Consider the following 57,671-nt stretch of genomic DNA (forward strand, 5'->3'; position numbering starts at 1 on the left):
TCCCATTAGACCTTAAATAAAAAGAGATGATTATAGCTACATTCGAGGTTTAATCTTTAAATTCACGAATCGTTTTATCCTTAGTTTTCACAAATGTTTCCGATGAGAAAATACGTATAATAACTGATCCACCATAGGTTCGTGCTTGTATTAAAATAGGCTGTGTATAGTTGTTTTTAAACTGAAAATCAGGACCATACCAACTGACAGTCGCATCACGTCCTGGAGGGACGTAGCGAACCCGTCGACTATGAGAGAAACGTTGAACAATTTCAACACCAACTTGGTCGACCGCATTAAAAAGAGTAGAGGACACTTGACAAATTCCCCCACCAACACCATCAGTTAACTCACCTCTGACAATAATTGGTGCTGGTAAGTAGCCTTTTTCAACAGTACGATTGCCAACAACTTGGTTAAAAGAAAAGGTTTCACCAGGGAAAACAACGTGATTATTAATCGCATCCACAGCTAGTGAAATATTATGTGCTCTTTGCTTGTTTGCCTTATTAAAATACGTAATGTATTGTCCGACTTGTTGGTTACGAAGTGATAAAAGTAATTCACTGTCAACCCTTGGATATGTAATAAACCGTGGCACTTCTATTTCAGCAGAAGAATTATTAAAAAAGTACGCATAAAAAGCTTCAGTAAATCGTTTTCGATCCATTTTATATCCATATTGTTCGGGAACTAGTCGCCCGTATTTATCAATTGTGGCATTTTTAGGTTCGATTGATACCTTTTGTTCAATTGTATTAATGAACGCTTCAAGTTTTTCTTCATCTACGACTAATCCTTCGAAAACAGGGGATGTAAAGTCGGAACGATTTACGATTGCGATCGTTTCACCGTCTAATGTTATCGATAAATCACTATGTACATTTATTATTTGTAAAAAAATTAAGATTACGGTTAAAAAAGAATAATTCATCAGTTAAACCCCTCCTAGGACTAGTTTTAGTTGTAAAATAATTTTTCATGATAAACAAAAATTGGGAGTACTCAAGTCATTTAACTGAAAGGTCAGTTATAAAAGTAATAAAAATAAACACCAACGAATGGTATTAGTGACCAGTAGTTGGTGTTTTATATTTGTTCCTTTTTTACAAGAATTGTTGCTCTTTGCAGTTTTTGGACAGTTAATTAGCAAAGCTAGCTAAGTCTTTACACACAGTCTAAATTAATAAAAATTTTCATTGTCCTCTGCAGGGTTAGCTTCTACTGCAATTTCGTATGCATTTAAGAGTGCATCTCGTTCTTCTGGGTCAGTTATGCCAACTAAATGTTGTTCGCCTTGATGGTCCTCTACACGCATCAATACGGTTTCATCATCTGAAGATAAAAGCGCATAAGAATGTTCATCCATATCAAATAAGGCTTCAACAGCATAGTCCATTTCATTACCATGTTCGTCTTCTACGGTAATATGATCCCGTAATTCATTAGGTTCCAAAGCCATCACCTCCCTAACTTATTCGGATGTAATATACCCTTTAACGAATGTTATTATTTTTTAGGAAGTAGACAGTTTACATGAATTGAGAGAGACAAGAGAAAATAAATTTATCGTTGAATTTTGTATCTGGAGCTTAAAGAAAAGAGGGGGCATGTTAATGAAACAAAATAACAAACTATATCCATTAAACTGTGTTTGTATTATAATTTTCATTTTATTTTTACAGGTAAGCTCACCAGTTGAAGCGAAAGTCGATACCTATTTATTAAATCAAAAATTAGATCAAATAATGGAAAAGCCTTTTCTAGATGGTGCATTAACGTCTCTGAGTATACGCTCGGCGACTTCAGGAGAGTTGGTATATGATTATAATGGAGATTATCGTTTAAAGCCTGCATCTAATATGAAAATTTTAACTGCTGTTGCTGCCTTATCTATTTTAGGAGGAGATTATTGTTTTCGTACCGAGTTGCTATCGAATGGTAAAGTTAAATGGGGGATTTTACATGGTGATTTAATTGTGAAAGGAAAAGGGGATCCAACACTTCAAAAATCCAATATTGAAGAGATGGTTCAAAAGCTAAAGAAACAGGGTGTGAAAGTAATTCGTGGCGATTTAATTGGTGATGATACATGGTATGATGACGTTCGTTATTCAATTGATCTACCATGGAGTGATGAAATGATGGGGTACGGTTCAGCAATCTCAGCATTAACAGTGTCCAATGAGGAATACGATGTTGGCACAGTTAAATTTAAAGTGAGCCCTAGCGATAAATTTGGTGAACAGGCTCAAATAGTAATGGAGCCCACAAACACATATTTGGAAATTGTTAACCTTACAAATACAGTTAATGAGCAGGCTAAAACAAATCTTTCTATTCAACGTGAACATGGGAGTAACCGAATTATTATCGAAGGAAATGTGCCAATCAATGCAACTGAAATGGAAGAAATAATTGCAGTATGGGAACCTACTGAGTTTGCATTACATATTTTTAAACAATCATTAAAGAAACATGGAATCAAATTACTAGGCGATATATCAAGAGGGGTAACGCCAGAAGGTGCAAATGTACTTATAAGTCATTCTTCAATACCACTTTCTGAAGTTCTTATTCCCTTTATGAAATTAAGTAATAATGGATATGGAGAAATGTTAATAAAGGAAATTGGCAAAGTTAAGACAGATGAAGGTTCGTGGGAAAATGGCCTTGATGTTAGTGAGCAAACCTTTAGTCATTATGGGATAAACACTGATACGGTTTTTTTAAGAGATGGTTCTGGAATTTCTCACGCAAATTTAATTCCTGCCAATGAAATTTCGAAATTATTGTATTCTATTCAAAAAGAAGATTGGTTTACCACCTTTTTTCAATCACTTCCAGTTGCGGGTAATTCGAACAAAATGATTGGTGGAACTTTAAGAACCCGTATGAAAAATTCGCAGGGTAGAGTGAGAGCGAAAACAGGAACATTAACGACAGTTAGTTCTATTTCTGGTTACATTGAAACAAAAAGTGGAGAAACACTGATCTTTTCAGTTTTAATAAACAATATAATTGATAATAAGCTTGCAAAAAAACTTGAAGATGAAATTATAATGACCTTACAAAGTCTATAGCGCAGCTAACATAAATTTGATGAGCATATTGTAAAGGGTTACTAGATAAGAATGTGATATTCTTTTTTTAAAGCGCTGTTGAAATTTGGTGTTGATATGCATTTTTAATTTTAACAGAGCTTAAGAGTAAAAATGAGGTGTGAGCTATGAAAATAGAAATATGGTCAGATTATGTATGTCCTTTTTGTTATATTGGAAAAAGACGTTTAGAAAGTGCTTTAGAAAAGTTCCCTCAAAGAGATACTGTTGAAGTAAAATTTAAAAGTTTTGAATTAGATCCGCATGCTAGTCGCGATACGGACGAGTCGATGTATGAAATTTTATCGAAAAAATATGGCATGTCCTTAGACGAAGCAAAGAAGATGACGGAAAGTGTTGTTGAACAGGCAAAAACAGTTGGACTTGATTTTAATTTCGATAAAATGATTCGTACCAATACATTAGATGCACATCGGCTTGCTAAATTTGCTGAAGAAAAAGGTAAAGATAAAGAAATAGCAGAGCATTTGTTAAAAGCTTATTTTACTGATGCAAAACATATTGGTGATCACTCAACTTTAACAGAGATTGCTGTAAATGCAGGCTTAGAACAAAAAGATGTTCAAGACGTATTAAACGGCAATGCTTATGAAGAAAAGGTTAGGATAGATGAAGCGAAAGCGAAAAATATAGGGGTTCAAGGAGTCCCTTTCTTTGTAATCAACGATAAGTATGCGATTTCAGGTGCTCAACCGACAGAAACGTTTTTAAATGCATTACAAAAAGTATGGGAAGAAGAATATGAAAACTCTCCTTTAAAGCCTCTTAATAATACGACAAATGATAAGGATCCAATGTGCACCGATGATCGTTGTGATTTTTAATCGTGTAAACCCCAATTCACAAATTGAGTTGGGGTTTTACTTATAGTTTTTTTGTATAATGCTGCTGATAATTAAATGAAAATCATCTAGTTCGGTAAAATTATTTCTATTTCATTGATCTTTGTTATAATTGAGGACGGATTACTTTATTACTAGTTAATATCTAGGCAAATAGTTGTTTCAAATAGGCTGTTTAACTAAAGGCAATGCTCTCCGAGAAGAGAATTAAAAAGGTAGATGAATTAAAAGAACAATTGGAGTGATTTTTTGAAAAATATCAGTAAGTTATTTACAGTATATATTCTTTTCTGTATGATCTTTTTCCTGATTGTTCATTTCGGATTATCAATTCAAAATGACATTCTTATTTATTTAATCCTGTTACTTCCAATCTTTTGGTTATGTAAACATGTAAATGACATACTAAAAGAAAAGGAAAAAGTTGAAATAGAGAAGATTAAACTAGAAAAAGAAAAGCATTTTATACAACAAGAAAATGAGCATCTTAATGACTTATTAAATGGCTTTAATGAAATATTTTTTTTCGTTCAATTTAAAAGAAAACGGATTGTTTATTACAAGAGGAATTGAATATTTATTTTCTTATCAGCAAGAAGACTATCGCCAAAACGTGAGGTTAATAGAAACGGTTTTAAAACCGATAGATGATAGCTCAATGGCATTTAGAGATCAATTAGTTGCCAATAGAAAAATGAGAAATCAGCTGGCTGTACTTGATAAAAATAACCAAAAGCGATGGCTAGAAATTTCAACTACACCTCGATTTGATAGCGCAAATGATATTATCCGAGTAGATGGAATGATTTCGGATATAACGAAGCGAAAACAGCTAGAAGAGTATTTAAGACAAATGGCATACTATGATGAGCTAACCGACTTACCGAATCGAAAGTTAATCCTTAAGCATCTCCGAATAGCGTTAGCGAGATCTAAACGTCATCAACATAGTTTAAGTATTATGTTCATTGACTTGGATGGCTTCAAAAAGGTGAATGATACATTAGGACATGAAGGTGGAGACTATTTGTTGAAGGAAGTAGTAAGTAGGCTTTACAATTGTGTGAGAGAAGAGGACTTAACGGGACGTCTTGGTGGAGATGAGTTTATGATTGTCTTTGAAGAAACGACTCAAGCAGAAATCGTTGGTATTGCAGAACGGATCTTGTCTGTCGTTTCTAAGCCGTACATGATTGATGACTGTGAAGCAAAAGTTTCACCTAGTATAGGTATTAGTCTTTTCCCGCAGGACGGTGAGGATATAGAAACACTTATACAAAATGCGGATAAGGCCATGTATTATGCAAAGGAAAAAGGGAAAGGTACCTATCAATTTTATACGTCTGAACTTGAAAACTATCAATCTAAGAAAGTAGGGTTTTTTGAGAAAGTCATGGAGTCCGTATCTAAAATAAAAGAAACATATAAACGTTAGTGCTTAGCACCTTTTTTAGGTGCTTTTTTATTTTGCATGTTTGAATTTAGCTCTAGGGCAATAGTAGAAATTTTAGATTAGGATAAGATATTTAGTCCAAAAATAAAAAGGACTCAGCCCAATAGGAAAAGCCCTTCTCATCAAAAATCCTTCAACGTTGTTTGAATTACTATTAATAGGACTGGTTGTTATTGAAGTTCTGTTGGTTTGATTGAGATTGATTATTTTGGTTTTGACTACTTTGGCCTTGCATTTGTTGTTGTAGTTGTTGTTGAGTTTGATCAATTTGTTGAGTAATTTGGTTTAACATATTAAACGATTGAAGTGATTGCTCCACATTATTTAACATCTGTGCTGCTTGGTGAATCGATTGTTGAAGTTGTTGGAAGGTTTGTTGTTGTTGCTGTTGTGCTTGTGAACTGAACTGTTGAAATTGTTGTAATAACTCTTGGGACTGTTGTTGATTTTGCCCAAAAGAAGAACTCATAGAACTACTTTGTTGTCCAGCGGATTGAAGTTGATTTAAAACATTTTGCATATTCTCTAACTGACCTCTTAAAGGTGAGATTTCTTCACCAATTTCTTCTTCTACCTTAGAGGCAGCTAACCTTTCAATTTTATCCTCTGCTGCTTCTTCAACTCTCTCTGCATAAACTTCATCCATGTCGCGATCCATTTGAATTCCACCTTTGTTTTGTGTTTTGATAAAATTTTTTACACCACATCGAGGTCTGCTACAATCTGAAACGTAAAAAGTTAACAAACATTAACGATAGGAAGTAGTAAACACTAGCTTACATTCAGTTGCAGATTCGACCTTGCTTATTATAAGTAGTAAAAAGGTTTTTATACCAAAATAAAATGTAAAACAAGTGTGTAATTCAAGCAGTTAAGTACAATTTAAATAGTGGTAATTAGACAATAGTAATTAATTTTTTGATAAGGAAATAAGGGGAGGAACGTAGTAATCATTAAACTGAGGGATTCATCTTTAACTAAGTATTTTTGTATTACATAAGAACTTTGTCCAAAGTCAAATGTTTATTAATTTTAAAATAAAGGAAATCTCCTAGCCCTAAGTGGTCAGTTCGGTTCGGATTAAAAAGAGCTAGGAGATATTTATATATTATATCCAGCATTTGTAAAATAAACCTAGATAAATGTAATTATTTTACAAATGATAAAAAGGTACGAGTATAATAAGAATAAAAGTTAGGCTATGAGTCTATTGGATACGAAATAGATATAATATAAAATTTAAAAAATTCCACATGTATCCAATAGCAGTTGATTTTCATATATTATTCTATAGATTAATAACTATGTATTCTTTATCCCAACAGTTGCAGCTAAACACCTAGAGAGGAGTAAAATTTTTTATGGTAGAATTAACAGCTGCTCATTGGATGTATCTATTTGGCACTACGGTTATTATATTAACGATGTTGTTTAGACAAAATGTTGTTGTTCCTGCAATTGTTGTAACCTTTTTTGTAGGGTGGATTTATACAGGTTCATTCGTTAGTGGGTTACAGTCGATTTTTAATGCTAGTTTAACTGCTGCTGGAGAGCTTTTTAATATATTTTTAATCATTGCGATAATGACTGCACTTCTTCACACTTTAAAATCAATTGGTGCTGATCAACAAATGATTACCCCATTCCAACGGGTTATGAAAAATGGACATATATCCTTCTGGATCCTCGTCTTAGTAACGTATTCCATTTCTTTATTTTTCTGGCCAACACCTGCTGTACCACTTGTAGGGGCATTACTCATTCCTGTAGCTATTCGTGCAGGATTACCGCCGATCGGCGCGGCGATTGCTATATCATTAGCGGGGCAAGGTATGGCGTTATCTTCAGATTATGTCATTCAAATTGCACCGATGTTAAGTGCAACTGCTGCTGGTGTTGAAGTAAGTGCTGTAGCAGATAAAGCTTTGATATTATCTTTCGTAACAGGTGCTGTTGCTATTACCTTAGCTTATTTACTTCTAAGAAAATCGATCATGCGTCCATCTAATAAACATATTGTAAATTGGGAAGCCATTAACTCGACTGTTGAAGAAGAAGTAAAAGAGGCTGTAAGACAAGAGAGAAATAAATTCAGTGTGTTATTTGCAGTGCTTGTACCTGTTTCATTCTTAATTATTATTATCTACATGGTATTGGCGAAATTTTCAAGTATTATTCCTTCAATTGAAGGAGGTTCTGGGGCAGCGCTTATCGGTGGAACAGCAGCCGTTCTTTTAATTGCAGCAGCCTTCTTTAAAAACGTGAAAAAGGCGCTTGGAAATGTAAGTGACAACATCGTGAAAGGTTTCTTGTTTTCCTTTAAAGCGATGGGTCCAGTTATTCCGATTGCAGGCTTTTTCTTTATCGGTAGTGGAGAATTGTCTTCAAAAATATTAGGTGTGGAAAGCTCACCTTCGTTTTTATTTGACCTTGTTCAAGCAGGGCAGCAAATGATCCCCGATAGCGCTTTTGTTGCAGGGTTTGGAATTCTTATTATTGGAATGATTACAGGATTAGACGGTTCAGGATTTTCAGGACTTCCTTTAATAGGGGCATTATCTGGAGCGTTAAGTCCGACAGTGGGAGTAGATGCGGCCACGCTTGCATCAATTGGGCAAATGGGGTCGATCTGGGTAGGTGGAGGAACGTTAATAGCCTGGTCTTCACTAGTAGCCGTAGCAGGATTTGCAAAAGTACCTGTCATGGAACTCGTGCGGAAAAGTTTTATACCAGTAGTCCTAGGGCTTATCATCTCAACGATTTTTGGGTTAATCTTTTTCTAGAGCTTAAGGTTGGCGTAAAGCCAACCTTACTTGCTATTAGTTAGTGTATTTACAACGAGTTACATTTTGATAAGGATAGGACTCGTGTGCGCAGTGGTACCAAAAAAACTCTTTGTCCTAAGTATTATTCAGCCCAATACTTGGAACCCTATTTGTAAATAACACTTGTATGGTGATGAATTTGAAAAAGGTTTTTAGTGAAAATTGGGTCGTTTTTATTATATTGTTTTATGTGATCTTTGTGGGGGGATTTATCGGTGCACTAACCCTTTTTGATTTTTTTCTGCGCTAGGAGGCATAGAGAAAAAATCGCCCTTTCATCGTGAAAGGGCGTAGTGGAAAATATTATCAGAAAACTAGGCTGTCTTCTCATAAATAGGTGCTTTTAATCTCTTGTCCTGCAAATGGTGAAAAATGGTTTGGATTTTCTTAAAACTAGTTACCTATTAATAATGCCTAAATTTAGCTTAAGATGATAAAGTTTTTTAGAAGCTACCTTATATTCTAAATCTACATGGGTAACGACATTAATAACTAGATTATTACTAAATTCGTTTTTCAGGATGGAGAAAACAGTTGGTTTTTTGTTTTTTAGAACGGCTGCTACCTCAGAAATAGGAAGGGACACTTTTGTCGTATTTGTCCGTAAAAAATGAATGATAAAATCTTTAAATTCAGTAACAGACTCTCTTTTATCAGGTAATGTGACGATTAAAGAATCCATTCTTTGCAATGCTTCTTTTAGCTCTGGTTCAGTTAATTCCATTTAAATAATTATCCTCCTTTTGAAAAGTATGCCAAATGAAAATCTCGTGCTAGTTTTTTCAAAGGAGTTTTTTCATTGGCAGCTGGCTGACATAGGTTACCCGTTAGTCCCTTTAGCTTTGCGTCCTTATTTTTCAATAAGTTTGCCTTTTGCAACTACTATAGAAATATATCAAAAATCGACATATGAGTAAAGTACTAAACACAAACTTTACAATGCTTTGTAGGAGTTGCAAGGAGAATATAGCCAATTGCTATACTAAGGCAAGGCAGAAGGTAATTTGAAAGGGATCTTCAAAGACATTAAACCTTTAAGCAATATTAATTGGTAATGATTAATAGGTCTTTGGTTGTGTGTGAGTTTATGTTTTGAGGGATAGTAGGTTAAAATATAATGAAGTTAGTTAGAGTAGAGCGAGACTGTAGGAAGAAATAGAGAATACTATTGATAGAGAGGAAGTTAGACCAAATTATAGCAATTTTATTATGAAATAAAACAAAGAGTTTGTTAAAATCATATAAAAATATTCTTTTTTCAGCTTAAAATTGAGTTATCATCAATGCGCTTTAATAGATTACCGCTCGAACTATATTACAGCCAAGCGGTAATCTTTCATTTGTTTTTCTTATATAATCTTAAAATAATTTTTTATGCAACGTTAGATTTTTTATCAATTTTTATGCGCCTGTTTTTTCTTATTTGTAGTCCAAACCAGGTTGCAACAATGGTAGTTACTCCAATTCCTATCCAAACCGAAATATTGTAAGGAAGACTAAATCCTTCTGGTGCATAGAAGATGTATGTTCCAACAACACCTGTCATAAATAAGGCTGGGATAGAACAAATCCAGTGGAATTTGCCTTTTTGTAAAAGATAAATTGCAGCAGTCCATAACATGACTGTAGCTACCACTTGATTTGTCCAACCTACATATCTCCATAGAAATGAGTAATCAATTTGTGTTAAATAAAACGTAGGGATAATCACGGGTATAGCTAGAAGTGATTGCTTCCATTTTGCTTCCAACTTCCAGAAGTTACGAAGTAAATCTACGAGCATCATTCTTGAAGAACGAAGTGCAGTATCACCTGTTGTAACAGGGAGTATAATTACCCCAATAATGGCTAGGATTCCTCCTAGTGTTCCTAGCATAGACTTAGAAATGTGATCGACAACTCCAGCAGGACCACCTTCTGCTAGCATTGCTTGTAGTCCGCCTGTATTTCCAAAAAAAGTCATAGCAGCTGCTGCCCAAATCATCGCAATGATGGCTTCAGCAATCATCGCTCCGTAAAAGACTTTCCGTCCATCGCTTTCTTTTTTCATCGTTCTAGCAATGATGGGACTTTGCGTTGAGTGGAAACCAGAAATAGCTCCACATGAGATGGTAATCATAATTAAGGGCCAAATTGGCAGCTCTTGAGGGTGTAAATTTTCCAATGTAAGATTTGGTATTGGCTGATCTTGAAACAATAAACCAACCCCAATTGCAAGGGCCATAAAAATTAAAACTGCCCCGAACAAAGGATAAATTCGCCCGATAATTTTATTGATAGGTAATAAAGCAGCAATTAAAAAATAACCAAAGATTATGAAAATAGCTACCGTAAAGCTAAGTGGAGTTACTGAAGACAATAATTGAGCAGGACCTGCTGTGAAAGCAGCTGCTACTAGAATCATTAATATAATTGAAATGACATTAATAACTACCTTCGTAGTTCCACCTAAATAACGACCTACAATGGATGGGTATTGGTCTCCGCCATGGCGTACAGACATCATACCAGCAAAATAATCGTGGACTGCACCAGCAAAAATTGCACCAACAACTATCCAAATAAAAGCAACAGGACCATAGAGAGCACCCATAATAGCCCCAAAAATAGGACCTAAACCAGCGATGTTTAAAAGTTGAATTAAGCTTCCTTTAGCCCAGCTCATTGGCATAAAGTCCAGGCCGTCCTGTTTCGTGTAAGCAGGAGTTTTCCTATTGTCGTCGATACCAAATACTTTTTCAACGATTTTTGAGTAAAAGAAATAACCTAAAATAAGTAGTACGATAGATGCTAAAAACGTAATCATTTGTCTAATCTCCTTAAATTACTATGTATGTATAATTTTATTACGTTATTTTACTAAAGTAATCAGGAAGTGTAAATAATATTTTGAAAAATTTAATTAGTTGCTATTAAAATTTAATTCAGTATTTTTGTATTAGGCTGTTTTATATTATCCATCAGAATGTTTAAAAGTGGTGATATGGAAGGGGAAATTAAGAAATTTGAAGATTTTAAAGGTCAAATAATAGAAAAGCAACTCACTTTTTATTAAGGAAGTGAGTTGCATATTTAAATAATATATTTAATGATAGCTTTTTGTTTTTTCAAGTGTGTTTAATAGTTGGTCAAGCTCTTGACTACTTTTTATGGTCTTTTCAGAAGATAGTCCATACTTAACCCCATAATTTACTAGTTCAGTTCTTTTTAGTTCGATTGTTTGCATTAAACTTGTAGGCATTTCTACGTTTCCCCCCTCAAGGATCTTTATTTTTTTCTCTCTAAAAATATTTAATATTTAGTTCGCTAAAGAGTTACTTAAATCCTATGAAAATTTAAAAATTTTTATTAAAAGTTTATATATCAAATGGACTATATAAAGTGACTATATAGCTAGGAATTTAGGTTATTATCATACATTTAATTTAAGGAGTTTTGTTTGGTTTAATTTTCCTAAAATGATAAATACAATTCTTTACAGGGTTTATGCAAGAAAACTGTAATAATCGTAACAAAAAAAGCATTATTTGGTACAATTAAATTAGTCTATGGAAGTGAAATAAAGAGTTACTATTTTTAGTTAGGAGAAACCCTATGAGGAAGTTTATTATGTCTTTTTTTAACAAAAAGGCGAATCAAACATTGGATTTATCAACACAGAAAGTGATTTATAATCAATATTATCCTTGTATATATCGTACAGCTTATCGTTATTGCGCTGATGAAAATATTGCTAAGGATATCGTTCAAGAAACGTTTATTCGTGCTTTTAAGTATATATCTACATATGAAGAAAAAGAAAATGGTAGTTTTGAAGCTTGGTTAGTAACGATTGCTAGAAATGAAGCATTAAAATACATAAAAAGCGTCAGCAAGCGTAACGAGACACTTATAGAAGAGGTTGAAATAAATGAAAGGCAACTAACTTCCTTAGAAATAGAAATAATAAATCGGTTAACGCTAGAAGAATTACAAGAAATCATCCAAGAGCTCCCAGAGATTTCAAAGATAATATTCTTACTTCGCTATGTAAATGATTTATCCTATAAAGAGATTTCAGAACGTCTTGATCTAAAAGAAAATGCAGTAAGACAAAGAGCTTTTCGAATTAGGAGCTTTATTCAAAAGGAAATACAGAAGGAGAGGGATCATGATGAACAGTCCGAAATGGGATAACTATCTCAAAAATGTAGCTAAAAAAACATTTAATGAAGCCAACATTCCTCTACCTGATAAACGAGAGACTTGGGATAGTATCCAGATGGAGCTTGAAAAAGAGCAACAGATTGAGAATAGAAAAAATACTGTAAAAAAATACAGTGGGTTACTTCCTGCTGCTAGTATTCTATTTTTTGTCTTTCTATTAAGTCCAACAGGTTCTTCTGCGTTTTCAAGCATGGTTAGTATTGTTAACCAATGGAAAGACAATGTTGTGAAGTTGGTGGTTCATACTGACTCTGGCAATGAAGGCGCTGCCCTTACGCCACCTCCTGGTGAAGAGTCTTCATTTATTGCAACCGAAGAAGAAATCCTATTAGAAACACAAATTAAAGAAGTTACGCTAGATGAAGCAAAGTCTATGTTAACTTTTACTGCTGTGTTTCCACCCGATAAGATACTTTTTGATACGTATAAAATTGAAAGAGTAAGGGTTTGGACAAATTCTGAAAAAACTTCTGCTGATAAGTTGGAATTAGCTTACTCAAACGGGGAGATGTGGTTTTCTATTTTGCAGGAAAAAATCCCAGAGCACTTTATTAGGAGTATTGAATATAATCTTGATCATGCTGAAATGAAAGAAGTTATGATCGGACGCCACCCAGGCAACTTGATTGTTTCAAATAACATAGTGAACTTAGAATATGTTTTAGGGGATAATTACATTACAATTTTTGGGGGAGTTTCTGAAGAGGAAGTTTTAGAACTAGCGAATAGATTGAAGTAGTAGATATGTATATTTTCTGTGATAAGCCCCAGTGTTGGTGTATATATCCACTACTGGGGCATTATTCTTATAATGGAATCAATATATGACTACTGTATCTCGTTACCTGTTCAGTCGTTCTCCCTAGTCTTACATAATGATTAGTTCGTGCACGATAATAATAACCTTTCGTCACAATATAACTTTGTGATGCTGAAGTGAAATACCAATTATAATCAATAAAAGGCCCTTTCGATCCAATGGTAATCCATTTTGATCCATCCCATCGCTGAATTTCTAGAGTAAGTCTTAATTCATCTACAGTTCTATTTGCATACGTATTCCCAGAAACTCTAACTGTATTATTGCTCCTTGATATACTACTATATGCGTTACTAATGAGAGTAGATGAAGAATAATAAAATAGCTGATCCTCACCTTCAACCAGATCGTATCCAATAGTGGGCGGGGGTGTTAAAGCACCAGGCTCTAACTCGTTTTCACTACCGAATGTACTAGTGCTAGTAGAAAATAATGTTAGTAGTACTATACAGAACAAAACACAAAGTTTACGAATAACCAACATAGTATTCCTCCTTAAAGTCAATTCATATCTATTAATCAAGAAAACAATAGGTTTGTTACGGAAGTACGATCAACTTTTAGTTCAGAAATATAAAAAGATTCAATTTATTATGTAACAAATTTATGAATGTAGAGATTAGATTATATAGAAGAATGTGATGGATAAGGAGATAGACTTATGAAGCTTATCATAGGTAATAACCTAAGTGACGTAACAGTAGAGGTAGATACTATTATAAAGGGAGTAGTTAAAGGAGATATTAGAGTGTTAAGTGGTGCTAAACTTTTTCTTTATGCTGAACTCGAAGGAGATGTCTATCTTAATAAACATTCTACAATAAACATATATAACTCAGTAGAAGGTACTATTTATAATGATGGCGGAAATGTTGAAGTACAAAAACGATTTCTGAACAGAATTAATATATTATCGTAGCTAGAAGTTAATTTCTTTACATTGCCAGAAACAAAACAATACATACAATACGGAAAGGTTGGAATACTTAATACTATGAAAAACTCCAAAAGGAGGGAAAATTGTATTTATGGAAAGGGAAGACTTAACGTATGTAGAAAAGCTTCAGAACTTACATATTTTAATGGAAACAAGACAAATGCTGCAAAATAAGCTTAAAGAAATACAGAATTCGGATAGTATGAATGAAGTAATTATGGATGATTTGAGGAAAATTGAACAAGAAATCAAAGAATATACGAGCAATTCTTCATTAGAACAGGTAGACCTCTCGATGACACATTCCTTATTTAATCCAGCAGTAATTGAAGAGTTGGATGAACAATAAAACCTGCGCGTACACAAACTTATATAGATCTTAAAAATAGATTGTTGCAGTTACAGATCTTGCAATAATCTATTTTTTTATAGAGGGGTATTTTAGTCGAATGAATAGTTTCTAATATCCGTCTGTTTTACTAGATATTGCTGCCTCACAGCCACTATATATGGATTACTGCATCCAGTATAATATTAGGTATAAATACCTCTAAAGAAACTAGGAGCAGAATATCATGAGTAGTTCAACGATTAATGTTTTTAATGAAATTAAAAACAATCCGTTAGGAGCAGATTTTACAGATGATGAGGTTAGCATCATCACTAAGTTTTCAAACGTCTATATGACAGAAAAAGATGAATATATTATTCAAGAGGGCGATATTGAACAATCGTTATTTTTAATTAAAACTGGTAGTGTCGGTCTCTACAAAGAAAAGAAGGGAGAACGTTTATTAACGGTTTTAAAGGATGGAGATTTAATTGGTGGTTTCGCACAGCTTGATGGAGAGCGCTCAACAACAGCTGTAAAAACGAGACAACCTTCGTTATTAATTAAAATTAACGTTAAAAACCTATTTAATAATCCTAATTATAAAAGTTTACAAGTAAAGTTATTAAGTAAGATGGTAAGACAGCTTTCAATTGATGTAGAGCATAAAAATGAAATAATTATTGAAAAAGAAGCGAAACAATTAAATGCATTAAAATCATACAAAGCATTAGGGCTGCTTGCTACGAACCTATTAATTGTTTTATCAATTTATACACTTATGCTTATGTCGCTTACACACTTTGTTGATTATCACGGGGTGTCTACTTTTGTTGATGTTACGTTGTTAATTGGGTTTGCGCTTGTAATGTATGCGATCTTAAGGAAAAGTGGATATCCGTTAAAGTCATTCGGTTTAACGTTAGACAAATGGAAGATTCATGTAAAGGACGCTATTCTTCTTACGCTACCTGTTTTATTCTTTTTCCTTGTCTTAAAATGGAGCATTATTACATTCATACCAACGTTTTCACATATTGAACTATTTAATCCAACTGCTGCGTTTGCTGAAATAGGCTTTAGTTTCTCTATCTTTCTCATAACCATTATCGTATACATTTTATTTTCGGTCGTTCAAGAATTTATTGCGAGAGCTGGCCTGCAATCGGCCTTTTATCGATTTTTACCAGGATCAAAAGGAAATCATCTAAAATCAGTTATTCTATCAAATTTACTTTTTGCAATGGCTCATTCTCATATTGGGACGTTATTTGCACTCTCGGCTTTTATTCCAGGTTTATTTTGGGGTTGGATGTTTGCGCGGCAAAAGTCATTTGTCGGTGTTTGCGTCTCACATATGTTAATAGGAATATGGGTTATCTTTATATTAGGGTTCACAGAATTCATTATTAATTAAATGGGGCAAAACTTCGTGTAGGCCAGAGGAACAACGGTTCAACTAATTTTCAGTGGGGATGAGTAAAATCCCCACTGAAAAAAGTTTCACTTTATCAACCTTGGCTAGTTCATTGACTCTGTTTCTGTATAGGTCGAACTGCTCTTAAACTTCGCTCTTACTAAATAGATGAAAGGAAGTAAAACGATCACACTTGTTAATGTGTAATACACAAGCATCATATCTAACATGATTTTATCTTTGTAAAAGTAAAGTGAAAGTAAATAAACGATTAGTACAGAACCAAGTATAGATAGTTTTGGTGCTTTTTCTATTAGAGCAGGCGACAGACATTTTAATAAAGCAACGACGTAGTAGCCTGTTCTAATAAAACAACCGAAGGTCATGAGCGATAAACCATAAACATCAAAACGGTCAATAAACCCTAATGACACCATCCGGACGGAACTTAAAGCAGGGTGTGTTAGAGCTTGAGACTGTTCTAGTCCAAAGACAGAGATGGTCCCAGCCCCTGTACTAACGATGAGCAGGACGTTTATGAGAACGGAAATGAGAAGAATATTTAACATCACTTTTGATTCGCTTTTTCGAAAATTAAACACAGCTAAACTAAAAATTTCCGCCCACATAGCTGTAATAATAAACACACCCCAAAAAACAGGCGTAAAACCATACTCTAAAATAGGAAGAAGGTGCTGCCAAGTTCGTTGGTCACTTAACATTAGGGAAATCGTGTGTCCGCTTATCATAATGATGATCGTTAAAACACCAGCACACCAGGCAATAATCTTTATGCCTTTCATCACACTGTAAAAAATTAGAGCACTAAACAATATACCGAAAAACCAAGAGGGAGTCTCTTCAAAAAAACCAATATGCAACATTTCCGATAAACCACTAACTGTTAAGCTTGCAAGAAATAGAAAGTAGACAAACCAAATGAACAGAAGAACAGGACCAAGGACATTTCCAAACAATTTCATTGTTCTTTCAAAAAAGGAAAGCTTCGGTTCAATGTTCATTAACTTCCATGTTAAATATGCAAATAAAAAGCCTATTGGTGCTGACAGAATTGCAGCAACCCATACATCCCTTCCAGAAATATCCCATAGCATGGGGAGGAGTAGGACATGGGCCATAATCGGTAAACTCATAAATAGGAAAAAAAATACTGCTCGTCGTTGAAGCATGGGTCATGATCACCTTCAATTCTTAATCCAAGGAAGCTGAAATCGCTTGGGTGGACCTTGATTTGGTTCTCTGTTGGTGTTCTCTATCAAATTAAAGTTTTCAATATTCGTCTCCACTGTAATGTTTACTTTTGCTGTTTTAAAAGCGGTATCCCAATCGTCTTGTACTTGTTTCCAATATGTTGGTTGTTGGCGGCGCACTTCTGTGCCAAATCCGAGTATGTCTGTTACAGGCTCTTCTCTCATTTTGGCTAGTAGTTTTTCCATTCTGGCTAAGAGCTCCTTTGAATACGCTTGTTTAATTCTTTCAAACATTTGCGCGTCTAATTCAGCACTCGAATGCCATTCATTTATATTTGCGTCTGTGTTAACAGAAACATCGATAATCAATTCATTATTTTGCAGCCTAGGTTTAATTGAAGTTTCAGCTCGTAACCGCTCCAAAGCAAACCAGTCCTCACTACCAGGAACTTGCATTGTAAAAGTATCATTGCCAGCTTCATTACGATAATAACGAAGAGCATCGGCTAATATATCATCGATATCCTTTACATAAACCCCCTCTTTTAAAATAGCTGTCCCATCAAAATCAATATGCGGTTCATTTTGAGCTTCGTCGGAATGTTTCTTTAGTCGAATAACATAAGCACAACGACCTGGTTCATAACTCATTTCCATAAATTCTTTTAGAGTAGTTGTTATGACTCTTTGATGACTATCTTCAGCTGCTTCTATTCCATTGGCTAAACTTATCCCTGAAAGAGGGTCTACTGGAGATGGTAACGCAAGTAAAGTCGCTGGTTGATCAGCGATAAATAAATAACTGGTCAGCCGAAACATTTGATCACGATAAATAATATCGAGGGCAGGAAATATTCCTTCTTTGGCAATGTCGGTACTGACTACAAAAGTCTGGGCATGGGATAAAAAAATTCTTCTATGAACCCCTTTAATAGCCGCACGTAAGGATTGATGAGCTGATAAACCTTCAGAAGCAATCATAATATGGGCATCAGTTGCTCCTTGTTCCAATTTTACAGGTTGAAGAAATTGAAGCTTTGGTGTAAATTGATTTCCCTCTCTTTCGATGGCGACTGCAGCAACGAATGCAGATTCACCAAGTTCTTTTGAACTCCAACAACCTGTAAGTAGACTACAAAGTATTAAGCTTATGAGAGCTTTTTTCATAGTTGCTCATCCTCAGGTTCAAATCGATATTTTTTAGGATCTTTTTGTATCGGTATAGTCTTTGCCCGTGTATCTTTATAAAAATTAGGATGTAGACGAACAAATACATCACGCCAATCATTAAATACAGCTGGTGAGATCGGAGAAAGGTAAGGAATTCCAGCTGATTTAATACTACTTAAATGAACGAGTAGAACGAGGTTTGATAATATTAATCCATACAAGCCAATAACTGAAGCGGGTACGATAAATAAAAATCGTAAAATGGCTGAACTATCGCTCAATGGAGTTACAACAAATGAGGTAATTCCTGTAATCCCGATAATTATTATCGTTGGTGTTCCGACTACTCCCGCTTGAACCGCTGCATCGCCTAAAATTAAGGCACCGACAATTGACATAGCTTGACCGATTGCTTGTGGCATACGAACTCCAGCTTCACGTAAAATTTCAAAGACGATAAGCATCATTACGAGTTCCATGACTAGAGGAAAGGGAACGCCTTCTCTTGCTGCGGCAATACTAGCAAGTAGTTCTGTTGGTATCATTTCTTTATGAAAGTTTTGCGTCGCCACATATAAAGCTGGAAAATTGATTGAAATTCCAAAGGATAGAAAACGAACAATTCTTACTAACGAGCTATAGTATTGCCTCGAATAATAATCTTCAGCAGTTTGAAAAGCCTCAACAAATAAATAAGGGATGGTTAACGCAATCGGTGTTCCATCTACCAGAATTCCAATACGGCCTTCTAAAATTTTTGCTGCTAGTTTATCAGGCTTTTCTGTATTACCAATAGTAGGGAAGATAGAATTAGGATCATCTTCAATGAATTCTTCAATATAGCCGGATTCAAGAATCGTGTCATGCTCTATTTTGTTAATTCGCTTTTTTATTTCTTCCAATAAACGAGGAGAAGCCAGATCGTGCATGTACACTAGGCAAACTTTTGTATTTGTAGCTGCTCCAATAGTGATCACTTCAAATCGAAGGTTAGGGTTGACAATTTTTCGACGTATAAGAGTTAAACTCGCACCTAACGATTCATTAAATCCTTCACGAGGTCCACGAACTGTCGCTTCTGTTTCAGGTTCGTCAATTGAGCGCATTTCCCACGCTGAAATTGCTAACTTAATTGCCTCTGTTTGGCCTTCTAATAGAAAAATGCTATTCCCTGAAAGGAGCTCTTTAATTAAGATATTTAAGTCTTTTAACCTGCTAATTGGTAATATTTGTAATGCTGTCTGTTCGAGTTGGTCGAGAGTTTCGATGTTTTCGTCACTTTGTAGTAAAGGAGTTAAAAAAAACTCATTAAGTAAGTTTTCGTCTACAATTCCGTCAATAAATAAAATCGCACCTTTAAGCCTGGATTGTGGTATAACCACTTCCCGGATGACTAAGTCAGGAGCATTCCCTAAAGCAGATTTAATATATTCTACGTTTTTATAAAGGTTTTTCTCAATTGACTTTTTTTCTAAAGTAACATCAGAGGATTTTGGCTCAACGTTTTGTGACCTCCTGACTTTCTTCAAAAAGGAAAACAGACTCATGTTGATTTCCACCTTTATCATTCAGTCTACTTTAATACAAAAAGTAGGTTACCTCACTTGTCGTAAGTTTATCCATTTTATAGCAAATTTCTTTTATTATAAAAATATTTATAAAACCAAAAAAATGGCTGACATAATAGTCACCCACTTTTTTTATATTATTGGACATTTACCAAACGTATAGGACTTTGATTTTCTGATCACCAACCTATATGCTTAACCATTAATTGAATCTCTAATCGTATTTATACTGTCTTTAATAGTTGCTGTAAGTTGTTGTATTCCTTCATTAATAGAATTTAATACATTATTTTGTTCATTAATTGTTTCTGTTTGTTCTTGGATCACTTGATTTGTATTTCCAATTTCATCAATTAGCGAAGAGAAACCGAAAAACAAAACACCGATTCCGAGTAAGGCAACTAGCAGCCAGAGCCAACCTTGATTGTACCAAGGTTTACTATTCTTTTCTTGATTAGGTGATGAATGGTGCTCGTTTGGCAAATGATAATTTTCTTGATTTTGGCTCTGTCTTTTTGATTGACGACCCATATTTGTCCCTCCGTTTCAAGACCAATTTTTTTTGGCCGAAGTATCCTACGATCCTCGTCGTTAATAGATACGAGTGGGGGGCGTTAGAAAAAGTAGATAGTCAATCAGTAGGAAAGCTTCCTACTGATTGGTTATAGGTTATTGCATTTAGAAATTAAGCTTCATCTTCCATTGCGTCGTCTTCTTCACTTTCAAACTCAAATGAATCCTCTTCTTCTTCACCCATATCTAAATCGGATTCTAGGTTATCTGATTCGTCTTCTATACCACCAAAGTCTTCTGTACCTTCATCCATGCCTTCATCCAATGCAGGCTCTTCATCAAAACCGCCCATGTCACCTTCTGTTTCAGTTCCAAAGTCTGGTTCTTCATTCATTGTCGGATCATCTAAATCTTGATCTCCACAAGCTGCTAAAACTCCTACCGCAAGAATAGTTGATGCTGCTGTTAAAAATAGCTTTTTCATTTTGAAAAAACCTCCTCATGGAATTTGAATTTCTGTTTACAATTGCCATCTTACGCAGGATGAATAGCTTTGTATAGTGAATCCATGACTTTAACATTTCTCTTTTAGACTTTTACAACTTTTGCGATGTTACTAGATTATTTTTTTAGAAGTGTTTGTTATTTTGCGAGAATAATTGAGAATGAACTTATTAGAATAAAATGCGCATTTTCCCGAGGTGATTAAGCAGTTATTTCATAGGTGTGTAATAAAGCCCTTTCTCTCGGTATTTTTTACTCATGCGTATTATGGGTTTCAATGATATTCTTGGTATAACAGATAGAACTTTGCACTTAGAGTAAAGTGGCTCTATATTTTGCGTTTTTTTTACAAACGTTGTCGTTAAATTGAAACATGACTGAAACCTTTGTAATAAAAACCTTTGCTACTATTAAGGAAAGAATGGTAAAAGTTTGAATGATGTTGACCGAAGAGATTTGCAAATTCATTCTCTTAAAAAAACATACTTGGGGGAAAAGACATGACATTAGAAAAACAACTGATCCAAAAAAAATATTATGAAAGTTTAATTATAGATCACGCCAATGATAACCCAGTACAATTTCTAGGACATTTATATATAGATGAACAAAGAAAAGAAGAGTCAGACCTTTCTTATATACGCTTCTCACAAGGAGAAGTATATTTTTATTACAAAGATTTTGAAGCAGCTATTTTTAAATGGGAGAAGATACATAATGACTTGGGGCAATGGGCGAGAAAAAATATGGCTGATGCATATTATGAGCTAGGTGCCCTTTCTAAAGCCATTGATTTATATAAATCAGTGGAAAGTGAAAGCTTTACCTTAAATTCAGAAGTTGCCTTAAAATTATTCACAATCTATAACGAACATGGCCAACTTGATTTTGCAGCAGATGTCATTAAAGGAGCAGTATCAGTAAATCCAGACTATCCAAATGTGACAGAAGTTGCACGTACTTTTTTCGAAAAGTATCGTGACTGGAGCAGTGCAATCGAACTTGCTGTTAATGAAGCAATCAGGACAAAGCGGTTAGAGTGGTTTAATACATTGAAAAATTACGTTGAAGAAGGGTTAACAAAACAAATCACCCCTCAATATTTTTCAACCCTTTTAGAGGTGTTATATTCTGTAGACCAAAATAGTTTTGAAGAGTTTGTCGTGTCACTATGGAATAGTTATGAAGGCGATGAACTTTATTTTTCATGGATAAGCGAAATTGATCGTTTATTCTTAAATCTTGAGATTAATTCTTCCGACAGCTGGCAAAGTGTATCTGTTAAATATCAAGACACATATTTTGAATTAATAAATGGGCAGTACTTTATAAAAGAAATATCTGACATTGTTCCAAATTTGCTTACCAATTGGTTGGATTTGTCCGATAACTCACATTCAATATTTGCTGCAACAAGTGTATTGGCATGGGATGAAATTTTTGAAGGGATGATAGATCAGACAATTGTAGATAAAGCAGAACATATATTGAAGCAATATTCACATAGAGACACAGTTCAAATTGAACGGAGTTTACAACTTTTTGATGAGACTATGAAGTGGGCAAGAACAAAGGATTTAGATGTTGACCAACGTTTGAAGTGGTCCGTAGAGAAGGTTTTAGATTTAGAATCAAACCATTTATTAATTGCTGGTATGACGGGAAATGGGAAGACGTCTTTTATTAATTCAGTATTAGGTGGAACAGTCGCATCGGCGGCGCCAGCAACTGTTGTACTATATGATAATGATGAAGATATTCAAATTAATGAAATAAAAGATGATACCATTCAGTCGATTTCGAGTCTTGTAGACTATACTGAAATGAAACAAGAGGAAAGCAATCCACAACAAACATCTATTGTCCACTTTAAAATGCCAAACAAATTTTTACTTGATAATAAATTAACATTAATAGATATGCCTGATTTTGATCGCAGCACTTATGAGGCAATTAAAAATAATAAAAAAGAAGGGTTTAAGTTTTTGAATCTAGCAGATGGTTTGTTGTTCATTCTACCAGCAACGACCCTTTTTACAGATAGAGAACGTGATATTTTACTGAAGATCCAAGATCATGTTCCGAACTTGCCAATTCATTTCTTATTAAAGACAGATGCGATATATCATGAGCAGGAAGTAACAAAAATGGTCGAAGAAATACGCACACGAATTAATGAGCATTTTCCTAAAGCAAAAATCTTCCCGTATTCAAAGCATAATAAAAGTAGTAAACAGGTGAGTGATTTATCTCAGTTTATTCAAGGTGCTCTTAATAAAAAAATGCGACCAGAAGTACGTAACCAAAAAATATTATTCTTTATTAGAGAAACTTTAACGTATTTATTAAGAAGACGGGTTGAAATAGAAAATGAAATGACCGAGGCTATTCTTTGGAAAGAAGATATTGTTTCTAAGTTAAATGCTGCCGTTCATCAGTTAAGTGATTTGGAAAAAGAAAAAATGCGAATGATTCAAAGCTCTTATCGTACGATAAAAGAAGATATTAAATTTGATCTTAAAATGACGATTCCAAAATTACTCCGAGATTGTTCAGCACTCATTAAGGAAGATAGTGACTTTAAAAAAATTCATATCGAACTTAATCATGAGATGAATGATAGGATTCATAATTATATTGAGCATACGATTCTTCCGAGATTCTCTAAAGCGATTCAAGGGTGGATTGAAATGTCAACGGAGGAATTCTATCAGAGCCAAGACTACTTAGAGGAAATGAGCGAAGGCTTTAACCTTATGTATGGTGAACAGCGCTTAAAGCTCAATTGTGACTTTAAAGTGCTCGATGATTGGAGTCGCGATGCTAACCGTTTATCTAATGGTGTTCAACTAGAAACAATGAATATTTTAAATCGCTCCACACCATCCCAATTAGTATTAAAAAGTGCAGGAAAACTATTTGGAACACTTAGACCTAATAAAACGATGTTGTGTAATATGTATAAAAAGCTTATTGAAAACGATGATTATGAAAAGTTAGCAAATACGGTTACAAACCAGTTTATTTTACAATTTGAGTTGTTTGAAAAAGGATTAGAGCGAGATATTACGATGTTCTTTAGTGAGCCATTCAGTGTTTTACATGAAGTTATCGAGGAAGAACATCAGGATATTCAAAATAAAAAGAATACTTTAGAACGTTTAAAGGCGAATCCAGAAGAGTATCTAGATCCTATTACTCTCTTCAAAGTAAGATTACTACAATATGAATGGATGCAAAAAGAAATAAACATGAGTCCATCGTTCACATAAGTACACGATAATGAAATTATGTAAACTTAATACTGAAATTATAGTCACCAGAGTTTGTCACATGGCAACTCTGGTTTTTCGTTCTATGATGGATGCTTTATCGATAATTTTTGTTTTAATTTGGTACTAATCTGGGGAAACTTATAGCTATTGCCGAAGTATACATAATATAGTTAGAGTTTTACTTTCTTATTTGATCTATTAGTAAAGTAAAGGGATGATCTTATTGATTACGTTAAAATCGGAAAGAGAAATTAATCAAATGCTCGAGGCTGGGAGGCTATTAGCTAACTGTCATAAAGAAATCGCTAAGCTGATAAAACCAGGGATAAATACCTTTGAGATTGATCAATTCGTTGAGGAATATCTAAAGACAAATGGTGCTACACCAGAACAAAAAGGATATAAAGGCTATCAATTTGCAACATGTGCATCAATTAATGATGAAATCTGTCATGGATTTCCTAGAAAAAACCCTTTAAAAGAGGGGGATATTGTAACGATCGATATGGTTGTTAATTTAAATGGTGGCTTGGCTGATTCGGCTTGGACATACGCTGTAGGTAATGTTTCGGAACGCACTAAAAAACTAATGAATGTTACAAAGACATCGCTGTACAAAGGAATTGAGCAAGCGATAGCTGGGAATAGGCTTGGTGATATTGGTTATGCGATACAAACTTACGCTGAGTCAGAGGGCTTTTCAGTCGTTAGAGATTTTACAGGGCATGGAATTGGTCCGACGATACATGAAGCACCACAAATCCCTCACTTTGGTTCTCCTGGAAAAGGGCCACGATTAAAAGAGGGGATGGTCATCACAATTGAGCCTATGATAAATGAAGGGGCATGGTTTAGCCAAATGGATGAAAATGGATGGACGGCCAGAACCGTAGATGGAAAATTGTCAGCGCAATATGAACACACTTTGGCTATTACTAAAACAGGGCCTTTAATTTTAACACCTCAAGAATAAACCATGGTATTGACAATTCCGAGAAATATAACTACTATTAACTCAAGTCTTCCTTTTAATAGACTTATATAAACTTCATATTTGAAAATAGGTGCTATATAAAGGCTAGTTGCTTTTATAAGCTTAATAGGGAAGTTCGGTTAAATGCCGACACGGACCCGCCACTGTGTTGGGTATCAGTATAGTTACTGAATACTCTCAGAAATATCCACTGGAAAACAACTGGGAAGGATTGAGAGTAATACCCTAAGTCAGGAGACCTACCTATTTTAACGCTGCTGTTTGACCTACGGGGTTGTTAGGGAAGTGGTTAGAATGCGGACAATATCTTTTTGCTTTTTGCTATATATTTATAAAATATAGACAGAGAGAATATTGTTTGACTAGTAGATTCATAATTAATCACAAGCATTTCTGACCCTTTTTAGAGTCAGGGATGCTTTTTTATTTGGGTCTTTTTTAACACTGCCTCTAAATAAAGAGCCTAGATGGAAAACTTGCAGCAACCTTTCCCTGATATCCTTAAAAGCAAACGAAGAAAATATCTAAAAATAATTGGAGGTAATATGAAATGGCGACTTGGGATTTATCAGAAACGAAACATCATTTATTAATTTGTAACGGTAGTAGTTGTAATAAAGCTGGTGCAGAAGATTTAACACAAGCAGTTAGAAGTGAGATATCTGAACGTGGACTCGACGATACGATTCATACAACTAGAACTAAGTGTAATGGGCGTTGCCAAGATAAGTGCGTATTAATTGCCTACCCAGAAGGTGTTTGGTATAAGGACTTAGCTGCACATCATGCACCGTACCTCATTGATTCGCTAGTGAACAATGTAAGGATGACGGATAAAATCAGTCATTACTTTGACGGTAATGGATTTAAAAGGCAAGGAGATATACCCGTAGGAGAGTTTAAAGATCGTGAACGAGTAAAAAAGGTCTCAAAAGTAATGTAAAGCAGAGTCATTTATATCTCATTTTGTCATTGTTAAATAAATTAACGTTATTTTGGAAAATATAACATCGTCTAATTCTGAATTCAACTAGCTAGGAGAGAGAAAATGAAACGACAGACGATGTTATATTGTAACGAAGGAAACAAAAAGAGTTTCCAAAAAGTTTTTATGTTTCTAATAATAGTAAACTTATTTAGTACAATATTTTCGACACATATATATGGGCAAGAGTCTAGATTACCAGAAGCTCCTATTTTTATTGATAACTTACCTGTAAAAACCAAGTACATAATGAGAGATGGACAATTAATGGTTCCGTCATTATTTCTAAAACATACAGGTGTAAGGGTGGATTGGAACGAAGACTATCGCTCAGTCGTCTTCAGCTATGGTGACACGCGCTTTGCTTTGCCAGTTGGACAAAATTACTCTGATGATTTTGTAAGAGCAACGGGTCAATGGCAGCGCCAACCACTGACAACGCGAACAATTGAATTCGCAGGTGATATATTCGTACCATTATTAGATGTCACGCGTAAGTTTGGGATGAGAGCAACCTATAATCCGCAATTAGGAAGAACCTTTATTACAACCAATATTCGGTCTGCACCCAATTTCGTTTATCGCGGAAACCCACAAAAGAAATTAGTAGCCTTAACGTTTGATGATGGACCAGATGCATTTTACACGCCGAAAATCTTGGATATTCTTAAAAGTAAACAAGTACCTGCCACCTTTTTTGTGATGGGTAAGCAAGTTGAGGCGTACCCAAACGTGATGAGACGAATCGTCAATGAAGGTCATGGAATTGCCAATCATACGTGGAGTCACCCTGCCCTGCCTCGGCAACTGACTGAAAGAGTTATCGAAGAGGTTAGGAGGACTCAAAACATAATGGAGCAAACTGTTGGGAGAAAGCCTGATTTATTCCGACCACCATTTGGGGCGATTACAAAATCAGATGCACTAGTTTTACATGAAATGGGGTTTAGGACAATTATGTGGTCTGTTGATACCCTTGATTGGAGTGGTCTATCAGGAGAAGAAATTCTAAATATTGTTCAGCGAGACATTACCCCTGGTGGAATTGTTTTGCAGCACAACTTCCAGACGAATGCCCGTCTACTCGATGGAACAGTTGAAGCATTACCATTGATTATTGATGATTTAAGAGCAAAAGGCTATCGATTTGTAACGGTTCAAACTTTACTAGCAAACGATTAGAAGTTTGTTTTGTTTTATTTAGTAAAGAATGGGTAAGCTAAAAAAAACTAGTGTTACAAAACTGTTGTATCGGGGTAAAGTTTGTAGAACCATTGTGTCCATTAAAAGTTTTAAAAACGTTAAGGGGGAACTGATTAATGACACTGACTCCAGAAGAACGTATTCAATTACATGGATTTAACAATCTTACAAAGTCATTAAGTTTCAATATGTATGATATTTGCTTTACAAAAACCAGAGAAGAACGTGAAGCGTATATTGATTATATTGATGAGCAATATAACGCGGATCGTTTAACAAAAATATTGAAAAATGTGGCGGATATCATTGGGGCTCATGTATTAAATGTTGCAAAACAAGATTATGTGCCTCAAGGTGCAAGTGTAACAATATTGGTCTCTGAAGGACCAGTTGTCGAGGTTCCAACTGAATCAGCATTTGACGAATCACCTGGTCCGCTCCCAGAGGCAGTTGTGATGGGATTAGATAAGAGTCATATTACAGTTCACACCTATCCAGAATTTCACCCTACTGAAGGCATCAGTACATTTCGAGCGGATATAGATGTTCAAACATGTGGAGAAATCTCACCACTTAAAGCACTCAACTATTTAATACATTCACTTGAGACTGACATTATGACGATGGACTATCGTGTTCGTGGATTTACGAGGGATATTGATGGAAATAAGTTATTTATTGATCATGATATAAATTCGATCCAGAATTACATACCCGATGACGTGAAACGTATGTATGATATGATTGATGTAAATGTTTATCAGGAAAACCTTTTCCATACAAAGTGCAGGCTTAAAGAGTTTGACATTAATAATTACTTATTTGGTTACACAAAAGATAAATTAGATCAAAGAGATGTAGAAGAAATTACTAAAAAACTGCAGTTAGAAATGGATGAAATTTTTTACGGTAAAAACATTCAATTAGGTACACAAATAAAAGAATAACCTGGAATAAAAAAAAGAAGCTGGCTCATCAGCTTCTTTTTTTAAAATTAGTTGTATAGGTCTTTGAAGTAAGTTTTTCAAGTGATTGTTATAATGAAGCCTAAAATAAGTTTTTTATCAAATAATATTGGTGAATGTCAGTTGGATTGAATATATATATGGTAAGTATTTTTGGGAAAACTTGTGTATAAAAAAAGAAAATTCTGGAATGCTAACGGGGAGAACATAAAAAAAGGAGATTTCCCTTGATGAAAATTGAATTAGGAACTGAATATGAGATAACGGAAAAAAGACAAGGTCATTTTAACTCTGCTAAAACACTAACAATTATCCGTCAAAATCGAAATATTGTACAATTTATACTAGAAAATGGAAAAGGTCATGGTTCTATGCCTGTAGATCATTTATTATATCTTATAAAAAAGAAGGATATTACACCAATTCAGAGTAAGAGAAGTTTATTAAGTAAAGATAGTGAAGAGAAAACTGGTTAAAATAACATTAGTGTCTGTAGTACCTTAATTAATTAAAGGTACCAGGCACTTTTTTCATAAATGCGATTAGACGGAGTTGTGGGCTTCTATTTTCTTTTGTTTTGTATGTAATTAGGTGATAATAAGGGAAAACCCAAAGAGTTTAGGTGAATATAATGAAGATGTTATGTATTGATGGAGGAGGCATTCGTGGAGTTTTCGCCCTTGCCATTTTACAAGAAATAGAAGAAAGGTACGAGTGCCCCATCGGTGAGCTTTTTGATGTTGTTGCTGGCACAAGTACAGGTGCAATTATTGCTGCATCCATTACTTTAAAGAAGAAGATGAGTGATGTATTAGAAGATTACGAAAAGTACGGGAAAAAAATTTTTGTAAGGCAAACGAAGGTTGGGCTTTTCAAAAGTGTGTATAGTGATCAATATTTAAGACAATTTTTACAACAAGCTTTTGGAGATGTATCACTAGCAGATATTAAGGAGCCACTTCTTATTCCAGCTGTTGACCTTACTCACGGTCGACCATTTGTTCACCGTTCTAATTATGGATCTCTTGAAAATAGTGATTTATCTGTTCAATTATGGGATGCTGTGCTCTCATCTTGTTCAGCACCCGTTTATTTTCCACCAAACAAGGTTAAAAACAAGTATTTATCAATTGATGGAGGTTTGTGGGCTAATAATCCTTCATTAGTTTGTGTTACAGAGGCTATGGACTTTTTTAATAAAACATTAAAAGATATAAAGATAGTATCACTTGGGACGGGTCAACAAAATATTGACTTTACGGTTGATGATAAGATGGATTGGGGTGTTAAAGAGTGGCTTTCGTTTCAGTTTCCTTCAATGAAAGTAACACCTAAATTATTAGATTTAGCTCTACATCTATCTTCTGAATCCGTTTCCTATCACTGTCAACACTTATTAGGAAATAATTATTTACGTTTAAATGCGGAGCTTGGAAAAGAAATGTCTTTCGATGAATTAGAATATATTGATGAACTGAAGGAAATAGGCAATAAAGTGATAAAAGAAAAGGAAAATGATGTTCTCGCCTTTTTAGATAAGAATTAGTCTTAAGTGAGAATTTCCGGTTAATATCAGGGCTCTAGGAAAACATTACATTATTTTATCATGAGAAAAATGGCTGGCATGAGGGATACTATTTATGTATTTAAGAGATAAAGGAGCTCCCACATGGCGAAAAGGAAACGACTATTAGTCCCAGAAGCAGTTGATGCAGTAAACCATTTAAAAGTCCAAGTTATGGCGAAAGAAGGGTACCAAGTAAACCAAGCTTCACCTGAGAATGTAAAATATGAAGTGGCAAAGGATATAAACGTTCCATTAAAAAAAGGAAACAATGGGTCACTCACATCATACGAAGCAGGTAAGGTTGGCGGTAAAATTGGCGGTAGTATGGTTAGAGAAATGATAAAAATGGCACAACAAAACCTAAATAAATAAACTAAAAAAGTAAAAATTAAAACATGAATGGTGCCAGGCACCTTTTAGGTGCCTGGCACCAATATCTATATAGGAGGAGGGGTGAAGGATGCCACATCGAAAGCATAGAGGTCGCCCTTTAGACCTTGTTTTGAGTGATGATGTAGTGGACCACGAGTTTGCAGAGGAACTTGCAGATGGTGGGGAAAGAAACATTGCTGTTGAAAAACAAAAAAATCGAAATCTGAATAATACAAAGAAGAAAGCAAACGGCGGATCAAAAGATATATAATTTCTGAGTAAAAAATGGGTTGTCAAAAAATTCATTTTGACAACCTTTTATGTACAAGGCTAATCGTGTTATAAATGTTTTTATGCCTCATGGTATTTTAAAAACGTAATAATTGTTTCAAAGCAGTTAGTTTTATAAAAATCGTGTAGGTCATCGCGGTTACACATTAACCATTGAATTAAGGTTCCATCAATAATCGCGCGAATTATTTTTGATGCTTGATAAATCTCAATTTCTTGAGAAAATACACCTTCTTCTTGACCAAGAGAAACGATTTCTCTTCCTAATCCCCAACAATTTTCATAAAATTGAAGGTTGATTTGTTGGTATTGCTCATTTCGGCTAGCTTGTGCAATAAAGTCGAGGTAAACCTTATAAAACTTTCGATTTTTTTCTGGACTAATAAATACAGATTGAATATAAGCTTCTAATTTCTTAATTGCTGTAGATTGATCGTTAATAGCCTGGCATTCATTTTTGTAAATTTGTTCGGTCACCCATTCCAATAGGGAGGAAAAAACGTCCTCTTTATTTTGAAAATAATAATTGGTTACCCCTTTACTTACTCCTGCGTAGTCTGCAATATCCTGTAATGTGACAGCTTCAAACCCTTTATCAGCAACAGCATGAAAAGCTGCCTTTAATATTTGCTCTCTTCGTTCCACTGCTCTTTTTTTCATCGAATTTACCCACCTTATCGATATATCTCCTTTCTAGTATACTATAAAACTTATTTATAAGAATATTTTGACCAGTCAGAATAATTTTTGCTATAATTAATTAAATTCAAAGTTAATAAATGGGAGGGGAAAGAAATGAGTAAAACTTTTAAAGCATTAGTTGTAAACAAAAAAGAAGAAGAATTTTCTTTAGACTTTAAAGATGTGTCAATAAATGATCTTCCTAAAGGTAATGTATTAATTAAAGTCCATTATTCGAGCGTAAACTATAAAGACGGACTTGCAAGTATTCCGAAAGGAAAAATTGTCCAATCATATCCGTTTATACCTGGCATCGACCTAGCGGGAACGGTTGTTTCATCAGAAGATCCTCGTTTTATAGAAGGAACCGAGGTCATAGCAACGAGTTATGAAATAGGTGTTTCACATTTTGGAGGGTATGCTGAATTTGCTCGTATTCCTGGTGAGTGGGTCGTTCCTTTACCAGAAGGACTTACATTGGAAGAAGCGATGATTTACGGGACAGCAGGATTTACCGCCGCTTTATCCGTTCATAGATTAGAAGAGAATGGATTAACGCCTGATAAAGGTAAAGTGCTTGTTACTGGTGCGACAGGAGGGGTCGGCAGTATCGCTGTAGCCATCTTAAATCAACGTGGGTACGAGGTAGTTGCAAGTACGGGAAAGAAAGAAGAGTACGACTATTTACATACACTAGGAGCCAAAGAGGTTATTTCGCGACAGGATGTAGTGCCAGAGAAAATTCGCCCTCTTGATAAGCAAATTTGGGCGGGAGCTGTAGACCCTGTAGGGGGCAATACATTATCTGCCATTCTTAGTCGGATGCAATACGGTGGGTCTGTGGCGGTTAGTGGACTAACAGGAGGTATGGAAGTACCAACTACAGTCTTTCCATTTATCCTTCGCGGAGTAAATTTATTAGGAATTGATTCCGTATATTGTCCACTCGAACTTAGAAAAGTACTTTGGGAACGAATGGCCAATGAGTATAAGCCAGAAAATTTAAAAATGATTGCTGTTGAGAGTAATTTTGAGGAACTTCCCAAACATTTAACTTCGATATTAAAAGGGCATATACGTGGAAGAGTGGTCGTAAAAATATAAAGTTATGAAATAAGAGCTTTGTAGAGGTAAAGTGTGAATATTAATTTACAATAAAAAAGCCTAATAACAAGTAGGGTGAAAAGGGGGTTCATTAAGGTAAGTGAACCCTTTTCGTCTATTATGGTTCATTATTTTTGAATACAAACTTTCACTAGTAAGTGAAAAAAATCTTGTTCTTTAGCTTAATTCTGATATGTTTATGTTGATTTTTTACTGGAAAAGGAATGATTTGAATGGTTTGGTTAAATGAAGTCCTACGAAAATATCTTTTGTATTGGTTGACATACTCGGCTAATAAACTCTCAAGATAATAATCAATATAAATATCCGACTCGATTATTTTTATTAAAAGCGTTTCTTTATCAATTTTTGATATTCTACCGAGCTCATTTTTAAACCGACTTAAAAACCGACTAAAGCACATCAATTTTTCATAGGTTAGCCGTTTCGGGTGATTTTCATGAAGTACGGCTAGATAAAATAATTTTTGCTTTAATTCAGAATCAATTTCAAGTTTTTCAATGTTATTTAGCATAAGTAAACGGTTTAAATTAGAAGTACTACGAAATTCACAAGGTATGTTAGGATGTAATAAATACTCCATTACCTCTTGGATAGTGTGCCCTGTTTCTTTTGCTAATGTTTCAACAGTAATGTGTTTTCGAAGTTGAACAAATAGTGCGTGTTTGTCTAACGGATCAAGCTTAGAATAAAGAAGTAAATATCGAAACATGATTAAGAGACGTTCTTTTCCACTAATCTTTGTCTTTATTACGACACAAGGAAGCATAACGTCCTTTTCTTTTTCATTATATGTTTCTTTAAAAGCATAATAATCCTGGTAGCTACTGATGAGTAAATACATACCATTTGGTTGTTGCTCAACAAAGAAAGGAAAGTACAATACGGATGTAAAATTCATGTTTTGTTTAAGGCTGTTAATTACACTTTTACACCTTTTGAATTTAAATGCAGGAGTAATCTTGGCAAGTGGAATGTTCCTAAGTTCCATACACTTCACCCCTTAAAATAGAAGATATGAAACGTAATTTTTGTCTTATTCCTCTTGCTTAAAGACTATCAAAACATTAAATAAAAAGTAGTGTGAAGTAACAACTAGTATAAGTTAGGAAAAGGTTGTGCGATTATCGTGAAAAAATATCAAGTGTGGCTGATGTTAGTCTTGGCAACGTTATTTTGGGCTGGGAATTTTGTGTTTGGAAGTTATGTCGTGAACGAGATGGATCCCATTTGGATGACGTTCTCGAGGTGGGTTTTAGCATTACTTTTATTGTTTCCTATTGCCTACTTTGTAGAGAAGCCAAAATGGATGCTTGTTAAAAAAGATTGGCCACTTCTTATCCTAAATGGGATTTTTGGGATCATTGGTTATAATTTAATATTATATTCTGCATTAGAATACACTTCTTCAACGAATGCTTCATTAGTTGCAGCAATGAATCCAGCAGTTATCGTTGTAGTATCGGTTATTTTGTTAAAAGAGCGATTATCTAAGCTCCAACTTCTTGGATTTATTGTTTCTTTAGCAGGTGTTGTTGTAATTTTAACCCAGGGACAAATAAGCCGGATATTATCTTTTGATTTTAATAAAGGCGATCTTCTGATGGTTGGAGCTATCATCGTGTGGACCCTATATTCAATCATCGGTAAACGTTTAACGTTACCACCAATTTCTGCAACGGCAGTTTCGACTTTATTTGCAATGGTACTACTAGCACCGTTTGCATTTTCACAAGGCTTTCCTTTAACAGAGCTAAGTCCATTAGCACTATCAGGAATTGTTTATTTTGTCCTTTTTCCTTCGGTAGGGTCGTTCATATTTTGGAATATTGCTGTTCGAGAAATCGGTGCAAGTCAATCTGGAATATTCTTAAACCTCATTCCAGTTTTCACTGCAATTATCAGCATACTAGTAGGAGAGATGATTACGATCATACAAGTAGTAGGTGGCTTATTCGTTTTTATAGGGGTTTATTTAACGACAGGATTGTTAGATCAAAAATTAGCATCGCATCGGGATAAAGCTATCTTAAGGAAGTCGGGCTAAAAGGGAATAAAGGGGTCATGGTAGATAAATCCATGCCCTTTTATTTATGAAGTACTCCTTGTTATCCATTTTTGTTTTTTAAATTGAAGAACGAAGAACATAAAAAGGATTAGGTTAAAGCTTAGGCCTTTTTATTTTGTTTACTGTTTGGTTCTTCGATGTTTGTTCTAGCTTTTGATAGATGTTATTAATTAATTTTTTTTCATCTTTTGATAAAAATACTTTTCTTTTTTGTTTAACCAGTAATTGAGCCAAGTATTGTTTTTCTCTTCCAGTTAGCCACATGTTCATCACCCTTTTTAAATTTATGGCTTTGTTGAATCAATTGTTAATAATGCTTATAGGAATAATACATAATACGTAAATAACTGGCTGTGTTGTGATACTTTAATGTTAGTTTCTAATATAAGTACGTTTTTTAAAGTGGTTAAGTTGCGCTCTTCACAAAATTGAAAGATTTGCATACGAAAGTAATACTAAATGTTTGGTATACTTGAATGTGAGTTTTAACCTGTCAGCTCGGAAAGGGGCAACGAGATGAATATTTTCTTAACTGGAGGTACTGGTTTTTTAGGTACCCAATTGATTTTACAACTATTAGAGTCAAAACATAAAGTATTTGTATTGGCACGATCTAAGAAGAAGAGTCAAACATTAATAGATAAAATTCCTACAAACTTACGATCAGAGCTTGAAATTATTGAAGGAGATCTATCTAATTCTGTGTTATCAATTTCAAACGAAGATCAGATCTATCTTACTAACAAAATTGATGTATTTTACCACATAGCTGCCTTATTATCTTTTGATATTAATAAGAAAGACGAGCTTAATGAAATTAACTATATCGGAACTCGGAATACGTTGCAGTTTGCGAAAAACATCGGTGTAAATGCTTACTATTATGTAAGCACAGCTTATACTCTTGGAAAAAAAGAACAGGCAATGGAAACCCTTCATGACCTAAATGGAGAGTTTAATAATGCTTATGAAGAAACGAAGTGTAAAGCGGAACATTTGGTAATGAATTATAGTAGTGATATGAAAGTATCTATTTTTAGACCAGCTATTATTGTTGGTGACTCTAAAACAGGTCAAACCGATTCGGTGTTTGGGTTATACGGCTTCTTAAAGGGACTCGAAATCTTTAAAAAACGAATTTCAAGGGCAGGGTATGAACAAGAGAGAATGTTTAATATCGTTGGTAATCCATTAGGTACACAAAATTTTGTGCCTATCGATTATGTATGTTGTGTGTTGTTAGCTGGTTTAGTGAATGCACAAAATCGAATGATCTACCATATTACGAACCCAAATCCTCCTGTTAATAACCCAGGTTTAACTGTAATTCGCGACCTACTTGATTTACCGCTGATCCAATTCACGAATAAAAAAGATATTCATTTAACAAAAGAAGAAGCCGTTTTAAATAACTTTATTTCAAGTTTTTCAGTGTATTTTAATCGAGATATTCATTTTGATATTTCTAACACTCTTCAATTGCTTAGGGAAACAAATAATGACGTATTGAACATGGATGAGTACATGTTTAAGACGATTATTCTTGGAGCTAAGAAAGAAAAAGAATCAGTGTTAACTTAATAAGGAGTAGGTTTATGTTAAATTACAAAACTTCAGAAATATCACCAAGTCATTCTTGGGTCGTACTCATTCATGGATTAGGTGGCAGCTCAACAATTTGGTACAAACAAATTGATGAATACAAAAAGTCTTTTAATGTATTATTAGTAGATTTATGTGGACACGGGGAATCTAAAGATAAATACACACAGGTAGCTAATTACACTTTTCAGTTTATCGCGAAGGAAGTAATAAAAGTATTGGATCACCTCAATATTAAATCAGCCCATTTTGTCGGGGTATCACTAGGTACAATTGTTAACCATAATATTGCATTGATCGTCCCGGACCGTGTAAAATCAATGACACAAGCTGGTGCAGTAGTCAAATTTAATGCACGATGTAAGCTTTTATTAAGTATTGGTCATATTCTAAAAAACTTTATTCCCTATATGTGGTTGTACAGTTTTTTCGCCTATATCATTATGCCGAGGAAGCAGCATAAAAAGTCTAGGACGATATTTATCAAAGAAGCAAAAAAATTAGGGAAGTTAGAATTTATTAAATGGTTTGATATTGTTAAGCAGGAAACAGAACAATCCTATCTCTCATTTAAAAAGATGAAAAGGAATTTCCAAACACTATATGTGTCAGGAATTAATGATCATATGTTTATTCACTTTCTAAAAAAAGAAATTGCTACAGTACGAAACTGTAAATTGCTTATACTAGAAAAAAGTGGCCATGTTTGTAACATCGAAGCATTTAAGAAATTTAATAGTATTTCAATAAAATTTATTAAGAAATACAAAGCGATAAAAAAGGCAAGTTAATAAATAAAATAAAAGTCTTAAAACTGCTTCAAATTTTACGGAGCAGTTTTTTTGTTCTTCTCCTATAATTAGGATTGGATTTTATCCTAAGACAGTCATTAATTAAAATAACTATCTTATTCCTAACTGTAAATGTACGCAAGGTACTAAAATTCATAATTTCTTTAAGAAAAAAATTATATTTTAATAGTCATTTAGAGATAGTTCCAATTGATTAGGGTTCTCGATATTCACTCCACTAATTTCCATATGGTCATACATCCCTACCTTTTTTCGGTTTTTAATTACATATTTCTACACGTTTCTACGTGATTGATACATAGAAGATAAGGCAATAGAAACTGTTTCTACTATATAAAGTATTGATAAAATTACCTAATAGTAAGAATTAAAAAAAGTTGGTGAGATATATGTTTATGAATTTTGAATTAGGTATTGATTTAGGAACAGATAATGTTCTTGTATATAGTAAAGAAAAAGGAATTATTGTAAATGAACCTTCGATTGTTGCTATCAACAAGCATTCACAAGAAGTGGTAGCTGTAGGAATGGACGCAAAGCAAATGGTCGGTAAAACGCCTGAAAATATTAGAGTAGTAAGTCCGTTAAAAAATGGTGTGATCGCTGATTTTGAAGTTACTGCAATGCTACTAAAACATATAATGAAAATATCAGCTAAAAAACTCGGGTTATCTTTTAGAAAGCCAAGTGTTATCATTTGTGCTCCCTCTGGATCTACATCTGTCGAACAAAGAGCAATTATCGATGCAGTTAGAAGTTGTGGAGCAAAACAAGTGGAGTTGATTGAAGGGCCTGTTGCTGCTGCAATTGGAGCAGGACTTCCCGTGGACGAACCGATTGCTAATGTAGTTGTAGATATTGGTGGAGGAACTACTGAGGTTGCTATCATCTCATTTGGAGGTGTTGTTTCTTGTCAATCGATTCGCATCGGCGGCCATAAGTTTGATGAAGATATTATTCACTACATTCGAAAAAAATACAACCTTCTAATTGGTGAAAGAACAGCTGAACAAATAAAAATGGACATTGGTTATGCACCTTGTGCCCATGATAAGCAGTCAATTGATATTAGAGGAAGAGACCTTGTTACTGGGTTACCAAAAAACGTCACGATTCATTCTATAGAAATACAAGAATCAATGAAAGAAGATCTTCTCCATATTTTAGAGGCGATTCGTGCAACGCTTGAAGACTGCCCACCTGAATTAAGTGGTGACATTGTTGACCGTGGTGTAATTCTTACTGGTGGCGGTGCGTTATTAAATGGAATAGAGGATTGGTTAAGTGAGGAAATTGTTGTGCCTGTAATGCTAGCACCAAGTCCGCTAGAATCAGTAGCGGTCGGTACAGGTAAATCTCTTAAAATGCTTTCTAGAATGAAAAAACGTATTGTCTAAGACTTATCATTAATTAATTTTGACAAAACACCTTATGTAAAAATATGCTTAAGGTGTTTTTGTTATGTAATCATTGCATTGGAATAGGTGAAGTATAAAAGAGAAGAGACTGGCAATTCTAGATATACGAGATTTTTGTTACTAAAGGAAGGAAAAATATAATGAAGGACAAGGGACCGTTATGGAAAAAGTGGTGGTTTTGGCTCATCATCGGTGTTGTTTGTATTAACATCTTAATTACGAATTTAAATGAAAATAACTATACTCCAGAACAAGACCATAATGAACTAAAACAAGGGAATATATCTACACATTAAGCATGAAATGGATAAGGTAACGTACATATTCTTTGATCATAATAGAAATGTAGAGTTAAATTGATAAATATGATTTATCCAGTTTAACTTGGGCCAAGATTCCCACTTTAAGCTTCTTAAGGAACCGAGTAGCTAAGTTGGAGTCGATGGAACACTTATTAAAGTCGCCACGTCCTATGGCAACGTCTGTGTGACCTGATTCGTGCAGGGCAGAGAAACAACCCGATTGGTTCAACTAATTATATGCCGATATAACCATTTTAACTTCTTATGAAATGGAGCGATTAGTCATCTAGATCCTAACAAAGTCTTTACCCCATTTTAATGGAGGTGGGTGGTTTATGCTTTATAATATCGTTTTAAAGGTAAGGAAAAATATATGGCTTATACCGAGTGTCTATTGTTTATTAGCTACTGTTCTCGCCCTAGTTATCATTTGGTTAGATACCGTGCATGGCGAGAAAGTAGAAGCTACATTACCTGCAACGATATTAATTAGTGTTGATTTAGCACAAACGATTTTAGGAACTATTGCAGCAGCTTTATTGACGATGATTACGATTACCTTTTCAACAATAATGGTTGTGTTAACAACATACTCGTCCCAATTTTCGCCGAGAACACTTTCAGATTTTGTAACGAATAAAGTGACGATGCGTGTACTTGGAATATATATGGGAGGCTTTATGTACTCTATCCTTTCTTTATTATTTATGCGAGAGGACTTAGAACATGAAGTAATGGCGGGAACCATTGGTGTCTTATTTTCAATTATTTGTTTAGCTTTCTTTGCTTACTTTATTCATTTTGTTGCAACTTCAATTCAAGTTAATAAGTTAATTAGCGAATTAACGAGACATACACTTGATACCGTTTATAAGCGGAAAAAAACAGATAAAAAAACTGAGAAAATTAATATAACTCATCACAAGCCAAAGCTAGTACCTGAAACATTCAGTAAAATAGAGGTAAGAAGTCAGACTTTTGGATATATCCAGCTCATTCAGTATGAGTATTTATTAAAAACAGCAATAAAACATAATCTCTATATAGAAATTGTTCCAGCAATCGGCACATTTATTACTACTGGTCAAAATTTGTTTAACGTATATTATCTTCATAGAAGGCCGAAAACTAATTTTCATAAATATATAGAAGTAGGTAATGACAGAACCATCTTACAAGATGTTGATTTCGGTATACAAAAAGTGGTTGAAGTAACGCTTCGAGCGCTATCTCCAGGAATTAACGACCCTAATACAGCCATTGACGGAATTTTACATCTGGGAAAATTGTTAGCGGAATCATGTAAGCAAGATGGTAATTACATTACATACTCAGATCGATCTGTTATTAGAGTAGTTGCCCCTCAAAAGACAGTAGAGGAGATTTTTTATGTTACTTTTTATCAAATTTGTCATTATGGACGTGAAGATATTTCAATTATGCTTGCCATCTATGAGGCACTAATAATGGTTGCCGAAGGGAATGATCAACAAATAAAAAATAAAGTGTGGACGTTTAGCCAATACATAAATAATAATTTTAATAAAGAGGTACTTCAAGAGCTTGACCTGCAATACCTTAATGAAAAAGTAGCCCAGTTACGCGCACTAACAATGGAATAATATTTAGAAAGCTGTAGATACTCTACAGCTTTTTTTCTATATAACAAAAGGGTAAGGACAAGTTGAATATTGAGTGCGCTAGAAACATATTTGGAGGGATATTAAGGATTTTCCGTTATTTGGGAGGAAAATGCTACATCCGAAAGTTCACAACTCCTTACTATAAATTAACACGAAGAATACTATAATTTCAGTTTATACACAATTTGTGAAATATTGTATAAATGTTTAACATAAAACGTATGAAAAATGATTGTAAAAGTATGTGATGAAAATACACTACTTTCGCTTTACAAAAAGAGAGGGGTAAACAATTTGAAAAAATTAGAGAGGAAAAGAAGTAGTAAAATGAAAAAATGGATGGGTGGCATTGTTGCATCTGCACTATTACTTGGAATGGCTGCCTGTGGAACTGCTGATGAAACTCAAGGCGATGCAGGTAGTGATGGAGTAGCGCAAGAAGGACTACAAGAAATTTCAGTTGCAGTCGTACAAGACTATCCACCGTTTGAGTACATAGTGGATGGGAACTTAACAGGATTTGATATCGATATCATCGAGGCTATTGCAGCTGAAGAAAACCTAAAGGTAAATTGGGAGATTATGAGATTTGATGGCATTATCCCAGCATTACAAGCAAATCAAGTAGATGCAGCTGTATCTGCGATTACGATCCGTGAAGATCGTGCAGAAGTGGTTGATTTTTCACAACCTTATTTTGAATCTGGTTTATCATTAGTCGTGCCAGTTGATAGCGATATTAATAGCATTGAAGATTTAGAAGGAGCACAGATTGTTGGGAAGCAAGGAACATCTGGTCTTGAAAAGGCGAGAGAATTTGCAGAACAATATAACGGCGATGTAACGGTTCTCCAAGAAGATGCAACGATGTACATGGAAATTTTATCAGGTAACGCTGATGCATTAGTTAACGACTATCCTAGTGTTGCTTATAAGATTACAACGGATGGTGATGACACACAATTACGTATCGTAGGTGAACGTTTAACAGGTGAAGATTACGGTATTGCTGTATCTAAGGGTGCAGATGGACTACTTGAGAAAATGGACAACGGACTCTCTACTATTATGGAGAACGGAAAATATGAAGAAATCTACAATCAGTATTTTGGTGAATAAGGATCTAAAGAAAAGGTGTGACTGATTAAGGTCTCACCTTTTTTACTGAAATTATAAGGAGGAACTAACAATCGAGACTTTACAGATTATCATCGATGCGATGCCAGTGTTATTAAAAGGGATGTGGATTACAGTTCTTATTACGGTCATTTCCCTTTTAATTGCATTGGTGATTGGTTTAGCTTTTGGACTCTGTAGTATTTCTAGAAATAAGCTGTTACGAGCTATAGCAACCATTTATGTTGATTTAATTCGTGGAACACCGATATTAGTACAAATTTTATTTATTTATTTTGGGTTACCGTCTGCGACAGGTATTACACTTTCTGCTTTTACAGCGGGTGTAATTGCGATCAGTATTAACGCTGGTGCATATTTAGTTGAAATCTTCCGAGCTGGAATAAACTCCATTGACAAGGGGCAAATGGAGGCGGGCCGTACGTTAGGATTTTCTTATGCAGAAACGATGCGTATTATCATTTTACCTCAAGCTGTTCGTCGAATGATCCCTGCGTTCGTGAACCAATTTATCGTTAGTATAAAGGATACATCACTTCTTTCAGTTATTGGAATTGCCGAGTTAACGATGTCGGGGCAGTCCATCTATGCGATGAACTTTCGTGCATTTGAAATCTTAGGGATGGTCGGAATACTATACTTCATCTTAATCTATACATTAACATTATTTTCTCGCTGGCTTGAAAGGAGATTGGATGTTGCATGATCAAAATAGAGAATTTAAAAAAATCATTTGGTGATCTTGAAGTACTAAAAGATATAAATGCAGAAGTTAAACCACAAGAAGTTGTATGTGTAATTGGTCCTTCTGGTTCAGGAAAGAGTACTTTTTTACGATGTATTAATCGATTAGAGGAACCAACGGGAGGATCCATATTTATTGAGGGGCAAGATATTACGGACCCCAAAAATAATATTAATAAAATGCGACAAAAGTTAGGGATGGTGTTTCAACAATTTAATCTATTCCCCCATATGACAGTACTTGAAAATATCACTTCTGCACCAATTCGTCTTAAGGGAAAATCGAAGTCTGAAGCGAAAACTCTTGGGATGGAACTTCTCGAGAAGGTTGGGTTGACTGATAAAGCAAATGTTTATCCTGATAATTTATCAGGTGGGCAAAAACAAAGGGCTGCCATCGCTAGGGCATTAGCTATGGAACCTAAAATCATGTTATTTGATGAACCAACATCTGCTTTAGATCCAGAGATGGTTGGTGGAGTTTTAGGGGTTATGAAAGATTTAGCAAAAGAAGGAATGACAATGATTATTGTTACCCATGAAATGGGATTTGCAAGAGAAGTAGCAGATCGGGTAATTTTTATGGATGGTGGATATATTGTTGAAGAAGGAGAGCCAGAAGCGTTATTTGGTAATCCGCAGCATGAACGTACACAGGCATTCTTATCGAAAGTTTTATAAAATGAAATTACTACCTGAAACAGTGCCAAGATAAAGAATTGGGCACTGTTTTTTTCTATTTTGTGACCATTTTACCTGTACATAGACAAAATCAATATTATAGAAGAGAATGAAATAGATATGGAGCAGGAAATACTATTCATAATTTCTAGGAACTAGGAAGAAGGTATTTAAATGGCAAATGCACAAAATGAAGTAGATGTCGTCATTGTTGGAGCAGGTTTATCTGGTCTAACAGCAGCTATTGAATTAAAAAAACAAAATATTTCTTTTGCGATCCTTGAAGCCCGACCTCGTGTAGGTGGGCGCATTTTTAGTCTTATGGAAAAAGGTTTCGGCCTAGATTTAGGAGCTCAATGGATTAGTGTCCATCACGAAAGAATAAAACAATTAATTACAGAATTTAATCTAGAGACGATTTCAACAAATCAAAAAGGAAAAACGATTTATGAACAAAGAGGAAGAGTTAAAGAAGTAAACGGAATTTTCCCGCCTGTTTCGCGCTTAGCTCTCATGGATCTCTTTAAAATAAAACGAAAAATAAATCTCTTGATCAAGCAACTGCCAAGTCATGCGCCGTGGGATTCAGAATTAGGACAAAGCTTGGATCAAATAACAATGCAAGATTTTGTAAATGCTTCTATGTTTACGGACGAGGGGAAAATTTATTTTACTTTATTGGCCGAAGAGGAACTTAGTACGAAAATGTACCATGTATCAGCACTTGATGTTTTGTGGTTCATTAAATCAGCAGGAAATGTTAATAAATTACTTTCCGCTGAACAGTTATGGATTACAGAGGGAGCAACAACTTTAGTCGAACGTTTGGCAGAGCGTATTCGAAGTCATATTGCTTTTGAGAAACCAGTAAGGAGAATTAACTATGAAGGTAGAAAAGAGGTAGTTGTTTTTTCAGAAGATGAACAATGGAAAGCGAAGAAAATAATTATCACTGTCCCACCCAATCTTATTGGAAATGTGACGTTTAACCCCCAACTACCTGAAGAACGTACAGAGCTACAAAAGGCTTCAACATTTCCCTATGTAATAAAAATGGCAGTCGTTTATGAAGAACCATTTTGGCGGCAGAATGGTTGGAACGGTTCTTTGTTTTCGGATCAAGGACCAATTAGTTTAGCGATGGATAGTTCACCTAAAGACCTAAGTATGGGGGTGTTAACTTTATTAATAGGTGGTGAAAATGCCCAAATCTATAGTAAAATGGGGAGCGATTATCGAAGAACAGAGACGCTTAAAACATTAATTCGATTTTTTGGTGAAAAAGCAGGAACTCCACTTCACATTTACGAAAAAGATTGGTCAGAAGAGAAATGGACACGTGGTGGATTTGGTACCCATTTTCCACCAGGTATCTTAACCCAATATGGTAGTGCTTTATCTAAACCAGTAGGTCCTATTCATTGGGCTGGGACAGAAACGGCAACCGAGTGGCGATTATATATGGAAGGCGCTGTTCAATCAGGACAAAGAGCAGTAGAAGAAGTGATAAATGCACTTAAGGAAGAGAAGAGCACATAAGGACCATGTCAAAGACCTTATGTGCTCTTCATTTTTGTATTCTAGAGTCTTACCTTATAAAATTAGTTGCGAATTATATTTGAAAGATTATCTTTCTAATTCATTTCGGCACTTAGCTTGGGTTCTGCCTCTGCTTCTGAAGACGGTGCAGCTTTAACCTTAAAGCAAAGTAGTAGTCCTATAGATAAACAGATAGACGAGAACAGAAAGGCACTCTTAAATCCACCCCAATCATCGATTAACCACCCAGCTATTGTAGGTCCAATAAATTGACCAGTAGCAAAATAAAGTGTGACATAACTAAATGCTAACGGCATATCAGCGGGTTTTACCTGGTCCATACTCGCCGCCTGAACTAAAGTAAATAGACCAATTAACGTACAACTAATTCCAATGATATGAATCGTAAATCCAATAAGTGTAGGATAAAAGATGGGAAGTAGCATAAATAGGAATGTCAGTGCCATTGTGAAAATTAATGATTGTCTCCTTCCTAAATGATCTGATATCATTCCCCATATAGGTCCGCTAAATATAGATAAAACTCCGTTAAGTGCAATTAATTGTCCAGCTAACCTTATATTAATACCGTATTCTATCATGAAGCTCATGATAAATAGCATTTGGACGATATAAGCAATCCCAAGAATGCCATAAATAAAACCAACATTAATGACATTACGATTTTTATAAATGAGTTTTGGAGAAGATTGTTCATTGTTTTGATCAAGTGAGCTAGTGTTAGGTGGATTTTTAATTAACAGAAAAGTGAAAACAACAACGAAAAAACTAATAATTGCAAAAAGCCCCCAAGACATCCTCCAACCTAATTCTGGATAAACACTATTCAAGGAAGGGATGATAAACCCTGTCAGTAACATTCCAGCCCCTACACCACTTGCTGTAAGTCCTATAACAAAACCTTTATGTTTTGGAAACCAAGCGACAAGTAGCGATATTAATGGTGTATAGGTAAAAGCTGTACCAATTCCTAGTAAAAGCATAAAGACAATGGTTACCGAATAAAAGGGGGTAAAAGTTAATCCGATGAAACCAACAGTAACGATTGAAATTCCGAGCAGTATCGTTTGTCTCCCCCCCCATTTAGCAGCAAGTACCCCTGCGAACATAACCATACTCACATATCCTAATGAAGTGACAGTTCCAAGTAAGCCAGCCTCTTTATATGTAATTTGTAAACCTTCTCGCATAAATGGAAGTACAACCCCATAAGAAAGTCTCGCAAACGCCAATACGACAATCGTTGTTAAAATGCCTAGAGTGGAATATATCCACATTCTTTTTTTTAGAGTTAACCTCATAAAATATCTCCTTTTTTCTTAACATTATCGCGCTACTATACGGAATCATTAATTTAAAATTAGTAAACGTTTGGTTATTTTTTAATTTATTATTTAATTTTCTGATAATTTATTTTACTATGGAATTAAAAAAAATGAAATCAAATAACTCCACTTTTGCAATTAATTTGTAAAATTCTTAATTCTTTAGCCATAATAATCATCATTTAAGAACATGGTTGTTAAAGTTGAAAGATAACTATAATTCGGGTAAGGTGATTATTTAATAGAAAAGTTTTGTTAAACTTTAGTGGTTGACTTTGAGTTTAAACATAGCAAATAAAAAAGAAATGTAGGAAGGTAAATATCCTAATCTTTTAATTTGATATTATATTAGTTTGTTATTTTTTGGTATTAAATAAAGTTATAGGTTATAAGGTTGTGTAGGTAATCGTATATTGAAAGAGTTTGCAAATGGAAAAAGGCGAATTATTGAAAGAAGGTTAAGTCGAATGTGTAAATGGATTAATCAGAATTTATATTGGATGTATACGGGAATTTTATTTCTTTTTATTATTAATACGTTTATTGAAAATCTTGTAATCACTTATATTGTTGGTGTATTAGCAGTACCGATGCTTATCGTTTCATTTTTGGGGGCAACTGGACTATTTCGCATAATCGGTACAATTTTCATGTTGGTTGGACTAGGGTTATACATTTTTTCAGGTCTTCCGATCTATCACATTCCACTCTATACGACTTCAACGATGCCTTTATTAGCTTTCTTAACGGTACTTCCGTGGATGAATAGCGTTGTGAGATCGGGACGATTTGATCGGCGAATCAACGAAATAATGAAAGCAAATGTTTCTGACCTTGGAAAACTGTATGTGAGAAGTTCGTTTACTACATATATTTTATGTACATTCATTAACTTATCTGCATTACCTTTTACACAAGATGTCCTTAAGAAAAATATGGCAAACATGAAGAAAAGGGTTACCGATTCTTTTATTAGTAAAACAACATTACGAGCGTTTGCTGTTGCTTTAGCTTGGAGTCCGATGGAGATTATTGTTGCGATTACAGTTGATGCAACAGGGATTAGCTATCTCACCTACTTGCCTTGGTTATTTTTATGTTCATTAATTATTATTACTTTAGACAGTTTATGGAGTAAACAAAGGTATCAAACCATTCCATATGAGTCGGCAGGACACCGTCCAATAAGGAAAATTGACCCGAAGAAAATTGTCATTCAAATCTTTAAACTATTACTAGCCTTAACGGTATTTTTAATCATTGTCGTTACAGTTGGAAATTACTTCAAACTTAATTTCATTCTTTCTGTTACATTAGTCATTTTACCATTTTCCTTTGGCTGGGCCCTTTTGATGAAAAGGTGGCATACTTTTTGTGCTATTGGTTGGAAAACGTGGAAAGTACGAACAAATAATCTACAAAATTTTGTCGTCCTATTCTTATCACTAGCTTTCTTTTCAAGTAGTTTAAATGAAACACCATTTCTTCATATAATCCAGCAGCCCTTTTTAGGAGCCTCTGACCAACCGTTAATCATATTAATTCTAATTCAGATGACCTATCTAGTAATGAGCATGATTGGTGTTCATCCAATAGCAACTATCGGTGTACTAATAGAAGTCCTACCACCACTTTATGAAATAATGAACCCCGTAAGTATTGGGATTGTGCTTATTACAGGAGCCTTAGCAACGGCAACAGTAGGAACATACGGAGTCACAGTCACAATGACTTCAATGAATACAAAGCAAAATCCATATCGAATTACACTACGTAATATGCCATTTGCTCTTTTCTATGGCGCAATTGGTGTGTTAATTGCATTTTTTTTGAATTAAATTGAATATTCCTAATCCATAACTTATAGAGGAGGAAAACGTGTTATAATTTATTTATCTTCGGATTACGAAATAAATTTTACTAGCTTCTAATATTTACGAACGAGGAGATGATTTATAAATGTCAAAAAAATTAGCTCGAACTGATGCACCCATTGAACAAACTTGGGATTTAAGTGATTTATTTTCTACTGTTGAAGAGTGGGAAGCTGAACTAAACCAATTACCTAAAGAAGTGGAAAAGATAACTCAATATAAGGGTAGGTTAGGCGAAAGTGCAGAGGTGTTACTTTCCTGTTTGGATGCTCAAGATCAGCTTTTACAACGCGCAATCCGTGTTGCTACATATGCACATCTAAATACGTCTGTTGATGGGACTGACCCTTCCTACCAAGCGAATGCAAGTCATGCTTCTGCGACTGTAGCTTCTATTCATGCAGCCCTCTCCTTTGTACAGTCAGAAATCTTAGATTTACCTGAAGGAGTAGTTGAAGAGTTTCTAAGTGCAAAGGAAGGGCTAAGCACGTATCGTAAAACATTAACAGAACTTCTAGAAACAAAACCATATCGTCTTTCACCAGAAACAGAAGCGATTTTAGCTTCATTAGGAGAAGTGTTGGATGGACCTTTTGCGATTTATTCACGAAGTAAAACAGCAGATATGCAGTTTGACCCAATCATTGATGATCAAGGGGAAGAACAGCACGTGTCTCTCGCTTTATATGAAACTTACTATGAGCAGTCGTCAGATACTACTGAAAGAAGAAAAGCTTATGCTTCATATACAAAAGCACTAAATCAATATAAAAACACGTTTGCTACTACATATGCAACAGAAGTAAAAAAACAAGTAGTGATGGCAAGAGAACGGAATTATAAATCAGTTACTGATATGCTTTTACACCCACAACAAGTAACGCAAGAAATGTATTATAATATCTTAGATGTCATTCAAACTGAGTTAGCCCCTCATATGAGACGTTTCGCTAAGCTGAAACAACGTGTTTATGGTCTAGATAAAATGTACTTATGCGATTTAAAGGCTCCACTAGACCCAGAATACAATCCTGATGTTACATATGATGAAGCTGCAAAAGAAGTACTTGATGCACTTGAAATCATGGGGCCAGAATATATGGAAATAATGACAAAAGCGATCAATGAGCGCTGGGTGGACTATGCAGATACAGTCGGTAAACGCAGTGGAGCTTTTTGTTCAAGTCCATACGGGGTGCATCCGTACATTTTAATGACATGGGCAGGAAAAATGCGTTCGGCATTCACATTAGCCCATGAACTGGGGCATGCAGGACATTTTGCACTTGCTGGTCGCTATCAACGCTATCACAATACGAGACCGTCTTTGTATTTTATTGAGGCTCCGTCTACATTAAATGAAATGTTACTGAGCCATTCTTTATTAGCTAAGTCAAAGGATCCACGGAAACGGTTAGCTGTAATCGTCCAAGTTTTAGGAACGTATTATCATAACTATGTAACACATTTGCTTGAAGGTGAGATGCAACGTCGTGTGTACGCTCATGCAGAAGCAGGAAAACCAATTACAGCAAACGTCTTATGTGATTTAAAAGGTGCTGTATTATCTGATTTCTGGGGCGATACAGTGGAAATTGATGAAGGTGCTCGTCTCACTTGGATGCGCCAGCCTCACTACTACATGGGATTATATCCGTATACGTACGCGGCTGGATTAACAGCTTCAACTGCAGTTGCACAAATGATTCAAGAAGAAGGTAAGCCTGCTGCAGAACGTTGGATTGAAGTGTTAAAAGCGGGAGGTACAAAAAAGCCGCTTGAACTTATGCAAATGGCAGGTGTTGATATGACAAGTCCAAAGCCAATTAGAAATACCGTAAAATTTATCGGCGCACTTATTGATGAGTTAGAAAAGGGTTTTAAATAAAAAGTATTTAATATATAAAAGTAGGAGCTTGAATTCTTTTGCGGAAAAAAGAAGTGGGACAATAAAAAAAGTGCACTTGATATTTCCAGTAATAGGAGTATCGGGTGCACTTCCTTATGTACCGCTGAAGGAACTAAAAAAGATTTCGGAGCATTAAAGGTCTAATTTACGATTATGCGGCATGCTTTGTAGCATTCTTCTTTTTGAAATACCACTTCAAAATCGGTGGGACACATACAATAATGAGAAGGATACGCGTAAGCTGTAGAGCACTTACAACAGCAGGGTCACCTCCTACGTATGAGGCAGTTAACACCATTTCGATAATTCCACCAGGTGCTACACTTAAAACCGCTGTCGCTAAATTCAGCGAGGTGAAATGTGCCAATACAGCACCTAAACCAAAGGAAGTGATAATTAATATTAATGTAATACCGAAATAGATGAAACAGTATTTTCCACCTAATCTAAGGTCTGTAAATGAAATATTTTTACCAAGACTAATTCCAACCGCCATTTGCGCTGCAAGTAAGACTAAATCTGGAATACTCGGTAGGTTGACAACGCTAATATTCATAATGGCTGTAATGGCTAGTGGTCCGATTACGATCCCAGCTGGTATCCTATTTCGAACGATCACACCAACAAAGATAGGGAGCACAAACCATAAATAATTCCACCCACCCAAAGTCAATCCTTCAGTGACGATGTCTATCGTTTCAGTTACCCGCTGTTCACCAGTAAAATAAAAGACAATGACAGTTGGTACGATGAACAGAACTGTTAGTAGACGGACAGTCTGAAAAATCACGACTAATGAAGATTTTGCGTTTAGAGATTCGCTAGCGATAACCATTTCAGTAAGGCCACCGGGAATAGAGCCAAATACACTAGTAACTTCATCAACATCAATCCATTTTGTTACGAGCGTACTTATAAAAATACTTACACCAATAATTAAAATAGTGATTACAAGAAAAGGTAAAAAATAGGGCCAGATTGTTAGGAATGTTGCAGCTGTAAAATATAAGCCAAAATAAATTCCGAGGATAATTAATCCTGTATTTTTAATAGGGCTAGGCCAATTAGCTTTGCGTTTTGAAAAGCCTTGCCAAAGCATAACAAAAGTCAATGGACCTAACACCCAGGGTAATGGGAGGTTCGCAAGACTAAAGATATATCCACCTATAAACCCTAAAACAGTAGTTTCTAATAAGCGATTCAATTCGCTGCTGTTCATTTAAAAATCCCCTTCATGTCTATAACTATGAAAATATTAACACACATTTAATATTTTCGCCTCTCGAAGTATATTACCTAATAAATTTACAAGAATTTACACATTTAAGTTGAAGCTTGATTAAATCAAGTTAAATTGGACATAGAGATAATAGCCTAGTTGGATGTTCGTTTTACACAGTAGTATAATGCAATTAGAACTGCGTATAGGAAGAGTTGAGGTATTAATGCAATCAAAAATGGATTTATCACTTACAAAATCAGAAATAAAAAATATGTTTTCAAGTACAGTTTTTAGTCGAGGGCTTGTTTATTATTATGAAAATCGAGTAGAAGACTTGTACTATGATACGGAAGAAGAGGCTTGGCATGCTTCGGTTAAAGGTAGTGAATCGTACGATGTGGAAATTAGTGTTAAGAGAAGTGGAATGGTCGTTGATCATTGTAATTGTCCTGCTCATTCTAGTTACGGTGAATGTAAGCATAGTGTAGCGGTTTTACTGAAATTATCCGAACAAGGTTCACTAGAAGAAAGCCAATCCTTTTATGAAAATCAACAAAAACAAAGAGGCTATACTGCTGCTAATGCGCTCATAGAATCATTTACGAATTTACGCCCCCAACAAATAATTCAACCACACACAAATGAATTCTTAACGGTTGAATATTATTTAAAAATACATAACTCTTATTCGATAAATGATAAGTATTTTTTTACGATTGAATTAAAAGTTGGTCCAAAACGAGCGTATGTGGTTAAGAAAATTGGTGAATTCCTAAAGCATTTTCATGAACAAAAGTCATACTTTTTTACAAATCATTTTAGTTATGATCCTTATGATCATCAATTTGCACCTAAAGATGAAAGAATCTTACAAATGCTCTATGATATGTATGCCCAAGAACAATTGTATGGACGCATGTCTTCAAATCATTGGTCAAAAACTTCAATCATACCAGATCGTGAATTGCTAATTGCTCCTTATTCAGTTGATAGTTTACTTTCTACTTTTAATGAAACTGGTACCGATTTATTATATAGTGATGCGTACGGTAGATCAAAAAGCATTGCGGTCCATCCAGATTTTCAGTTGCCATTTTCAGTTGGTTTATTAAAAGGTGAGGAAAATGAATTTATAATCGATCTTAGTAGCTTACAAGATCTGTTCTTTATGGAGATGTATGGTTACGTATTTGATGAAATGAACTTATATAAATTAACGACTGAACAACAAACATACATGAAGGAATTAGACCGTTTTTTAACGCAAGAAAGACTCGCAATTTCTAAAGCGCAAATCGAACAGTTCGTTTCACATGTTGTTCCGAAGTTAAATAAACTTACAACGATTAAAATGGATGAAGCTCTTCAAGATGAATTGATCAGTTTCCCGTTGCAATCGAAAATTTTCATTGATTATGATCATGAAAAATTGACGGTAAAAGTTGAGCACCATTATGGTGACATCACCATTAATCCGTTTGAAAACAGAAGTCAAGTCGAACAAATTGACGATAAAATCATTATTCGCGATGTAGACATTGAACAACGTGTGATGGATGTGATTGAAAGCTCCTTTTTAAAAATTAACGGTGACCAATTATATGTAGACGGTGATGAAGAGATATACAACTTTCTTTTTTATACATTGCCTCTTTTTGAAAGAACGGCGGACGTTTTTCTGACGAATGCAGCAAAAGGTTTATTAGGATTTGAACAGTATGAACCGTCTACATCTATTGATATTGATTCAAGTGGGAATTGGCTTGAAGTTAGTTTTAACGTTGATGGAATAGAGCAAGAGGCTGTTCAAGCTATTTTACAAGCGGTTGTAGAAAAGAAACGGTTTTACCGTTTGCCAAATGGTGCTTTTCTATCTTTTGAAGATCAATCGTTTCAACAAATGGATCAAATCTTCCGTCAGTTAGATATTCAGGGATCGCAGCTTGAAGATGGTAAAGTAGAAATTCCTCTATATCGAAGTATGCAAATCGAAAACATAATTGGTGAAGATGAGCACTATAAAGCCAAGTATAGTAAAGCATTTCGGAGGCTTCTACAAAACTTAAAACATCCTGATGAACTTGATGTTACGGTACCTGAAACGGTTCGAGCCCAACTACGAGATTACCAGGAGTTTGGTTATCAATGGTTTAAGACATTGTCCTCTTACCGATTAGGTGGGATTTTAGCCGATGACATGGGATTAGGAAAAACATTGCAAAGTATTACGTATCTTGTTTCAGAAAAAGAAGAAAATCCATCAGAATTTCCTTCACTTGTTGTGGCACCGGCTTCACTCATATATAACTGGAAAAGTGAATGTACTAAGTTCGCCCCTAGTTTAATAGTTGAGGTTATTGATGGGGGGCCTGAAGAAAGAAAACAAAAGCTTGAGGACTTAAAAGGTGTGGATGTTTGTATTACGTCTTATCCTTTGATGCGGCAAGATACCGAGCTATATGCTAATAAAACCTTCGATACGCTTATTTTGGATGAAGCTCAAGTGATCAAAAACCCGCAAACGAAAACGTTTAAAGCAATAACTTCGATACGAGCACCGAAACGCTTTGCGTTAAGTGGGACACCGATTGAAAATTCAATCGATGAATTGTGGTCAATTTTTTACGTGTTACTCCCAGGCTTTTTTCCAAAAAAACAAGATTTTAGTAAGCTTGAGCTTGAACACATATCGAAAATGGTCAAGCCCTTTATATTACGTCGCTTGAAAACCGATGTCTTGAAAGAATTACCAGATAAAATTGAAACTGTGCAAATTTCTGAGTTAACGAAGGCGCAAAAAGAATTGTATGTTGGTTATTTACAAAAAGTAAAACAAGAAACAACAGAAATTCTTCAAACAGAAGGGCTTAATAAAGGCAGAATCAAGATATTAGCTGCTTTAACAAGATTACGTCAGCTCTGCTGCCATCCATCTTTATTTCTTGAACAGTATGAAGGCGGCTCTGGAAAATTAGAACAACTTCTTGAACTCGTTCAAAGTGCGGTTGGTAATGGAAAGAGAATTTTAATTTTTTCCCAATTTGCTTCCATGCTAAAATTGCTCGAAGATCGAATATAAAAAGAAGGCTATAACTATTTTTATTTGGACGGACAAACGCCTGGGAAAGAACGTGTCGACATGGCAGAGCGATTTAACCAAGGAGAAAAGAGCTTGTTTTTAATTTCATTAAAAGCAGGGGGAACAGGTTTGAATTTGACAGGTGCAGATACTGTTATCCTTTATGATTTATGGTGGAACCCAGCAATTGAAGAACAAGCTGCAGGGCGAGCTCATAGAATCGGACAGAAAAATGTCGTACAGGTAATTAAAATGATCGCACAAGGAACGATCGAAGAAAAAATTTATGAGATGCAACAAACGAAAAAAGAGCTTATTGAAAAAGTAATTCAACCTGGTGAAACGATGTTAACAAGTTTAACGGAACAGGAAATTCTAGATTTGCTGGGGTAGAGGTAATCTTGATAAAAACAATAATATAAAACGTTGGTGTAAATAAGTGGCCTAGGTATAGGTCGCTTATTTTTATATAATTTTAAAGTTATTCTAGTATATAAAAACGCTATTTGAGCTGTAGTGTTTTGTGTGTATCATTAGACATAATGTAAAATCGTTCATTCTACGTGCATTCAGGGAGGACATCTCTATTAACAAGTATGAATGCTACTTGATGTAATGTAACAGTGTTACGTTTTAGTCAGCTTGATTTTACGGTGGTTGTTTACGAACGAATATATGTTGCATAAATATAAAAAGCTAACTCCAGTGGAGTTAGCAGTTACTATTAATCATGTACGACTTTCCAATTATTATTAACGGTTGCATCGATAACTTTTCGTTCTAAAATATAATTTGCTAGAAGTTCAGAAACATCAAGAGGAATGTCTTGGACAACTTCTTTGTTTTGGAACATAGTATAATCACCACCACCACCAGCACGGTAGTTATTCATTACGACAGTGTATTCTTTTTCTAAGTCAATCGGTTGACCTTGATAATCAAGCCGTACAATTCTCTCGCCAAAAGGTCTAGAAATATTAATTTCATATTCTATACCTTCCCACATATCGTAATTATAATGCTGGGGTTTAGGTGTTGTGAACTCTGGATTAACCTCAATTTCTTGTCCGTTATAAGTTGCGAAATAGGAGGCTGAACGTTCAAGTGCACCTTTTATATCTTGTCCACTAATTCTTATTACTTTTAATGTGTTTGGATAAATGTAATTTGATACGATATCCCGCATCGTCACATTTGAATGTAGTCCAGGAGATTCGTTATTAAATAAGGCAGTGTTAGAAATATCGACTTTGGCAGCATGCATTTGGACCTTATTAATAAATTCAATTAAAGCATTATCCTTCGTGCGAATTTCTAATGGATCGTTGACTAACATATCACCGTTAATCTTACCAATAGGTTGATCGAGCCACGCTTGTGTTTTCTTCTCAAATGATTTAGTTAATTCAATGACATGGGGATCAGCTTCCACCGTTTCATCAACTTTAATTAGTTCAGCTTTTTTTTCAATGATTTCCCACTTATCTGTTTGCTTTTCCAATGAAATTGACACATGCCCTAACGCTTGCCCTTTATCACTTGGTTGAACAATTGTGACATTGTTTATTTCCCCAACAAGAGAGCGATGCTGATGTCCAGTTAATAATACGTCGATCCCGTCAACTTCTTTACATAAAGCATACCCCTGATTTTCTCCTGTTAATTGTTCAGTAGGTTCACCTGAAGAAAGGTCACGCTCAAATCCGCCATGGTATGATACGATCACAACATCAACGTTCTCTTCATTACGTAAAATCGGTACCCACTTTTTTGCTGTTTCTAGAGCATCCGCAAATGTGATACCTTTAATATGGTTAGGATTTTCCCAATTGGGTATGTAATGTGTTGTTAAACCTAAAATTCCCACTTTTAGTTGACCATCGAGTTCCTTTACAGTGTATGGTTTCTCGAAATAGGGTTTGTTTGTTTCAGTGTTCAAGATATTCGCTGAAAGCCAGGGGAACTGTGAATCGCTAATGGATTTTTGCAAAACTTCTTGTCCATAATTAAATTCATGATTACCAAGCACTGCCGCGTCGTAACCAATATAGTTCAATACTGAAATGACTGGATTAATCCCTTCATTACTAACTCGAGCATAATAGTAAGTCAAAGGTGTTCCTTGAATGACATCACCGTTATCAATAAGCAACGTATGAGATCTATTTTGGGCTTTGTATTGTTTGATTAAGGTAGATAATTTAGCAAATCCTACTTGGCTCGTTGCATTATTGCCATAATTTATTGGCAAAATATTGCCGTGCACGTCACTTGTTTCGAGAATAGAGAGTGTTACTTTTTTTGACATTATAGAGACTTCCTTTCTTTAGTGAACCCTTTAGAAATGAATAAAAGACTGGGTATTCTAGTGGTTTTGAGGATTTAGTAGGAAAGAGTATGGATTGTAATATGGCATCCGCCTAAGTAATTATGTAGTTTAATGAAAGTTACCTATTCACGCTAAAAATAACTTATTTCGTTTCCTAAAGGTATTTTAGCTATTGATACGTGCTAATAAATACATATTAAGGGCGATGGCAGCCTTTTGCAATAGTTAACACTATGGATGGGGACAGGGGAACATCTCCCCTGTGAATGTTTAAGCTTGTTACCTGAGGCAAAAAAAATCGATGATTTTCATAATTCAAAGTAATTGTTCTATAACCAAGGCAAAAAAACGGCCAGAAACGGTATTAATTTATTGAACATTTTTGTTTATGTTCTATTCTTTTTATAATGTCTTTCAATATCTCGGTATGTACCGATGCCCAAGCTTGTTCACGATAGTGCAGTAAAATAAAAATGATTGCAAAGCAGGTAAAGAAAGACAGAAATATAAATATAAAAAGTAAATTTCCTTCAGCTGTTTCTTGTATTTGCTTTGAAAATATTAGACCCAGCCAAGGTAAGATCGATATGAGCAATGGGAATGTTCCGCTGCCATTTTGTTCCTTAATCATTCGGTATTGGATCATCTTTAATTCATTAAGAGGGAGAGATTCGTAAAACTTTTGGATTTTATAAATTTCATCAATTTCTCTTAATTTCTTAACTGGATATTGCTTATTAGCTGCTTTCTTTATTTTTTTATAAAACTTATGAGCATCTCCTCGAAATTGTTCCATCAGTAATACCTCCTCATAACCTCTAGAAACTTATGCTACTTACTGGAGCCCTTTTCTAGATAGGGCGCAAAAATTGCTTCTGTTTCAGTTAGTCTTTTGAAAAGAATTAATTTTATGCTCCTTTATAATTAAAAAGTAACTTTTTGGCTTAGGTTTTTTGAAGATTTACAGAAAAAACTTCCTTTACCGTCAGAATTACAGTTGGACTATTCGACAAGATAAAATGACAAAATTACAGAATAAAACATTAGGCAAATTACGGTAAATCATATAAAATAACAGTTAGATATCATGTTGCTAGTATAGGGTAGCAAAGTGCTTGCTGATAGAGGAGGGTAAGGTTTTGAGTGAAGAAAGTAGAGTTCAATTAAATGTAAGGATTAGTAGCGAAACAGCGAAACAATTTGAAGAGATTGTCGAGTATTATCAAAAAAACACAAAGCTTGGTCGAGTTTACAAAGGCGATGTTTTAACAGATATTATAGAAAAATCTCATCAAATTATGCAAAAACAAAAAGCGTTAAGTAATAAAAAAATGTAAAGAATAAAGAATGATAGTTAACACCTTTTTGGTCTAGTTAGTTAAAGAAAGGATGATGTAAATTGAAAATTACAGGACATGCAGTTGAAAAGATTGAGGATACGACTGGGATACTAATGGGCGAACGATACGAATTTACTTTATCTATTGAAGTAGAAGAAGATGATGAATTACATACAGAAAATGGATTATATTTAAGAGTAATATTTGCTATTAATAATCAAGAAGGGCGTATTGTACAATACCACTTTC

The 57,671-nt window shown here is 34.8% G+C and carries 54 protein-coding genes, 1 pseudogene and 2 riboswitches (1 of these 57 only partly in view); of the genes and pseudogenes, 36 read left to right on the top strand and 19 right to left on the bottom strand.

Translation table 11 applies throughout. The features are described from left to right. Nucleotides 1-49: 49 nt before the first annotated feature. Together GKP30_RS11645 and GKP30_RS11650 are read right to left on the bottom strand one after the other, a co-directional pair. The gene (locus GKP30_RS11645; RefSeq protein ID WP_216829618.1) at nucleotides 50-934 is read right to left on the bottom strand and encodes a VanW family protein; all 885 of its coding nucleotides are present in this window, start codon (nucleotides 932-934) and stop codon (nucleotides 50-52) included. A gap of 249 nt (nucleotides 935-1,183) precedes the next feature. After that, nucleotides 1,184-1,456: a DUF1292 domain-containing protein gene (locus tag GKP30_RS11650; RefSeq protein WP_236035047.1), complete on the bottom strand. Its 273-nt coding sequence runs from the start codon at nucleotides 1,454-1,456 to the stop codon at nucleotides 1,184-1,186. 160 nt (nucleotides 1,457-1,616) lie between these two features. Here GKP30_RS11650 and dacB point away from each other — a divergent pair, with 160 nt between their 5' ends. The 4 genes from dacB (at nucleotide 1,617) to GKP30_RS11670 (ending at nucleotide 5,399) form a co-directional block, all read left to right on the top strand. Continuing rightward, on the top strand, nucleotides 1,617-3,083 hold the full coding sequence (gene dacB, locus GKP30_RS11655; protein ID WP_216829620.1) for a D-alanyl-D-alanine carboxypeptidase/D-alanyl-D-alanine endopeptidase: 1,467 nt from the start codon (nucleotides 1,617-1,619) through the stop codon (nucleotides 3,081-3,083). Nucleotides 3,084-3,229: 146 nt separating this feature from the next. Further along, a complete protein-coding gene (locus GKP30_RS11660; protein WP_216829621.1) occupies nucleotides 3,230-3,946 on the top strand; it encodes a DsbA family oxidoreductase in 717 nt (238 codons plus the stop codon). A 267-nt stretch (nucleotides 3,947-4,213) separates the two neighbouring features. After that, complete coding sequence (locus tag GKP30_RS11665; RefSeq protein WP_216829622.1) at nucleotides 4,214-4,537, top strand: hypothetical protein; 324 nt, start codon at nucleotides 4,214-4,216, stop codon at nucleotides 4,535-4,537. After that, on the top strand, nucleotides 4,515-5,399 hold the full coding sequence (locus GKP30_RS11670; RefSeq protein ID WP_216829623.1) for a GGDEF domain-containing protein: 885 nt from the start codon (nucleotides 4,515-4,517) through the stop codon (nucleotides 5,397-5,399). The genes GKP30_RS11665 and GKP30_RS11670 overlap by 23 nt, the downstream gene beginning before the upstream one ends. A 172-nt stretch (nucleotides 5,400-5,571) precedes the next feature. Here the strand turns inward: GKP30_RS11670 and GKP30_RS11675 are convergent, their stop codons facing one another. Then, nucleotides 5,572-6,075: a hypothetical protein gene (locus GKP30_RS11675; protein WP_216829624.1), complete on the bottom strand. Its 504-nt coding sequence runs from the start codon at nucleotides 6,073-6,075 to the stop codon at nucleotides 5,572-5,574. A gap of 703 nt (nucleotides 6,076-6,778) precedes the next feature. On the opposite strand from GKP30_RS11675, the gene GKP30_RS11680 reads away from it, so the two are divergent. After that, nucleotides 6,779-8,200 carry a hypothetical protein gene (locus GKP30_RS11680; protein ID WP_216829625.1) on the top strand — a complete coding sequence of 474 codons (1,422 nt, stop codon included), beginning with the start codon at nucleotides 6,779-6,781 and terminating at the stop codon, nucleotides 8,198-8,200. A 439-nt stretch (nucleotides 8,201-8,639) separates the two neighbouring features. Here GKP30_RS11680 and GKP30_RS11685 read toward each other — a convergent pair whose 3' ends face one another. The 3 genes from GKP30_RS11685 to GKP30_RS11695 all read right to left on the bottom strand — a co-directional run bounded on the left by GKP30_RS11685 (nucleotide 8,640) and on the right by GKP30_RS11695 (nucleotide 11,483). Next, a complete protein-coding gene (locus GKP30_RS11685) occupies nucleotides 8,640-8,966 on the bottom strand; it encodes a hypothetical protein (protein ID WP_216829626.1) in 327 nt (108 codons plus the stop codon). A 74-nt stretch (nucleotides 8,967-9,040) separates the two neighbouring features. Next, nucleotides 9,041-9,123: riboswitch (cyclic di-GMP riboswitch) on the bottom strand. Nucleotides 9,124-9,614: 491 nt separating this feature from the next. Then, nucleotides 9,615-11,048, bottom strand: a complete 1,434-nt coding sequence (locus GKP30_RS11690) for a carbon starvation CstA family protein (RefSeq protein WP_216829627.1) — start codon at nucleotides 11,046-11,048, stop codon at nucleotides 9,615-9,617. Between the two features lie 279 nt (nucleotides 11,049-11,327). Then, nucleotides 11,328-11,483 carry an aspartyl-phosphate phosphatase Spo0E family protein gene (locus GKP30_RS11695; RefSeq protein WP_216829628.1) on the bottom strand — a complete coding sequence of 52 codons (156 nt, stop codon included), beginning with the start codon at nucleotides 11,481-11,483 and terminating at the stop codon, nucleotides 11,328-11,330. 353 nt (nucleotides 11,484-11,836) lie between these two features. Between GKP30_RS11695 and GKP30_RS11700 the strand changes: the two genes are divergently transcribed. Together GKP30_RS11700 and GKP30_RS11705 are read left to right on the top strand one after the other, a co-directional pair. Next, a complete protein-coding gene (locus GKP30_RS11700; RefSeq protein ID WP_216829629.1) occupies nucleotides 11,837-12,418 on the top strand; it encodes an RNA polymerase sigma factor in 582 nt (193 codons plus the stop codon). Continuing rightward, entirely contained in the window at nucleotides 12,393-13,187 is a 795-nt protein-coding gene (locus GKP30_RS11705) for a DUF4367 domain-containing protein (protein WP_216829630.1), read from the top strand. Before GKP30_RS11700 ends, GKP30_RS11705 begins: the two co-directional genes overlap by 26 nt. A 67-nt stretch (nucleotides 13,188-13,254) precedes the next feature. Here the strand turns inward: GKP30_RS11705 and GKP30_RS11710 are convergent, their stop codons facing one another. Continuing rightward, nucleotides 13,255-13,752, bottom strand: a complete 498-nt coding sequence (locus GKP30_RS11710; protein ID WP_216829631.1) for a hypothetical protein — start codon at nucleotides 13,750-13,752, stop codon at nucleotides 13,255-13,257. Nucleotides 13,753-13,929: 177 nt separating this feature from the next. Here GKP30_RS11710 and GKP30_RS11715 point away from each other — a divergent pair, with 177 nt between their 5' ends. The 3 genes from GKP30_RS11715 to GKP30_RS11725 all read left to right on the top strand — a co-directional run bounded on the left by GKP30_RS11715 (nucleotide 13,930) and on the right by GKP30_RS11725 (nucleotide 15,953). After that, nucleotides 13,930-14,187, top strand: a complete 258-nt coding sequence (locus GKP30_RS11715; protein WP_216829632.1) for a hypothetical protein — start codon at nucleotides 13,930-13,932, stop codon at nucleotides 14,185-14,187. Nucleotides 14,188-14,296: 109 nt separating this feature from the next. Then, nucleotides 14,297-14,554, top strand: a complete 258-nt coding sequence (locus GKP30_RS11720) for a hypothetical protein (RefSeq protein ID WP_216829633.1) — start codon at nucleotides 14,297-14,299, stop codon at nucleotides 14,552-14,554. A 226-nt stretch (nucleotides 14,555-14,780) separates the two neighbouring features. Then, a complete protein-coding gene (locus GKP30_RS11725) occupies nucleotides 14,781-15,953 on the top strand; it encodes a cyclic nucleotide-binding domain-containing protein (protein ID WP_216829634.1) in 1,173 nt (390 codons plus the stop codon). Between the two features lie 104 nt (nucleotides 15,954-16,057). On the opposite strand, the gene GKP30_RS11730 is transcribed toward GKP30_RS11725, so the two are convergent. The 5 genes from GKP30_RS11730 to GKP30_RS11750 all read right to left on the bottom strand — a co-directional run bounded on the left by GKP30_RS11730 (nucleotide 16,058) and on the right by GKP30_RS11750 (nucleotide 20,899). Continuing rightward, nucleotides 16,058-17,143, bottom strand: coding sequence for a GerAB/ArcD/ProY family transporter (locus GKP30_RS11730; RefSeq protein ID WP_216829635.1), 1,086 nt, complete (start codon nucleotides 17,141-17,143; stop codon nucleotides 16,058-16,060). A gap of 15 nt (nucleotides 17,144-17,158) precedes the next feature. Beyond that, a complete protein-coding gene (locus GKP30_RS11735) occupies nucleotides 17,159-18,331 on the bottom strand; it encodes a Ger(x)C family spore germination protein (protein WP_216829636.1) in 1,173 nt (390 codons plus the stop codon). Then, entirely contained in the window at nucleotides 18,328-19,881 is a 1,554-nt protein-coding gene (locus tag GKP30_RS11740) for a spore germination protein (protein WP_216829637.1), read from the bottom strand. Before GKP30_RS11740 ends, GKP30_RS11735 begins: the two co-directional genes overlap by 4 nt. A gap of 216 nt (nucleotides 19,882-20,097) precedes the next feature. Next, the gene (locus GKP30_RS11745) at nucleotides 20,098-20,433 is read right to left on the bottom strand and encodes a hypothetical protein (protein ID WP_216829638.1); all 336 of its coding nucleotides are present in this window, start codon (nucleotides 20,431-20,433) and stop codon (nucleotides 20,098-20,100) included. A 154-nt stretch (nucleotides 20,434-20,587) separates the two neighbouring features. Continuing rightward, a complete protein-coding gene (locus GKP30_RS11750; RefSeq protein ID WP_216829639.1) occupies nucleotides 20,588-20,899 on the bottom strand; it encodes a hypothetical protein in 312 nt (103 codons plus the stop codon). Between the two features lie 520 nt (nucleotides 20,900-21,419). On the opposite strand from GKP30_RS11750, the gene GKP30_RS11755 reads away from it, so the two are divergent. From GKP30_RS11755 to GKP30_RS11795, 9 genes are all read left to right on the top strand, one after another. Beyond that, complete coding sequence (locus GKP30_RS11755) at nucleotides 21,420-24,191, top strand: dynamin family protein (protein ID WP_216829640.1); 2,772 nt, start codon at nucleotides 21,420-21,422, stop codon at nucleotides 24,189-24,191. 226 nt (nucleotides 24,192-24,417) lie between these two features. After that, entirely contained in the window at nucleotides 24,418-25,167 is a 750-nt protein-coding gene (gene map, locus GKP30_RS11760; protein ID WP_216829641.1) for a type I methionyl aminopeptidase, read from the top strand. A 72-nt stretch (nucleotides 25,168-25,239) separates the two neighbouring features. After that, nucleotides 25,240-25,449, top strand: a riboswitch (cobalamin riboswitch). 289 nt (nucleotides 25,450-25,738) lie between these two features. Beyond that, a complete protein-coding gene (locus GKP30_RS11765) occupies nucleotides 25,739-26,131 on the top strand; it encodes a (2Fe-2S) ferredoxin domain-containing protein (RefSeq protein WP_216829642.1) in 393 nt (130 codons plus the stop codon). Nucleotides 26,132-26,236: 105 nt separating this feature from the next. After that, on the top strand, nucleotides 26,237-27,355 hold the full coding sequence (locus GKP30_RS11770; RefSeq protein ID WP_236035049.1) for a polysaccharide deacetylase family protein: 1,119 nt from the start codon (nucleotides 26,237-26,239) through the stop codon (nucleotides 27,353-27,355). A 137-nt stretch (nucleotides 27,356-27,492) separates the two neighbouring features. After that, nucleotides 27,493-28,323: an adenosylmethionine decarboxylase gene (gene speD, locus GKP30_RS11775; protein WP_216829643.1), complete on the top strand. Its 831-nt coding sequence runs from the start codon at nucleotides 27,493-27,495 to the stop codon at nucleotides 28,321-28,323. A gap of 248 nt (nucleotides 28,324-28,571) precedes the next feature. Next, nucleotides 28,572-28,817 carry a hypothetical protein gene (locus GKP30_RS11780; protein WP_216829644.1) on the top strand — a complete coding sequence of 82 codons (246 nt, stop codon included), beginning with the start codon at nucleotides 28,572-28,574 and terminating at the stop codon, nucleotides 28,815-28,817. A gap of 155 nt (nucleotides 28,818-28,972) precedes the next feature. Beyond that, a complete protein-coding gene (locus tag GKP30_RS11785) occupies nucleotides 28,973-29,887 on the top strand; it encodes a CBASS cGAMP-activated phospholipase (RefSeq protein ID WP_216829645.1) in 915 nt (304 codons plus the stop codon). Nucleotides 29,888-30,010: 123 nt separating this feature from the next. Further along, complete coding sequence (locus tag GKP30_RS11790) at nucleotides 30,011-30,280, top strand: alpha/beta-type small acid-soluble spore protein (protein WP_216829646.1); 270 nt, start codon at nucleotides 30,011-30,013, stop codon at nucleotides 30,278-30,280. Nucleotides 30,281-30,368: 88 nt separating this feature from the next. Beyond that, complete coding sequence (locus tag GKP30_RS11795) at nucleotides 30,369-30,551, top strand: hypothetical protein (RefSeq protein ID WP_216829647.1); 183 nt, start codon at nucleotides 30,369-30,371, stop codon at nucleotides 30,549-30,551. Nucleotides 30,552-30,631: 80 nt separating this feature from the next. On the opposite strand, the gene GKP30_RS11800 is transcribed toward GKP30_RS11795, so the two are convergent. Then, nucleotides 30,632-31,231 carry a TetR/AcrR family transcriptional regulator gene (locus tag GKP30_RS11800; protein WP_216829648.1) on the bottom strand — a complete coding sequence of 200 codons (600 nt, stop codon included), beginning with the start codon at nucleotides 31,229-31,231 and terminating at the stop codon, nucleotides 30,632-30,634. A 135-nt stretch (nucleotides 31,232-31,366) separates the two neighbouring features. On the opposite strand from GKP30_RS11800, the gene GKP30_RS11805 reads away from it, so the two are divergent. Next, nucleotides 31,367-32,356 (top strand): NADPH:quinone oxidoreductase family protein, encoded by a 990-nt coding sequence (locus GKP30_RS11805; protein WP_216829649.1) that lies wholly within the window; start codon nucleotides 31,367-31,369, stop codon nucleotides 32,354-32,356. Between the two features lie 151 nt (nucleotides 32,357-32,507). On the opposite strand, the gene GKP30_RS11810 is transcribed toward GKP30_RS11805, so the two are convergent. Further along, nucleotides 32,508-33,368: a hypothetical protein gene (locus GKP30_RS11810; RefSeq protein ID WP_216829650.1), complete on the bottom strand. Its 861-nt coding sequence runs from the start codon at nucleotides 33,366-33,368 to the stop codon at nucleotides 32,508-32,510. Between the two features lie 138 nt (nucleotides 33,369-33,506). Between GKP30_RS11810 and GKP30_RS11815 the strand changes: the two genes are divergently transcribed. Next, nucleotides 33,507-34,424 (top strand): DMT family transporter, encoded by a 918-nt coding sequence (locus GKP30_RS11815; RefSeq protein WP_328703148.1) that lies wholly within the window; start codon nucleotides 33,507-33,509, stop codon nucleotides 34,422-34,424. Between the two features lie 114 nt (nucleotides 34,425-34,538). On the opposite strand, the gene GKP30_RS11820 is transcribed toward GKP30_RS11815, so the two are convergent. Continuing rightward, on the bottom strand, nucleotides 34,539-34,709 hold the full coding sequence (locus GKP30_RS11820) for a hypothetical protein (RefSeq protein WP_216829651.1): 171 nt from the start codon (nucleotides 34,707-34,709) through the stop codon (nucleotides 34,539-34,541). Between the two features lie 252 nt (nucleotides 34,710-34,961). Here GKP30_RS11820 and GKP30_RS11825 point away from each other — a divergent pair, with 252 nt between their 5' ends. The 9 genes from GKP30_RS11825 to GKP30_RS11865 all read left to right on the top strand — a co-directional run bounded on the left by GKP30_RS11825 (nucleotide 34,962) and on the right by GKP30_RS11865 (nucleotide 44,323). Then, nucleotides 34,962-36,026, top strand: a complete 1,065-nt coding sequence (locus tag GKP30_RS11825; protein WP_216829652.1) for an SDR family oxidoreductase — start codon at nucleotides 34,962-34,964, stop codon at nucleotides 36,024-36,026. Between the two features lie 14 nt (nucleotides 36,027-36,040). Then, on the top strand, nucleotides 36,041-36,838 hold the full coding sequence (locus tag GKP30_RS11830; RefSeq protein WP_216829653.1) for an alpha/beta fold hydrolase: 798 nt from the start codon (nucleotides 36,041-36,043) through the stop codon (nucleotides 36,836-36,838). A gap of 410 nt (nucleotides 36,839-37,248) precedes the next feature. After that, nucleotides 37,249-38,256, top strand: coding sequence for a rod-share determining protein MreBH (gene mreBH, locus GKP30_RS11835; protein ID WP_216829654.1), 1,008 nt, complete (start codon nucleotides 37,249-37,251; stop codon nucleotides 38,254-38,256). Nucleotides 38,257-38,417: 161 nt separating this feature from the next. After that, nucleotides 38,418-38,573, top strand: coding sequence for a hypothetical protein (locus GKP30_RS11840; protein ID WP_216829655.1), 156 nt, complete (start codon nucleotides 38,418-38,420; stop codon nucleotides 38,571-38,573). A 341-nt stretch (nucleotides 38,574-38,914) separates the two neighbouring features. Then, nucleotides 38,915-40,201 carry a DUF2254 domain-containing protein gene (locus GKP30_RS11845; protein ID WP_216829656.1) on the top strand — a complete coding sequence of 429 codons (1,287 nt, stop codon included), beginning with the start codon at nucleotides 38,915-38,917 and terminating at the stop codon, nucleotides 40,199-40,201. A 315-nt stretch (nucleotides 40,202-40,516) separates the two neighbouring features. After that, nucleotides 40,517-41,341, top strand: coding sequence for a transporter substrate-binding domain-containing protein (locus tag GKP30_RS11850; protein WP_236035050.1), 825 nt, complete (start codon nucleotides 40,517-40,519; stop codon nucleotides 41,339-41,341). A 100-nt stretch (nucleotides 41,342-41,441) separates the two neighbouring features. Continuing rightward, nucleotides 41,442-42,065 (top strand): amino acid ABC transporter permease, encoded by a 624-nt coding sequence (locus GKP30_RS11855; RefSeq protein WP_216829657.1) that lies wholly within the window; start codon nucleotides 41,442-41,444, stop codon nucleotides 42,063-42,065. Continuing rightward, a complete protein-coding gene (locus GKP30_RS11860) occupies nucleotides 42,062-42,784 on the top strand; it encodes an amino acid ABC transporter ATP-binding protein (RefSeq protein WP_216829658.1) in 723 nt (240 codons plus the stop codon). Before GKP30_RS11855 ends, GKP30_RS11860 begins: the two co-directional genes overlap by 4 nt. 174 nt (nucleotides 42,785-42,958) lie before the next feature. Continuing rightward, the gene (locus GKP30_RS11865) at nucleotides 42,959-44,323 is read left to right on the top strand and encodes a flavin monoamine oxidase family protein (RefSeq protein ID WP_216829659.1); all 1,365 of its coding nucleotides are present in this window, start codon (nucleotides 42,959-42,961) and stop codon (nucleotides 44,321-44,323) included. Nucleotides 44,324-44,418: 95 nt separating this feature from the next. Here the strand turns inward: GKP30_RS11865 and GKP30_RS11870 are convergent, their stop codons facing one another. Further along, nucleotides 44,419-45,645 carry an MFS transporter gene (locus GKP30_RS11870; RefSeq protein ID WP_216829660.1) on the bottom strand — a complete coding sequence of 409 codons (1,227 nt, stop codon included), beginning with the start codon at nucleotides 45,643-45,645 and terminating at the stop codon, nucleotides 44,419-44,421. Nucleotides 45,646-46,082: 437 nt separating this feature from the next. Here GKP30_RS11870 and GKP30_RS11875 point away from each other — a divergent pair, with 437 nt between their 5' ends. Then, complete coding sequence (locus GKP30_RS11875) at nucleotides 46,083-47,507, top strand: hypothetical protein (RefSeq protein WP_236035052.1); 1,425 nt, start codon at nucleotides 46,083-46,085, stop codon at nucleotides 47,505-47,507. Nucleotides 47,508-47,628: 121 nt separating this feature from the next. Further along, a complete protein-coding gene (gene pepF, locus GKP30_RS11880) occupies nucleotides 47,629-49,431 on the top strand; it encodes an oligoendopeptidase F (protein WP_216829661.1) in 1,803 nt (600 codons plus the stop codon). A gap of 172 nt (nucleotides 49,432-49,603) precedes the next feature. Here pepF and GKP30_RS11885 read toward each other — a convergent pair whose 3' ends face one another. Next, complete coding sequence (locus GKP30_RS11885; protein ID WP_216829662.1) at nucleotides 49,604-50,671, bottom strand: AbrB family transcriptional regulator; 1,068 nt, start codon at nucleotides 50,669-50,671, stop codon at nucleotides 49,604-49,606. A 226-nt stretch (nucleotides 50,672-50,897) separates the two neighbouring features. Between GKP30_RS11885 and GKP30_RS11890 the strand changes: the two genes are divergently transcribed. Then, nucleotides 50,898-53,753 carry a DEAD/DEAH box helicase gene (locus tag GKP30_RS11890; RefSeq protein ID WP_236035053.1) on the top strand — a complete coding sequence of 952 codons (2,856 nt, stop codon included), beginning with the start codon at nucleotides 50,898-50,900 and terminating at the stop codon, nucleotides 53,751-53,753. Between the two features lie 15 nt (nucleotides 53,754-53,768). Then, nucleotides 53,769-54,146: pseudogene (locus GKP30_RS23515) on the top strand (DEAD/DEAH box helicase); the annotation flags it as partial. A gap of 331 nt (nucleotides 54,147-54,477) precedes the next feature. Here GKP30_RS23515 and GKP30_RS11895 read toward each other — a convergent pair. Together GKP30_RS11895 and GKP30_RS11900 are read right to left on the bottom strand one after the other, a co-directional pair. Then, nucleotides 54,478-56,061, bottom strand: a complete 1,584-nt coding sequence (locus GKP30_RS11895; protein WP_216829663.1) for a bifunctional metallophosphatase/5'-nucleotidase — start codon at nucleotides 56,059-56,061, stop codon at nucleotides 54,478-54,480. A gap of 385 nt (nucleotides 56,062-56,446) precedes the next feature. Beyond that, nucleotides 56,447-56,878 (bottom strand): hypothetical protein, encoded by a 432-nt coding sequence (locus GKP30_RS11900; protein WP_216829664.1) that lies wholly within the window; start codon nucleotides 56,876-56,878, stop codon nucleotides 56,447-56,449. A gap of 343 nt (nucleotides 56,879-57,221) precedes the next feature. On the opposite strand from GKP30_RS11900, the gene GKP30_RS11905 reads away from it, so the two are divergent. After that, complete coding sequence (locus GKP30_RS11905; protein ID WP_216829665.1) at nucleotides 57,222-57,419, top strand: hypothetical protein; 198 nt, start codon at nucleotides 57,222-57,224, stop codon at nucleotides 57,417-57,419. Between the two features lie 62 nt (nucleotides 57,420-57,481). Then, nucleotides 57,482-57,671, top strand: the 5' portion of a protein-coding gene (locus tag GKP30_RS11910) for a DUF6509 family protein (RefSeq protein ID WP_216829666.1). 101 nt of this gene lie beyond the right edge of the window; only the first 190 of its 291 coding nucleotides appear in the window; it begins with the start codon at nucleotides 57,482-57,484; the stop codon falls past the right edge of the window.

It is taken from the genome of Alkalihalobacterium elongatum, from assembly GCF_019024285.1.
Taxonomy (GTDB): domain Bacteria; phylum Bacillota; class Bacilli; order Bacillales; family Bacillaceae_F; genus Alkalihalobacterium; species Alkalihalobacterium elongatum.

Excerpts from the sequence above, each read along its gene's own strand:
- GKP30_RS11765 (WP_216829642.1), top strand. The coding sequence starts at position 25,739 with ATGGCGACTTGGGATTTATCAGAAACGAAACATCATTTATTAATTTGT.
- GKP30_RS11700 (WP_216829629.1), top strand. The coding sequence starts at position 11,837 with ATGAGGAAGTTTATTATGTCTTTTTTTAACAAAAAGGCGAATCAAACA.
- GKP30_RS11645 (WP_216829618.1), bottom strand. The coding sequence starts at position 934 with ATGAATTATTCTTTTTTAACCGTAATCTTAATTTTTTTACAAATAATA.
- GKP30_RS11865 (WP_216829659.1), top strand. The coding sequence starts at position 42,959 with ATGGCAAATGCACAAAATGAAGTAGATGTCGTCATTGTTGGAGCAGGT.
- GKP30_RS11830 (WP_216829653.1), top strand. The coding sequence starts at position 36,041 with ATGTTAAATTACAAAACTTCAGAAATATCACCAAGTCATTCTTGGGTC.
- GKP30_RS11820 (WP_216829651.1), bottom strand. The coding sequence starts at position 34,709 with ATGTGGCTAACTGGAAGAGAAAAACAATACTTGGCTCAATTACTGGTT.
- GKP30_RS11855 (WP_216829657.1), top strand. The coding sequence starts at position 41,442 with ATGCCAGTGTTATTAAAAGGGATGTGGATTACAGTTCTTATTACGGTC.
- speD (WP_216829643.1), top strand. The coding sequence starts at position 27,493 with ATGACACTGACTCCAGAAGAACGTATTCAATTACATGGATTTAACAAT.
- GKP30_RS11680 (WP_216829625.1), top strand. The coding sequence starts at position 6,779 with ATGGTAGAATTAACAGCTGCTCATTGGATGTATCTATTTGGCACTACG.
- GKP30_RS11825 (WP_216829652.1), top strand. The coding sequence starts at position 34,962 with ATGAATATTTTCTTAACTGGAGGTACTGGTTTTTTAGGTACCCAATTG.
- dacB (WP_216829620.1), top strand. The coding sequence starts at position 1,617 with ATGAAACAAAATAACAAACTATATCCATTAAACTGTGTTTGTATTATA.
- GKP30_RS11735 (WP_216829636.1), bottom strand. The coding sequence starts at position 18,331 with ATGAAAAAAGCTCTCATAAGCTTAATACTTTGTAGTCTACTTACAGGT.
- GKP30_RS11675 (WP_216829624.1), bottom strand. The coding sequence starts at position 6,075 with ATGGATCGCGACATGGATGAAGTTTATGCAGAGAGAGTTGAAGAAGCA.
- GKP30_RS11795 (WP_216829647.1), top strand. The coding sequence starts at position 30,369 with ATGCCACATCGAAAGCATAGAGGTCGCCCTTTAGACCTTGTTTTGAGT.
- GKP30_RS11750 (WP_216829639.1), bottom strand. The coding sequence starts at position 20,899 with ATGAAAAAGCTATTTTTAACAGCAGCATCAACTATTCTTGCGGTAGGA.
- GKP30_RS11740 (WP_216829637.1), bottom strand. The coding sequence starts at position 19,881 with ATGAGTCTGTTTTCCTTTTTGAAGAAAGTCAGGAGGTCACAAAACGTT.
- GKP30_RS11770 (WP_236035049.1), top strand. The coding sequence starts at position 26,237 with ATGAAACGACAGACGATGTTATATTGTAACGAAGGAAACAAAAAGAGT.
- GKP30_RS11860 (WP_216829658.1), top strand. The coding sequence starts at position 42,062 with ATGATCAAAATAGAGAATTTAAAAAAATCATTTGGTGATCTTGAAGTA.
- GKP30_RS11660 (WP_216829621.1), top strand. The coding sequence starts at position 3,230 with ATGAAAATAGAAATATGGTCAGATTATGTATGTCCTTTTTGTTATATT.
- GKP30_RS11685 (WP_216829626.1), bottom strand. The coding sequence starts at position 8,966 with ATGGAATTAACTGAACCAGAGCTAAAAGAAGCATTGCAAAGAATGGAT.
- GKP30_RS11780 (WP_216829644.1), top strand. The coding sequence starts at position 28,572 with ATGAAAATTGAATTAGGAACTGAATATGAGATAACGGAAAAAAGACAA.
- GKP30_RS11745 (WP_216829638.1), bottom strand. The coding sequence starts at position 20,433 with ATGGGTCGTCAATCAAAAAGACAGAGCCAAAATCAAGAAAATTATCAT.
- GKP30_RS11785 (WP_216829645.1), top strand. The coding sequence starts at position 28,973 with ATGAAGATGTTATGTATTGATGGAGGAGGCATTCGTGGAGTTTTCGCC.
- GKP30_RS11755 (WP_216829640.1), top strand. The coding sequence starts at position 21,420 with ATGACATTAGAAAAACAACTGATCCAAAAAAAATATTATGAAAGTTTA.
- GKP30_RS11730 (WP_216829635.1), bottom strand. The coding sequence starts at position 17,143 with ATGCTTCAACGACGAGCAGTATTTTTTTTCCTATTTATGAGTTTACCG.
- GKP30_RS11715 (WP_216829632.1), top strand. The coding sequence starts at position 13,930 with ATGAAGCTTATCATAGGTAATAACCTAAGTGACGTAACAGTAGAGGTA.
- GKP30_RS11800 (WP_216829648.1), bottom strand. The coding sequence starts at position 31,231 with ATGAAAAAAAGAGCAGTGGAACGAAGAGAGCAAATATTAAAGGCAGCT.
- GKP30_RS11725 (WP_216829634.1), top strand. The coding sequence starts at position 14,781 with ATGAGTAGTTCAACGATTAATGTTTTTAATGAAATTAAAAACAATCCG.
- GKP30_RS11895 (WP_216829663.1), bottom strand. The coding sequence starts at position 56,061 with ATGTCAAAAAAAGTAACACTCTCTATTCTCGAAACAAGTGACGTGCAC.
- GKP30_RS11720 (WP_216829633.1), top strand. The coding sequence starts at position 14,297 with ATGGAAAGGGAAGACTTAACGTATGTAGAAAAGCTTCAGAACTTACAT.
- GKP30_RS11805 (WP_216829649.1), top strand. The coding sequence starts at position 31,367 with ATGAGTAAAACTTTTAAAGCATTAGTTGTAAACAAAAAAGAAGAAGAA.
- GKP30_RS11810 (WP_216829650.1), bottom strand. The coding sequence starts at position 33,368 with ATGGAACTTAGGAACATTCCACTTGCCAAGATTACTCCTGCATTTAAA.
- GKP30_RS11845 (WP_216829656.1), top strand. The coding sequence starts at position 38,915 with ATGCTTTATAATATCGTTTTAAAGGTAAGGAAAAATATATGGCTTATA.
- GKP30_RS11890 (WP_236035053.1), top strand. The coding sequence starts at position 50,898 with ATGCAATCAAAAATGGATTTATCACTTACAAAATCAGAAATAAAAAAT.
- GKP30_RS11870 (WP_216829660.1), bottom strand. The coding sequence starts at position 45,645 with ATGAGGTTAACTCTAAAAAAAAGAATGTGGATATATTCCACTCTAGGC.
- GKP30_RS11790 (WP_216829646.1), top strand. The coding sequence starts at position 30,011 with ATGGCGAAAAGGAAACGACTATTAGTCCCAGAAGCAGTTGATGCAGTA.
- GKP30_RS11885 (WP_216829662.1), bottom strand. The coding sequence starts at position 50,671 with ATGAACAGCAGCGAATTGAATCGCTTATTAGAAACTACTGTTTTAGGG.
- mreBH (WP_216829654.1), top strand. The coding sequence starts at position 37,249 with ATGTTTATGAATTTTGAATTAGGTATTGATTTAGGAACAGATAATGTT.
- GKP30_RS11690 (WP_216829627.1), bottom strand. The coding sequence starts at position 11,048 with ATGATTACGTTTTTAGCATCTATCGTACTACTTATTTTAGGTTATTTC.
- GKP30_RS11710 (WP_216829631.1), bottom strand. The coding sequence starts at position 13,752 with ATGTTGGTTATTCGTAAACTTTGTGTTTTGTTCTGTATAGTACTACTA.
- GKP30_RS11695 (WP_216829628.1), bottom strand. The coding sequence starts at position 11,483 with ATGCCTACAAGTTTAATGCAAACAATCGAACTAAAAAGAACTGAACTA.
- pepF (WP_216829661.1), top strand. The coding sequence starts at position 47,629 with ATGTCAAAAAAATTAGCTCGAACTGATGCACCCATTGAACAAACTTGG.
- GKP30_RS11705 (WP_216829630.1), top strand. The coding sequence starts at position 12,393 with ATGATGAACAGTCCGAAATGGGATAACTATCTCAAAAATGTAGCTAAA.
- GKP30_RS11840 (WP_216829655.1), top strand. The coding sequence starts at position 38,418 with ATGAAGGACAAGGGACCGTTATGGAAAAAGTGGTGGTTTTGGCTCATC.
- GKP30_RS11900 (WP_216829664.1), bottom strand. The coding sequence starts at position 56,878 with ATGGAACAATTTCGAGGAGATGCTCATAAGTTTTATAAAAAAATAAAG.